Genomic DNA, 52,212 nt, shown 5'->3' on the forward strand with positions numbered 1-52,212 from the left:
ATTGATAGATACTCTGTTATAGGACGCTTACTGTGTATTTGCTCATTACTACAATTCGCTCCTTTATTAAATCTTAAAAAAGACTACCAAAACAAAATACTTGCTGTTGGTAGTCTCTACAATTTGGATTATTGATTATTTAAAATATCATCCATTAAGTTTTCATTGAATACACCTTTTCTTAGCATCGCAATTTCTTGCTTGTAAGGGGCTACTTTTACTTTCTCGTTATCAGGTTTTGGCACCCATGGTGTTTCTAAGATTTTTGGTAAATGCATCAATTGTGGGTGGTGAACCAATTCGTTAATAGTTTCAAATCCAATTGAACCTAAACCGATATTTTGATGACGGTCTTTATTACTATGGAATGGATTTTTTGAATCATTAATATGAATGACTTTTAAGCGATCTAAACCGATGATTTTATCAAATTGGTTTAAAACACCATCTAAATCATTGACAATATCATAACCCGCATCATAAACATGACAGGTATCGAAAGTAACCGATAATTTATCATTATGGGTAACACCATCAATCATTTGTGCAATTTCTTCAAAAGTACGTCCTAATTCCGTACCTTTTCCGGCCATTGTTTCTAAGGCGATTTGCACGTTTTGATCCGGGCGAATCACTTCATTTAGACCTTTGACAATTTGGGCAATCCCCACTGCTTCACCTGCTCCAACATGACTTCCAGGGTGCAAAGTAACCTGATTGGCACCTACCGCTTCCACACGATTAATTTCTTCTCTTAAAAATTCAACTGCGAAATCAAAATATCCTTCTTTAGTGGTATTGGCTAGATTTATGATATAAGGGGCATGAACGGTAAAAAAATCAATACCATTCGCTACCATAAATTGACGAGCTTCCTCAATTTTGAATGTCGAAATATCTTTACGACGTGTATTTTGTGGTGCGCCTGTATAAATCATAAAGACATTGGCACCGTAAGAAGCAGCTTCTTTGGCTGAACCTAGAAGCATATCCTTACCCGACATTGAGACATGAGATCCAATAAACATTAATTTACTCTCCTATTCTTGAATGCGTAAATGTAATTCTCTAACTTGATCATTTGCAACATAACTTGGGGCATTTGACAATAAGTCGACTCCACGCCCTGTTTTAGGGAAGGCAATAACTTCACGAATATTTGGTTCTTTAGCTAAAATCATGACTAAGCGATCTAAACCTAATGCTAAGCCACCATGCGGTGGGAAGCCATAATCAAAAGCATTCATTAAGAAACCAAATTGCTCTTGTGCTTGTTCCGGTGTAAAACCTAATAATTCAAACATTTGATTTTGCATTTCACGCGTGAAGATACGGATTGAGCCGCCTCCAATTTCATAACCATTTAATACAATATCATATGCTTGTGCTAATGCATTAGCTGGGTCTTCTTTCATAGCCGTTAAGTCCATATTTTGAGGGGCGGTAAACGGATGGTGCATTGCCACATAACGTTTGGCTTCTTCATCATATTCGAATAATGGCCAATCAGTAATCCAAACAAAAGCTAATTCATCTTGATCGAATAATTCGTGTTTCTTCGCTAAATGAACACGTAATTCTCCAAGAGAAGCTGCTACGACATCTTTTTGATCGGCTACGAAGAACAAGATGTCACCTGGTTGAGCATTTGTTGGCTCAGTAATGGCTTTATAACTTGATTCATCAGCAAAGAATTTAGCAATTGGGCCATTGAAGCCTTCATCAGTAATTTTTAACCATGCTAATCCTTTAGCGCCATAAGGCTTAACCACATTAATCATTTCATCAGCTGTTTTACGCGTATAAGCATCCGCTAACCCTTTTAAATTAATGGCTTTTACTTGTCCACCGTTTTCAATCGTTGATTTAAAGACACCAAACTCAGATTGAGCAGCAAATTCTGATAAATCAACTAGTTTCATTTCAAAACGAATATCCGGTTTATCTACCCCATATTCATTCATTGCTTTTTCATAAGTCATTGTTGGAAAAGCTTCTGTCATTTCAATGCCACGAGCTGCTTTTACTACACGTTTTAACATTTCTTCAACGATTGCTTGAATTTCTTGTTGTGATAAGAAACTTGTTTCTAAGTCTACTTGAGTAAATTCTGGTTGACGGTCACCACGTAAATCTTCGTCACGGAAACAACGAACAATTTGATAATAACGGTCAATACCAGCACCCATTAATAATTGTTTAAAGATTTGTGGTGATTGAGGCAAAGCATAGAACTTACCAGCTTCACGACGCGTTGGCACTAAATAGTCACGTGCACCTTCTGGGGTTGATTTGGTTAAATAAGGTGTTTCGACATCAATAAAATCAAGACTATCTAAGTATTCACGAATGGCTTTTGTAACATTGTGACGTAAACGTAAATTATTGAACATATTTGGACGACGTAAATCTAGATAACGATTACGTAAACGTACTTCTTCTTCAACGTCTAAGCGTTCTTCAATATAAATTGGCGGTGTTTTAGCTTTTGCTAGTACATTTAATTCATGAGCCAATAATTCATACTGTCCGGTCGGAATATTCGGGTTAATTTGCTCAGCGACGCGTTTATTTAAAACCCCTGATACTTCTACAACATATTCACTTCGTAAATGATCAGCTAAATCCATTTGTTCAACAGATAAATTTTCTGCATTAAAGACGACTTGACAAAATCCTTCACGGTCACGTAAATCGATAAAGATAACGCCACCTAAGTCACGTCTTCTTTGTACCCAACCTTTAAGTGTAATCGTTTTGCCAACTAATTCTTCACTTACTAAACCTGCATATACTGTTCTTTGTTCCATGTTTACTCTCCTCTAAAGTATTTATCGATGGCTGAGGTATCTGTCGTCAACTCACGATAAATGTTCTCGAAATCAGCTAATAAATCATCAATAGCCACTTCTTTTTGTTTATCTAATGCTTTATTTTTGATGGTAACCTTACCAGTCTCTAATTCATTTTCACCTAACGTTAAGGTTACCTTAGCATTTAATTTATCTGCTGTTTTAAACTGAGATTTTAAGCTACGACCTAAATAATCACGTTCAGCTAAATACCCTGCTTGACGGGCTGCTTGAACGATTTGTAAAGCTTTAATATTAACCGCATCTCCCATTGTTAATACAAATAAATCTAATGGTTCTTCTTCTGGTAATTCAATCTCTTGTTGTTCTAACAATAATAATAAGCGTTCTACCCCTAAACCAAAACCAAAACCAGGTGCTTCAGGACCGCCTAATTGTTCCACTAAACCATCATAACGTCCACCGCCGATCACGGTCGATTGAGCACCAATCGCGTCATCATTAACAATGATTTCAAAAATCGTATCTTGATAATAATCTAAACCTCGTACAATCAAAGGATTGACGGTATAAGGAATGTCTAATGCGGTTAACATCGCTTGAACTTTCTCAAAATGTTGTTGGCTTTCTTCACTTAAGAAATCTAAAATTGTAGGTGCTTGTGCTACTAAGGCTTGATCTTTGGCATCTTTACTATCTAAAATACGTAAAGGATTATCCGCTAAGCGACGTTGAGAATCCTCACTTAATTGATCCTTTAAAGGAGTAAAATACTCGATTAAGGCTTCGCGATATTTTTGGCGATCCTCTGGTTTACCTAATGAATTAATGTTTAATTCCACATTTTCAACTTCTAATTCAGATAAAATATCCCAAGCTAAACCGATCACTTCAGCATCAGTGGCAGGATTAGTACTTCCGAATACCTCAATCCCAATTTGATGGAATTGACGTTGACGTCCTGCTTGTGGACGCTCATAACGGAACATTGGCCCGATATAATAAACTTTTAAAGGTTGTGGATGTTCAGGACCAAATAACTTGTGTTCAACATAAGCACGTACAATCGCTGCTGTACCTTCAGGTCTTAGAGCTAGATCACGATCGCCTTTATCTTTAAAGTCATACATTTCTTTCGAAACAATATCACTGGTATCCCCTACTGAACGAGCAAATAATTCTTTTGCTTCAAAAATGGGGGTTCTTATCTCTTTAAATTGATAGGTGTCAAAAATCGCTCTAACAGTCTCTTCTAAATATTGCCATTTGTAAGTATCTTTAGGAAGAATATCTTCTGTCCCTTTCATCTTTTTAATCATTTTTCATCCTCCTTAATGGAATGGTATTTAGTATTATCAAATAATCAATGTCGTTCTTCGAGTGTGATGATTCTAACATTTTATGGATGGGTATTATAGAGTGGTTAGTCTAGGTTTATCCTCGTTTAAATGTGAGATTATTAAATAGTTTGGCTAACGGGTCTCCTCGATTTAATCTAGTCTTTCAATGTTAGTAAAAACGCAAATGATTGTAAACTAACATCAAATGTTTAGTTTCGTAGTAAGAATTGGAATACCGGTCTAATAAAGTAAAAAAATCCTAAAGCAAAAACAATTGCTTTAGGACGTTCAATACGTGGTACCACCTAATTTTGTAATAGTCATACTATCACCTCGAAGCCATATCGCGGCTAACGGAATAACTTTTCATTATTCTTCTCGATAGTGTCTTCGCTCTTGCCTATGTGCATTCTTTCAGCCACGGAATGTACTCTCTGGAGTTCGGCTTGCTACTTGTCTATGTTATCGAATATACTATTCATCTTTGTATAAGATTACCGTTAGTTAAAGAATTTGTCAAGTTTATTTTGATAAAAACAATTGATTGATTAAATGTTTTTAATGTACTTTTAACCTATCGTCCAATTTGTAATCGTTATAATGACACGATTATCACAAAATGATTACTATTCGATAACATTATTGAAAAGTTTGAATTTTCTATGAAAAATGTCTTATAATAATAAAAAGTACAATTGTTTTATATTGGAGAAATTATGAAAGATAATCTAATAAAATTCATGCGATTACTCTTATCGCGTCAATACTTCCCTCCTTTCATGACCGTATTAATGCTATTAATTGGTTCTTTAGCTGTCTTCAGTTTAATTACAGATGAACAGGTCACAATTGAAAAAGATCAAGTTGTAGCACGGATAGAACCAGCAACAAATTCGGAAAGTATCGCAACCTTAGAAAAAGGTAAAAGCTATGATATTTTATCTAAAGCGAATGGTTGGTACAAACTGAGACTGAATGCTCGTAGCGATGGTTGGGTGCCTGAATGGTTTATTGAAAGTGAAACATTAACTAGTGATCATGCCATTGCGGCCCATATATTAGTTGACACACCGGTTTATACCGAAATGAACGAAAAATCAGCTGTGATGACTACGATTCAACCTGAAAATTACCTGATTGTTCGCTTCGAGAAAAAAGGTTGGCTACAAGTTGAAGTCGATGGTCGATATGGATACATTAAGACGCGGACAGTCAATTTAATCAATTTAAGTGATGTGCCTTCGATTGATCCTGATAAACTGGATGAAGTCTATGACCCAGTAGCCATTCAAAAAGCAAAAGAAGCAGCTGAAAAAATAGTGGTTGTAAGATATTCTGGTGAACCATTATTTGATGCTCCTTCATTGAATGCCAATCGTATTTATGATATTGCTTATGGTCAAAAATTCAAATACATTGATGAAGTCGTTTCGGCAGATGGTAATGAAACAGAATTTATTTTAGTTGAAGATAGTGATGGTCTACAAGGTTATGTAGAAAGTCGAATTGCGGGAATGGAAGCTGATTCGATTGGCCATGTGACTGAGAAAACTGCTCAATCATTACAAGATGCGGTCATTATGATTGACCCGGGTCATGGTGGTGAAGATTCCGGTGCAACAACTGAAGATGAATCCGTCTTTGAGAAAAACATTACCTTATCTACTTCGCTCTTATTAAAACAAAAATTAGAAGCGGTTGGAGCAAAAGTCCTTATGACTCGTGAAACCGATGAATTCATCGATTTGATACCGCGTAGTGATTTAAGTAATGAGCAACAAGTCGATGCCTTTATCAGCATTCATTTTGATAAAGGTCAAGTTGGCTGGTCTGGTTCCACTACCTATTACTTCCATGAGAATGATTATGAATTAGCCAAAAGTATCAATGATGCGATTTCGACACTCGCCTTACCGAATAACGGAACCTTATTTGGCAATTACTCTGTATTAAGAGAAAATACGCGTCCGGCTGTATTATTGGAATTAGGTTATATGTCCAATGCGACTGATATACAATATATTACTTCAGCTGATTATCAAGATGCAGTAACGAATGTCATTGTAGCTGCTTTAGAAGAATATTTTAGTAAATAAAAATTTAAGACCTTGAACTTCATCTTTGGACTTCAAGGTCTTTTTGTTTATTTAAACACTATCGCGAATATTCAAATTATTATGTTAATGAGCCCCCTATTTATCTTTGTAACTATAAAATATCTCACATTAAAACGGGACTGGACAAGAGGTTGATAATTTGCTTCGTCTTCCCCCCGAAAAAAGTTGGAATAGGTCTTAAAGATGAAATTTGATGCTAAACAACCATTGCACTTTCAATTAACGAACTAATAACGAACTAAAATTTGACTGAATTTATATAATAGTTGTTCCCCACAGTAAGACGAAGTTTTAAATCTAGTCTCCCATTGAGCTATAAAAAAAGAGGGAACCAAACAGTATTTCAAACTTTTGGTTCATCCTCAATCATAAATATAAAATTAGTCACCTAAAATTTCTGTTTCTTTTTCTGCAGAAACTTTTTCTAACTCTTTAGTTGCTTCATCAATGATTACTTGAATATCTTTTTCATAATCTTTCACATCATCTTCAGTCAATTCATTATTTTTTTGCATTTTTTTCGTTTGATCAATTGCATCACGACGAATATTACGTAAAACAATTTTAGCATTTTCTTGCTCTTTACCAACTTGTTTAACTAATTCTTGACGTCGCTCCTGAGTTAAAGCAGGAATGACTAAACGAATCACGCTACCATCATTTGAAGGGGTAATCCCCACATCAGACTGTAAAATCGCTTTTTCAATCTCAGTTAAAGATGATTTATCATAAGGTGAGATTAATAACATTCTCGCTTCTGGAACGGTAATACTTGCTAATTGATTTAATGGTGTTGGAACGCCATAATATAATACATTCACATGATTTAAAATACTAGCGTTTGCACGTCCTGCACGAATTGTTGCTAATTCATTACGGTAAGCATCAATTGCTTTATTCATTCGTTGTTTTGTTTCCTTTAAAATGTCGGCTGCCATAAAGACTCCTCCTATATTGACTCTTTTTTATTATTATAGCATACTCTTTGATGAATTCCTATTCTAAGCAGAGTCTTAATAAATTATTTTATGAAAATAAGGAGCAAATACCCGACAAACTCAAGTATTTACTCCTTTAATCACTTATCTTAACGTAATATTTCAACCACGTTTTTTCTAGCGGCAGTTCTAGCCGGGAAAACACTAAAACTAATGCCAATTAAAACAGAAATTGAGACACTAATTAAAGCTGTCGGCACATCGATTAAGGCTTTAAACGGCAAGAAATTGCCTGCTATAATCGCAATACCAACACCAAACAGATATCCAATTAGACCGCCTAAAGTTGTGATGGAGATTCCTTCCAATAAGAACTGCCATTGAATACTCTTTTGCGTAGCTCCCAGTGAACGACGTATCCCAATTTCTTTCGTTCGTTCAGAAACAGAAATATACATCATATTCATTACACCAACTCCGGCGATAAATAATGAAATTCCCGCCACAGCCCCAATAAAGTAGGTTACCATTGATACTTGTTGACCAATTGATTCCATCATTTCGGACATATCGAAATATTCATAAGTACCATTCTCTTTCTCAGAACCATTTTCTTTTAAATAATCTGCGATTTTACGACTAATGCCACTGACATTGGAATCTGGTTTATAAAATGCTTTAATACTAAAATCCACATTCGCATTGGGGTTGAGTAATTTATTGGTTCCTCTAGGAATAATGACTTGAGGTGCATCCGAACCGCCAAAACCGTAATTTTGGATGTCTTCAATTTCTTTTGCCGTTAACTCAGTAGCGTAGACTCCGACAATCATATAACTGGTCCCATCAATCTTAATGGATTGATGAATGGCTTTTTCTGGATTTTCAAAAATATCGGCGGCAACGATGTCGTCAATAATGACATTACGTTTCGCTGCTTTAGAGTCATAGTCATATAAATTGCGCCCATATAATATTTGCTGATTCGTTACATCGAGATATTTTGTGCCATAGGTCTTGGATTCTTTATTGGCGAAATCCAAGGTAGCATAATCAACCGAATCCTCATCATCAGAAGATGGAACGACTTCATCCACCCCTGGAATTTGGCGGATGCCGTCCAAAGTATTGGTATCAAATGGATCTAATTTTGACCAATCCACATCCATATTGGATACATTAAAATGGAACATTTGACTGGGACGTCCTTTGGAATCTTGTGCTAATTCATCCAAAGTTTTCTTACGAAAACCATTCCCCAGACTTAATATTGTAATAACCGCTGCAATGCCGATGATAATACCAATCATCGTTAAAAACGTTCGTCGACCATTCATTTTTAAGGTTGATAACGACGATTTAAAAATTTCACTCATCCTCATTATTTAACACCTCATCAAAAACTAATGGTTTTTCACTTAATTCGTAAGTGGCTTCACTCACTTCATTCGAATGAATTTGCCCATCGACAATACGCACTTTTCGAGTCGCATAAGCTTGTAAGTTAGGATCGTGAGTTACTAATACTACTGTTACCCCTTGTTCACGATGTAAACGGGCTAAGATATCCATAATCACTTTGGAGGTTTTAGTATCCAATGCGCCCGTCGGTTCATCAGCGATAATAAATCGTGGTTGGTTAATTAAGGCCCTTGCGATGGCAATCCGTTGCTTTTGACCCCCGGATAATTCATGTGGACGGCTATTAAACTTACTACCTAAACCGACACTCTCTAGAGCTTGTTGAACTCTTTCTTTAGTTTTTCTAGCCGGCATACCTTTATATAACAGTGGTAAACGTATATTTTCATTGACCGTCATAGTCGGAATTAAATTAAAATCTTGAAAGACAAAACCAACCATTTCATTACGTAAAACAGAAATTTGTTTATCGGTTCTTGCTTCTACTGGTTTACCATCAAAATTATAATGGCCTTCGAACTTATTATCTAAAAATCCTAAAACATTAATTAAAGTGGATTTTCCAGAGCCTGAGGGTCCCATAATGGTCACAAACTCATTGCGATAAATGGATAAATCAATATCGCGTAAAACATGTAATTGATGCTCTCCCACTTGATAATATTTGTTGATTTTTTTCATTTCAATGAGCGGTTGCTGTTGCATTTCGCTAGTCATACTATTGCACATCCCCATCCATTGGCTCTTCTGCTGGAGGCATGGCCATCGGGTCAACCACCGACACAGCTTGACCATCGGTTAAGTCATAAGGATACATGATCAATTGATCCCCCTCATTCAACCCTTTTAAGACCACTTTTTGTAAACCTTGAGTCATCAATTCAATTTTTGTTTTGACTGCTTTACCGTCTAAATATAAAAAGACATAATGATCTTCCCCTTCTTCAACAATCGCATCAGAAGGTATCGCAAAACCTGGTAATGTGATATTCACTTTAGCAGAAAAACCAGCTTGTAGAGGTTCATCAGGTTGTACAACAAAACTAAATTGACTCGCATTGCTGCTACCGCCAGGGTTAGAAGCAGCTAGACCTTCAGCTGAATCAGTTTGGCCATTGGTTCCGCTATAGGAAGGGATTTTATCATAATCAACAATCTTACCTGTTACAGTCCGGTCCTCTGCTGGTATATAAATATTGACGGCACGATCTTCTGCTAAAGCGTAAAAATCGTATTCCGTTACACTCCCGACAACGGAACTCTCTTCAGACACAATGCGTACTACGGGTACATTAGGATTATCTTTGGCATCTGGGTTAACCATCGCAATCCCATCGGTCTTCGCGAGAACTTTATTATTTTGTAGTTCTTGTTGACGAATTAATTTAATTTCTAATTCTTCAATTTGCTCATTAACTTGACGGATTTGTTCTTTAATACCTTCACTAGGATCTGCTGCTGATTCCATTGCTGACATCTCCATACCACCGGTATCGAGTGCACCTTCAGGACTATCTTGAGAAAGAGAGCTATCTGTGTTGGTATTAGCCGGAACATTGACTGAAGGCGAGGTTGATTTGCCAATTGCTTCGACAATATAATAGGCTTGTTTGCCATCATTTCCCCAATAATACGCAATTTGGTCCCCTTGATAATTATATTCTCCGCCTGTATAATCACTTAATTGTTTAATTAATGCTTGGCGGGTATTATATAATTTCGTTTGCTCACGGTATAAATCCTCAAGAGCATATTGATTTTCTTTTGAGGTTTGCTTGTAATTATATAAAGTGGTGCCTTTGGTTACTTTTTGCCCATCTTTAACTAAGATGGCTTCAATTTCACCTAAATCCGCTTGATAAAAATATGCGGTATCAGTCTTTAATTTTACACTCGCATCCACAGTAACGGGATCTTGTCTAAATAAATTATATAATGTATAGGCCATTTCGCCTTCAACCGGCATGCCATCTGGCCCCAGCTCCATATTTTCGCTCCACATCATCTCATCTTGTTGTGTTGGGAAAAAAGTGTTTTTCGCAAAAAAGAAGATGCCGGTTAAAGCAATGAGACCGCCAATAATTCCTAAAATTAATTTACGCTTAATATTCATATGCCACATCCTACCATTAATCTTGTACTTTATATTATCGTTATCATAACATTTTAGGGCTAAAAAATAAATGTTAAAATAAAAAACACAGAAAAGAACTTCTAACTTATTATTTAATATCATCTATTAAGCAATAAATCAAATGTTTTTTCTATGTTTATAAAAAATTTAAAGATTATAATCTTCTGCGTATGGCGTTCCAAACATACCAACAAAAGTAATAAACTGCTTTTGGTAAAGGTAATTGTTCTATATTATAATAAGTATTCCATGTTCTTTTTAAAGCGCCCCAACGGTCACTCGAAATCGAACCGGCAACTTGACGATACTCATTTAAAACTCGATCTAAGCCATAGGCTTTTACATTGCGTTCACGCATTAACATTAGCCAAGTAGCGGTATCTTGACCTTTACGCACCAAAGGCATCCGAAAATCGCCAACTATAGCACGATCTATCACAACAGTTGAACAAGCAATAGCAGTGTTTTTTAGTAATTGATGATAGGTTAAACTCTCAGGTATCGGCGTTGCTTCTTTAAGTGTCTGTCCTGCTTCATCTACTAGTGAAAAACTGGTATAAGTAAAGGCATATTGATGGTCCTGCATAAATTTAATTTGTTCACTTAATTTTGAGGGTGCCCAACAATCATCACTATCGATAAAGGCGATATACTGCCCTTTAGCAGCGGCTATGCCCGTATTACGCGCCACAGCGGCACCACTATTCTGTTCTAATTGTATTAATTTAATGCGCGTATCTTGCTTAGCGTATGATTCGATGATTGCGAGCGAATGGTCCTGACTTTGATCATCGACCAAAATGTATTCGAAATTAGCAAAAGTTTGATTTAGCACACTTTCAATTGTGTGTTTAATAAATTTTTCAGCATTGTATACCGGCGTCACAATTGAAACTAATCCTTTGTCCATAAAGTCACCTTCTACATCAATTGCATAATTTTAACAGGAACATCGTATAATTTTGCCATATGGTATTGTTCATTATACCAAGCTTTATCCGTTTGATTAGCATAAATTACAAAGATAATCTCATCAACATCCTCTTGGATATCTTGTACTTTTGTTACAAAGATTAAATCCTTTTGATCTTCTACCGGCAATAATTTTTCTGGATCACCTTGAATCACGACATAACGATGATCGCGTTTAGGGATTGACATAAACGCTACAACATCCGCTTCATGTTCAGTATTCGTACGATTGAATATAAAATGACGATCTTCCATTGCCCAACTATAATCAAATGCATAACCAATTTTTGATTTAAATAAACGTAAGAAGAATAATGCTAAAGCCGTCAATACTGCCCCACCAATTGCACCAGCCACCCCAAAAACAATAGCTGATCGCGTTGAAATGCGGTTATAATGTTCCAATGTTTCAGTATTAGCTAGATTCGGAAATTTTAATTCTGATAACTGTTCACCAATCTCTGCTTTGTTAACCAGTGAGACTTTATAAGATTCTAAAAACGGTAGCGTTTCTTCTACGATTAAGTTTTGATAGGCTTGAGCAATTTTTAAGTTTTCCTCAGCCGACTTTCCGACCGCCACCCGTATTGTAATCATTTCCGTCGAACCATCTCTTAAGGCCGCCATGGCCCCACGAAACTGACTCGTTTTAATAATTTCTAATAAGTTTTCATTCTCCATCCAGCCAGCAAACTGAATACCAGTTTCTTTTTCTATTCTTTCAACCACTTCAGGCTGACCAAAGTATTCATCAATTAAAAATGAATTACTAAAGAAAGCACCTTCTGCATTCGTTAAAATAATTTGAAATTCTGCTGGTTCTTGCTCATACCGTTGTTTTAAATCCTGATAAGCCGCCTCCATTTCAGGTGTTTCAAACCCACCAAAATAATAGCGCGAACTGGCTACGGCCAATCCTATTAATAATGCACTTAAAATTATTTTTAAGGCATAGTCTTTTAAAAATCTGATTAATTCACTAATAATCGTGACTAAACTCATCGCTTACACCCCTTATTCATTCTGACCTCAATAATGTTAACATAACTTATAATAAGTGCAAAAACAATCCAATGCCATTCAATTAACATATTGGAAGCACTTGTTATACTAGAAAAGATAAATGATATCATAAAAACTAACAAACCTAATGATGTTTGTCTTTGATGGAGATTACTCGTTTTGGACATTATCCAAAGTTTTCTCACTAAGATAAAATAGACACCTATGTAAATAATAAAAGATACCAATCCATATGCGACTAATATTTCGATCCACCAATTGTGAATATTCACTAATCCATTGATAGGATAATAAGGTACCTGTGCCATCCAAGTTTCGATGTTTCCTGCTCCGACACCCAAGCCATAGGTTTCAGCTAAAAAGATCAACCCATTTTTCCAAAGATTAATTCTTGCGCCGTCCCCAGATAAGACATAGTTTTGTTGTGATAATAACATTGTCATAATACTCTTACCTAGAGTAGGTTTTAAAAAGAAAATCCCTATAACAGTCATCACGCCACCGACTAATAGAATAAGCCAATGTTTTCTTTTTAAGTTAAAGTTAAATTGAAAGACCGTATATAATCCAATCGTCATCAATAAGACCAATAAAGCCATCCGTGAATCCGTACGATAAATTAAATAACTGGCGGCTCCACCAAATAAAATCGTTGTTATTTTTAACCAAAATGATTGAGTGCGGTGATAACAAATAGTAGAAATCGCGATAAATGCTAATAATAAAGTGGCATAATCATTTTGATTAGCGAAATAGGTAATCGGCATGCGCGTTGATGGAATCCGATCAAAGGTGCGATACTTATCTAACTTGTCTAAATTAGCAAATAAATAATTACCGGTGAGAATTTCATGATATCCCCATATAACTTGGGTACAGATCATAAACCAAACTCCGTATATTAAGGTTTGCCATTGTCTTTCGCTCGTAACCCAAAAATAAAGAGCCAGTATCACGAACAATCCCAAACTCATTAAAAACATCGCCTGGAACCAACTAACAATATCAACCACCCAAATAACCGATAATAAGGCATATAGCCACCATAAAAGATAGCCAACTAAAGCACGAGTCCCATCACTATTAGGTATGATAACTAAATTTTTCTTTTTTATCGCCACTTGATAGGTCAAAATGACTGGCACTCCTATCGCTAGTAATCGGTAAATTGTCATTTGGGCGAATGGTGTTGGAATGGCAAGCAATTTACTTCCTAAGAAGACAGCCATTACTAATATTAAAATATAAAGTTGCACGCTTTGTCATTCCCTCCTCGTAAAATATATTTAGAAGGTCATTTCACATCCTTCTGGTTCTCTCTGTTTTTCTTGACTGATTACTACTAGACTTAACTAAGTAAAGTCCCAATTTTTACTATCATTTTTTATTTCAATTGCTTGTTGAACGGTCGACCACTGGGCCACTAATGCTAATAAACCTAAGCCTAAAGTGTACCATTCTATATACGGTAATTCAAACACATTTAGAAAAGCCGCAATCGACATAATGATAATCGAAATCGTCGGTTTCACTTGACTAAAACCAAAGCCAACACGGTTTGATAAATAAGTTCTCGCAAAGTAAAACATAATATAAGCTGCAAATGAAGCAGCTGCTGCCCCACGATACCCCCAAACAGGCGTAAGGACTAAATTTAATACCATACTAGGTAAAAAAGTTAAAACACTAACAATGATATTCAAATATGTTTTTCTAGAGAAGACAATTCCTAAATTGGTTGTCTCAGATAAAGTATACATAATTTGTGGGAATGCTAATAGACCAAAAATATATTTGACATCGCGATAAGCTTCCGCTACCACGATATAAGCAATTAAATCTTTAAATAATAATAAGCCAAAAAAGATACCAGTTAATAAAAACAAGACTGCATCACTTACAAATTTAAAGTGACGAATCTCCTTCTGCTCCTCATGCCAACGATAAGCAGTTGGTATCCAGAAAGAGGTAAAAGCTGTTTTAACGACACCAATTACCGCAATAATCGTTGAGGCTGCCCCATAAATTGCGACATCTTCTAAAGTCGTATAGTTTTTAATGAAGATTTTATCCACTAAAGTCAACGAGTTGGTTAATGATATGGCCACCATCAAGGGTAAACCAAATTTTAACATTCGTACAATTAACTCACGATTCAGTTTAAAGCCTCTAGTATCAAGATAGTGACGATAACGCCAGAAAAGGACCACATCGCCCAGTAATTGACCAAAGATTAACCCGTATACAATGACTTTAAAATCGCGCCACCCCATCCAAATTAAAAGCATGGATAATACGAAAACATTAAATTTTAAAATCATTGAAAAGCTAGAGAACTCAATCGCTCTTTCTTCCATCCGAATCGATAATAAAATAAAGCGTTCAATAATCGTTGCTAAAACCCACAAACCACCATAAAGGACAATATAAGTATATTCAGGGCTATCAAATAACCAATTGGAAATCTCTGGTGCAAAAACAATTGACACGATAAACAATAATATGCCGACAATCATTGGAATTAAAGCGGCTTGTTGAATCAATTGTTTTTTATCATCGGCTTCTTGGTATTCTCTTGTATAAGCCTGATCGAGTCCAATATAAATATAATTAGGCAGTGCTACAATTAAACTCGAGAATAAGCTCGCCTTTCCATACTCTGCTTTCGAGATAAAATAAGTGATGATTGGTATTTGGATAAATGAAATAAACGCACCAAATACTGGGCCTAAACTGAATCCTAACAATCGTTTAATAAAATGTTTCATTCTTTTCTCCTATTTAATTAAATAGCTATTTATCTTTTGATTTAAAAAATCAAGGTAAATTTGAGCCGATTGTTCGTTTGTAAAACCTCGCTCGACCAGTATTTGTTCTCTTTCATTTTTCGATAGTCGTGGTACTTCACTCAAGCTTTTCAATGATTGGTACCATTTTGCTATTGGTTCATTTAATGAAAGATAATCTACTTGTCCTTTATCGAAATCGACTTCATCCGTAATGGTGTCACTCATCAAACAAGGAATTCCAATTGTTTGAGCTTCTACGATAACGGTCGGTAAGCCTTCATACAATGACGGCATAATGAGCACGTCTAACAATGGCATCACTGTTTCGGGTTTATCAATTCTACCTAAAAAGGTCACATAATCCATTAAATCCTTTGTTGCTACCAATTGATTGAGTGATTCGAAATCTGCTCCTGAACCAATAATAAAGATTTTTGCTTTTAATTGATGTTCACGGATATACTCCGCTAAGCGAAGCGTGTGTTCTTGATTTTTTACTTTATGTAAACGCCCGATTTGACCAATCACAAGTGTTTGATCATCTAAACTATATTGAGTTTTTAACTGATTGCGTCTCTTCTGAAATTCTTCATCGGATAATAAATACCTTTCAGTCGAAATACTATTAGGAATCACCATCATTTGTTCCTCTGGAATGGAGCCATAGATAGCTAAATTAGCTAAACGCCCGCAACCAACATAACTATCAGTAATAAAACGATTAATCATTTGATCTAATTGACGCATCATTTTTTGTCTGAATCCCGTAACATGTAAAGCTTTTGTCATATGGGCATGGAGGAAGAAGCGTTTCACATAATGACGGCTAACTAGATAATAAGCTAGAGCCCGATAGCCCGTTATATGGCAATGAATCGCTTGATACCCGTTTTCATTTAATATTTTCTCAAAGCTTGTTTTAAATTTTCTCCACCCTACTTTTTTTGGGTTTTCAAGACGGTAAATTTGTCCACCCATACTAAGAATCGCATCCGTAAATAAAGTAGAACACTCATCATAAGTGGCGACATCAAACACAATGTTTTTGTCATTAAGGGCAATCGCTTTATTATAGATAAAAGATGAAATACCGCCTCCAAAACCACTCATTATTTGTAAAACTCTCATTGATTCAACTCCTATAGTGTTCATATCCTTGCTATTATATCACACTCTTATTTGTTACGCACGAAATTCTATTAAGCTGGTTTAGTATTTATTGAACGGCAAATAATGATAAATAAAAGCTTAAAGCTAATATCATTTTATAGATTATTTTTTCATGAATTAAAAAAGCTAACTATTTCTATTGTGAAGCCTTACTGAGACAGTTTGACTTAAGTTATACTGTTTAAAATATGTTAATCTAGTGGTCTTAAATCGTCAACTTTACACGCATAATAGGCACACATAAAAAAAGGACTGCCAAAACTAAATGAGTTTTGTACAGTCACTAATATTAGATTTTATTCACCTTCATAGGTGATTTCGTCTGATTGTTTAATTTTATCTAATAAAGCATCAATACGATTTCCATAATCAACAGAGGTATCACGTTCAAATTTAAGCTCAGGTACTTTATAAAGCTTAATGGCTTTACCTAGCTCTGAACGCACTTTACCTGTCACTGCTTCTAAACCAGCTTGCTCTTTTTGACGAGCGCCAGCTTTATCAGAAAGTGTACTATAATAAATCGTTGCTTGTTGTAAGTCACCAGTTAATTCAACGTCGGTAATAGTCACACCTTCTACGCGCGGATCTTTAATCTCACGCATTAAAATACGGTTAACTTCTCTTAAAATTTCTTGTTTAACACGACCATGTCTGAAATTTGCCATGATTAGCCTCCTCTTAATAGATAACTTCCACTCACTTTTAATTGGATGAGTGGAAGAACTATCCAATCTTACGACTCTAACTATTGCTAAGACTCAAACTGTAATGTGTGGTGCTATCTTATTTTCTTTCTACTTCTACCATATGGTAAGGTTCGATAATATCGTCTACTCGGATATCATTGTATTTCTCAATCATAACCCCACATTCAAAGCCTTTCGTCACTTCACGTGCATCATCTTTGAATCGTTTTAAGCTCGCTAATTCCCCATCATAGATGACGATGTTATCACGTATTACTCGAACTTTTGAATTACGACGAATATAGCCATCTAAAACATATGCCCCGGCAATCGTTCCTAATTTAGACACAGTATACGTTTCACGAACCACTAATTGTCCAGTGATTTCTTCAACATATTCTGGTTCTAACATACCTTTCATCGCTGTTTCAATTTCATCGATAACATTATAAATGATTCGGTGTAAACGAATATCAATTTGTTCTTGTTCTGCTTGTGCGCGTGCTTGAGGGGTAGGACGCACGTTAAATCCAATCACTATCGCACCTGAGGCTGCTGCTAATGAAATATCACTTTCATTGATAGCTCCAACTGCTTGGTGAATAGTGTTTACGCGAACACCTTCCACATCAATCTTTTGTAAAGATGCATTTAATGCTTCTGCTGAACCTTGAACATCCGCTTTAATAATGACGTTAACTGATTTTAATTCGCCTTCTTGTAAGCTTTCGAATAAATTATCTAACGTTACTTTCTTATTAGCGTCACGATGTTCTTCTAATGCACGTCTAGCACGCTCTTCACCAGCTTGACGAGCTGATTTTTCATCTGGGAAGACTACGAATAAGTCACCGGCTTGTGGTGCATCATTTAAACCAGTAATTTCAACTGGGGTAGCCGGACCTGCTTGACGAATACGACGACCGGTATCATTTACCATCGTACGTACTTTACCATAAGTATTTCCTACTACGATTGGGTCTCCTACATTTAATGTACCATCTTGTACTAATAATGTCGCCGTCGCACCCGTTGCTTTATCTAAACGAGCATCAATCACAGAACCGATTGCTAAACGATTAGCGTTAGCTTTTAATTCTTGAACCTCAGCTACTAATAAAATCATTTCTAATAATTCATCAATGTTTTGATTAAATTTAGCTGAAATAGGTACAAAGATAGTATCGCCACCCCAGTCTTCTGGGATTAAACCATGTTCCGTCATTTCTTGCATTACGCGATCTGGATTAGCAGTTGGTTTATCGATTTTGTTAACTGCAACAATAATCGGTACATCAGCCGCTTTGGCATGGTTGATTGCTTCTACTGTTTGTGGCATCACACCGTCATCAGCAGCGACTACGATAATTGAAATATCCGTAACATTCGCACCACGAGCACGCATCGTCGTGAAAGCCTCGTGTCCAGGCGTATCCAAGAACGTGATGGTTTTACCTTGTAATTGTACTTGATAAGCCCCAATATGTTGCGTAATGCCGCCGGCTTCGCCTTCCGTTACGCGAGAATTTCTTAATTGGTCTAATAGAGTTGTTTTACCATGGTCAACGTGTCCCATAATGGTTACTACTGGCGGACGCATTGTTAATTCTTCTTCATTAACTTCTTCTTCATTGAAATAAACTTCTAAATCAGATTTATCAATTACTACTTTTTCTTCCGGTTCAATTCCGTATTCTAAAGCAATTAATTCAATGACATCTTTAGATAATGCTTGGTTTTGGTTAGCCATAACCCCTAACATTAATAATTTTTTGATGATTTCAGAAGCATCACGATAAATTAATTTCGCAATATCTTGAATATTCATCCCTTCAGTATACACTAACTTCTCAGGTAATTCTTTATATTTACGTTGAGTAATCCCTTTGGATTGTGTTTGTTGTTGATTATTTTTGTTATTACGACCACGACGGCGGTTGCGACGTCCTCGAGGCTCAAATGCTTTTTTATTTTCCCCTGCATCATCTGCTTTATTTTTAACTTTTTTTACTGGTGCTTTATCTTTGTTAGCTTTTGCACCTTTGGTTGCTTTCTTAATCGCAGGGATATCTTCATCATTCTCAACTTCTTCAACTAATTTTCTAGGCTTAGCTTTTCCTTTAGTAGAATTGTCCATAGTTTGTTTTGTTGGTTGATTGTTTTCTTTTTTCTCTGCCATTTTTACCTCTTCACTCATAGCTTTACCGTTATGTGGTTTTTTTGCTTTCTTATCTTGTTGTGAATGATTAGTTTTCTTAGCGGTGTTAGCGGGATTTAACTTATTTAACAAAGTCTTTTGTTGATTTTCATCCATCATGGACATATGGCTGTTGAACTCAATCCCATTCTTTTTCGCCAGTCCTAATACTTCTTTACTTGATAATTTATTTTGTTTCGCAAATTCATATACGCGAATTCCTGTCATATAATCACCTTCCTACTTCTGCAAAGTACTAGACAGTTTATTCGCCGTCAGCCTTTGCGATTACAGGGTTCTCTTCATTAATTTTTTTATCATTTCACTTAGCCTCATATGATAAGAATTTTTTAATCATACCAGAATTTCCAATTGCACAAATCGTTCGGCTCTTGCCGATAGCATCTGAAATCTGTTCTCTCGTGAATTCAGTGATCAATCTTGCATTAAATGTTTCGCATAAAGATTGATAACGTTCCATAGTGGAACTACTCGCATCACTAGCACAAATGACTAGTTTAACACTATTATTTTTAATGGCTTTTTCAACCATTTCATCGCCACTGACTAAAAATCCTGCACGCAATGCTAGACCAAGTAAATTTAATTTTTTTTGTTGTGGAGTCATTTTAGAATAATTCCTTACGTGCCTTTTGATGTGCTATGTAACGATACAATTCATCATAAAATTCGTCACTAATTTTCATACTAAAAGCAGCATCAAATGTTCGTTTTTTCTTAGCTAGTTTCGCTAATTCTGGATCTAAGCCAATATAAGCTCCGCGTCCATTTTGACGTCCAGTCGGATCAATCGAAACGTTTCCTTCTTTCGTTTTGACAACACGAACTAATTCTTTTTTAGGAAACATTTCTCCTGAAACTGTACATTTTCTTAATGGAACTTTTCGTTTTGACGGTTGTTGTTTCATTATGATGATTCACCTATTTTCTAAATTAGCCTTCCATATCTTCTTCGGCTTCAAGCTCTTCAACTAAATCTTCGACGGTTTCAACGTCACCAGTGGTCGTTTCAATGATTAAGTCTTCTGCATCTGCATCTGCATTTGCGGTTTCCATTGCCATTTCAACTTCACCAATCGTTTCATCTACAGTCGTATCTAATTCGTTTGTTTCATCAATTGTAACTGAATCAACTGATCCAACAGTTGCTTCCTCGTCTTCTGCTAATTCAGATTTTAACGCTTCTTGTTCCACTAAATATTCTTTGTAAGCAGTTACCGATTTAATATCAATTTTATGTTTTGTTAAACGTGCTGCTAAACGCGCATTTTGACCTTTTTTCCCAATAGCTAATGATAATTGGTGATCTGGTACAACCACTATACAAGAAGGATTTTCGCCATCAAAGATAACATCTTCAACCGTTGCAGGATTCATCGCATTTTTAATGAATACAGCTGGGTCTTCATCCCATTGTACAATATCCATATTTTCACCATTTAACTCATTAACGATTGTTTGCACACGTTGTCCTTTTTGACCCACGCAAGTACCAACCGGGTCAACATTAGTATCTCTTGAGCGAACCGCTACTTTTGAACGGTCGCCCGCTTCACGGGCAATACTCATGATTTCAACGATACCTGAATAAATTTCAGGAACTTCTTTTTCAAATAGACGTTTTAAGAAACCTTCGTGAGCACGACTTACCACTACTTGTGGCCCTTTAGTTGTTTTATCAACTTTTGCCACATATACCATAATGCGCTCATCCATGGTAAATTGTTCACCCGGGATTTGCTCATTAATCGGCATTACTGCTTCGGCACGCCCTAAATTAACATAAACATAGCGATAATCTTGACGTTCAACAGTACCCGTTAATACTTCATCTACGTATTGGCTATATTCATTAAAAATAATTTCACGTTCTGCTTCACGAATACGTTGCATAATAACATGTTTAGCTGTTTGTGTCGCAATGCGACCGAAATCTTTTGGTGTTACTTCAAAACGAATTTTATCACCAATTTCATAAACTGGATTAATTTTTTGAGCTTCTTCCAGGCTAATCTCTAATGTACTATCGTAGTTAACTTCTACTACCTCTTTAACGGCAAACACTTTAATTGAGCCTTTTTCTTCATTAAATTCAACCTCAACGTTTTGCGCTTGGTCATAATTCTTTTTGTAAGCTAATTCTAACGCTGTTTCTAAGGCATCTTTAATCACTGCACGTGAGATTCCTTTTTCTTCTTCTAGCACTTGAATTGCTTTTACTAAATCTTTACTCATTATCTTCCTTTTCTCCTCAATCAACTAAAATTGAATCGCTAATCGAGCCTTAGCGACCGCTTTTTTATCAATATTAAGTATTTTTGTTGCTGTCTTAATGCGTACTTCTAACTCATAATGGCCATCTTCAACTGCAACTAAGAAACCTTCATGTTGCTTTTCACCGTGTTGTGGCACATAGTAGTCGAAATGAACATATTCACCTATTGCAGCTTGAATGGCCTCTTCTGTTTTTAGAGGCTTTTCAGCGCCTGGTGAAGATACTTCTAAAAAGTAAGCTTCTGGAAATGGATCTGGTTTAATCCCATCCAATACTTCCCCTACTTTTTCACTAATTAAAGCACAGTCTTCAATGTCGATGCGACCTTCTTTATCTGCAAAAATTCGTAAGTACCAATTTCTACCTTCTTTTACGTATTCGATATCTACCAGTTCGCAACCTAAATCCTCAATAATGGGTTGGACTAAAGGTGTGACTTTATCAATAATTGCGCTCATACTTCACCTCTTATTCAAAATTTTGCCTTTTTCGTAACAAAGGAGCGAGCGTTGCCGCTCACTCCTTCAGTCACTAACTACTTACTCTATAACATTATTGTAACACAGACATCATCAGACTACAAGAAAAAGATAGTTTTGTATGGTGGCGAAGGGGTGAAGAATGATAAAATAATGATTCTATTAGGTTTAGCGTCAATGAAAAAATGACGCTGTTAATCGTGATGAACCTAAGCGTTAGTAACACGATTGTATGGTGTTGAATCTAAACAATAGTATTACATCGGTAAAGGATGAACCTAAACGTTACCATCAGGACGATAAATGGATGAAGCTAAACGTTATTAACACAACGATATTAAAACTCTATGTTTAAAATTATTGTTTTGACTCTAGAATCGAATCTGATAAATTTAATGTTCTGAGTCATCATCATGAATTTGTTACAAAAAAACAACAATCTTGGCTGATGAATTTAACTATACGCATCATCATAAATATGTAAGAAATAAAAATCCCACTAGTTTTGAGTGACTAGCGGGAAAATACCATTCAAATTATTACGCTTCAGGTGCAACCTCTGCATCATGAACGATTTCTTCTTCAACTTCTTCCTCAACAGTAGTGGTCGGTTGAGTTGGCGTTGCTTCTTTAACCGTTGCGATAGCGGATAAATTAAATGTTAAATAAACACCTTCACAATCAATCACAACCGTTTGAGTAGCGCGATTAATTTCTTCTAAAATACCGTGTAAGCCACCAATTGTTACCACATGGTGTCCTGGTTGCATGTTTTCTAACATTGCTTTACGTTCTTGTGCTTGCTTCTTTTGTGGGCGAATCATTAAAAACCACATTACCCCCATCATCAAAGCAAAAGGTAAAAACGTTGCTAAAAGTTCCATTCAAGTCATCCTCTCATAATTTAAATCACCTAATAATTATAACAAAATAATCATTAGAATGCACGAGCGTTTTCTTTATTATAACCATATCGCTCAAAGAAATCTTCTTTGAACTCTAATAAAGAATCGTTCATAATATTTTCACGAACTTGTTTCATTAGATTCAATAAGAAATGAACATTATGAATAGAAGCTAGTCTTAAACCAAACATTTCATCGGCTTTGAATAGATGACGTAAGTAAGCACGAGAGTAATTACGACAAGTATAACAATTACAATGCTCATCCAATGGACGAAAATCTCTGGCATATTTAGCATTTTTCACTACTAAACGTCCAGTACTTGTCATCGTTGTTCCATTACGAGCAATACGAGTGGCTAATACACAGTCAAACATATCAACACCGCGGATAGCACCATCAATTAACGCATCTGGTGATCCAACCCCCATTAAATAACGTGGTTTGTCTTTAGGCATAACCGGTGTTAAATATTCTAACACTTCATTCATTTCTTCTTTAGACTCACCCACGGATAAACCACCAATTGAATATCCAGGGAAATCTAAGCTAATCATATCACGGGCATGTTGCAATCTTAAATCTTTATAACCTGCTCCTTGTAAAATACCAAATAACGCTTGGTCATGTGGTCGTTGATGCGCTTTTAAGCCACGCTCTGCCCAGCGAGTCGTGCGGTTAATTGATTTTTCCACATAATCATGTGTTTCATAAAATGGTGGACATTCATCAAAACTCATGATCATATCAGCACCTAAATTATTTTCAATATGAATCGCTTTTTCAGGCGTTAAAAACAATTTTGAGCCATTTAAATGATTTCTAAAATGAACGCCTTCTTCTTCAATACGACGGATATCACTCAATGAAAACACTTGGAATCCACCGGAGTCAGTTAAAATCCCTTGATCCCAGTTCATAAATTTATGTAAGCCGCCTGCTTCCGCTACTAAGTCATCGCCTGGTCGTAACCATAGATGATAGGTATTACTCAATACCACTTGGGCTCCCATCTCTTTTAATTCTTCAGGTGATAATCCTTTGACGGTTGCTAAAGTCCCAACGGGCATATACATTGGAGTATCAAAGGTGCCATGTGGCGTATGTAATTTACCTAGTCTCGCGCCGGTATGTTTCTCTTCTTTAATTAATTCATAACGAATTACTGGTTCACTCAATTAGTTCGCCTCTTTCTTTTTGATTTGCTTTTCTATTGTATCAATGAATAATCGTTTCGACAATTAATTTTTTAGTTTATTTGGATTCGGCAACCTGTGCACTCTTCATGTTTGGTTTGATTTACAATTTTCCCACAATACTCAAACATTTATTGATAAGTTGTAATTAGGGGCGTGCTTTCTACAAAAATTTCTTCAATGTTTCGGAATAATCAAAACATTTATGACGAGATTGTAATTAGGGACGTGCTTTCTACAAAACCCTCTTCAATGTTACGGAATAATCAAAACATTTATGACGAGATGCAAAAACAGACTAATTCAATTCCACTTCCCATATTATAGGAAATAATTTACCTGTCACATAAAACCGTTCCCTTTCAAGATGAGCAATGCCGTTTAATACCCTATCAGGATTAGCATCAGTAAAATGAAGTTCCTCCACTAAATCGGTTAAGTCCCATACTTGTTCTACTTGACCATCTTCTATATTTATTTTCACTATTTTATTGGTCTGCCACACATTCGCATAAATAGCCTCATTAGCATACTCCAACTCATTAATGCGTTCAATCATCTGATTATTTTGAGTGACGGTTAAGGTGTCGAGTGCCATTAAATTTTCAGGATCTCGCTTGGTCAATTGGGCACTACCATCAGAAGTCCAAATCACATCAGCCTTGTCATCATAAGCCATTCCCCAGCCATCTCCACCAAAAGGAATTTCCTCTAACAATGTTAAATCGTCTAATGAACGTTTAAAAGCTATCTCTTCTCGCCACGTAAATTGCCATAAATAGTCCGCAGTAGCGGTTAACCCTTCCCCAAAATAATCATCATCTAATTGATCTTGTACTTGAAAGTCGCCAGTTTCTAAGTCAATCCAACCAATTTCCGATTCGCCATATAATCCTGTTCCTAATACTAAGCGATTCTCTATCACTTCCAAACCTTGGGTAAAGACGGGTTCATTGATGGGATATTGGTCAATTACTAATACTGAATCAGCTGCTTGCACTGTAACCGGCATACCAAGTATCCATAATAAAAATAAGCTTTTATATCTATCTTTCACATTCATCACTCCTCGTGAGTTCATATTTAATTGTAGCTTATTTCTGAAAAAATTGGTAGAATTAAAGTTAGTGTAATATAGAAAGAAAGTAGGTTATCAAATGACCTTTTATCAATTTGCTGTTCATATGATTAAATTTATTTTCCATTTATTTAATGGTAAACCGCAAATAAGTGGCTTAGAAAAGCTTCCTGAGGATCAACCGCTTATTATTGCTAGTACGCATCGTTCAATGACAGATCCCTTCTTTTTAGCAGATGTGGTCTATCCTAAAGAGGTTGCCTTTATGGCCAAAGATTCTTTATTTAAGCAAAAATGGTTAGCAAAATTATTAGCTAAGGGTAATGTTTTTCCTGTTAATCGTGAGAAACCATCCACTACCACCATTAAACATGCTGTCAATGTCTTAACAAAAGAAAATTTAAATTTAGGGATTTTCCCATCAGGTTCCCGTCATACCACCGAAATTAAAAGTGGAACGGCCTTTATCCAAAAACTAAGTAAAGCCACCATTGTACCGGTAGCCATACAGCCACCTATTGGTTTTTGGCAATTTATTACCCGTAAACGAGCTAAAATTGCCTTTGGACAACCGATTCCCTTTGATTCAACCCAAAAATATGACAAGGAAATATTAGCCAATGTTGATGCTCAAATCGCTGAACAATTCGACTTATTAGATAAGCAACTGGACCCTGAGTATGTCTATGTACCTAAACCTAAAAAGTAAAATATAGGATTTGCTTTAGGTTCTATACTGATTGTGTACGGTTATAAAGACACAAAACCATATAGCTTATGTAAATAATGAAAAACCATCTCACTTTTTTCGCACTAACTTCGAAAAGAATGAGGTGGCTTTAATGTTAATTTAAAGTCAAACGATTATTAAATTCTTTATCTTTCTCACGGTCATTTAAACGTGCTGTACGACGTCTTTCATACCCTTCGCACACCAATTTTTCTTCATCAGTTTGTGGAATAACCGCTACGATACCTTCAGGATGTTCAGGCTTTTGGGTTGCTACAAAGGTTAAAAAAGCTGTTGCGGCTAAATAAGTTTTGCCTTTTTGTGGATGTTCTCCCGTTACTTTACAAAACACTTCAACAGAACGATTAGAAACTCCCGAAACAAAAGTATCAATCGTTACCGCATCCCCTTCTGGTAATGGCGCAATAAAATTTAATTGGTCCATTGACGCTGTTACCCCCACCAAACGGGTATGCTTAGCAAAAGCCAGGTAAGCGACACTATCAATCATTTCCATTAAACGTCCACCATATAAGGTGCCATGACCATTAGTATCACTTGGTAAGATATAATGAGTGGTCACTGTTCTTGAATCTTGACAATATTTTTCGTTTTTTTCCATGTTCTACTCCTTTAAAATGGCATCCCTAAAGCAATTTTAGCATAACGCGACATGCGTTCAGGTCCCCAGGCCGGATACCACACAAATTCAATCATTACATCACTAATACCATCGACTTTTAAGACAGCATTTCGTACATCCGTTACGATCACATCGGCTAAAGGACAGCCCATCGTCGTTAATGTCATATCAATCGCGCAAACGCCTTCATTGTTGACTTCAACATTGTATATTAATCCTAAATTTACTAAATCGATCCCTAATTCTGGGTCAATGACCGTTTCAAGAGCGGCCATCACTGCTGCTTGTGTTTCTTCCGTCATCTCAACACCTCATTCTATTATACAAGATATATATTACTAGAATTATGGATTTTTGCAAGTTATTAAAATTCTGTTATAATAGAAAAGAAATTATTCAAAGGAGAGAAAGCATGAAACAACATTTAATTGCGATAGACCTGGATGGGACTACCTTAAATAACCAATCAAAATTAACACCTAAAACCATTCAAGCACTCCGTGCTGTTAGTGACCTTGGCCATCTCGTTTGTATTGTAACGGGGCGTCCTTACCGTAATAGTAGTGATATTTATCGGGAAATCGGCATCGAAGCACCGATGGTAAACTTCAATGGGGCGCTATGTCATTTCCCAGGCCGTGATCATTATATTCCGAGCTATCATTTAACTTTAGATAAAGAAATTGCTTTTGATTTATTTGCTAATCAAGATCGACTTAACATTGATTTATTATGTGCTGAAGGCAAAGATCGCCTCTTTACGAGCTCAATGAATTTACCTGACAGTCCTTTTTATCCTTTTGATTTAGCCTTAGTTGATCGTTTAAATCGTGAATCTTTAACTTATAATCCAACGGCCATTACCGTTTTCTCACCCGAAGAAAAAATGGCTGATATTCGTGAAAAAATTGAAGAGCATTATGGCGACCAAGTATCCGTTCGAACTTGGGGTGGGAGCTTACCATGTTTAGAAATTGTCCGCAAATCGATTAACAAAGCAGTCGGTGTCAAAGCTCTAGCTGATTTCTATCGTATTCCAGTTGATAATATTTTAGCTTTTGGGGACGAAAATAATGACTTAGAAATGCTTGAGTATGCTGGTTTAGGCGTTGCCATGAAAAATGCGACCGAAGAGATCAAAGCCGCAGCTAATGACATTACACGCTTAACCAATGACGAAGATGGTTTAGCCGATTACCTTATCCGCTATTTTGATTTAGCGATTTAAAGTATCGTAGCGTGATAACTTGTATAGCCCTATTAATTAGCGATTTAAACTGAGATGCGTGATAGCGTCATATAGCCCTATTAATTTAGCGTTTATTATAATAATTAAACTCAAAGACATAAATAATCATAGGCTGAATAAGCACTCATCAAATTTAAAAGAATAAGGAAGTGGGCAAGAAGTAGAGAATTAGATTATTTTCGCTTCGTCTACCCATCCTCGCACAGGAAGTGGCATCAAACGAGTCTCTAAGAAACGGTTTGATGCCACTCCATCTTTATGTTTATAAATAACGAATACTATATTGATTAATTTTATGCCCCAGTCTTTTAGTTTGATAAAGTTTCGATGTTATCAAATGACATCATAGGATACTGATACAAACTTTAAGGGCCTAAGCTAACCAAGTGACCATCACGAGATTATTCTATTGGATGTCACATTTTTGAACTCATAAAAATACTTAAAGTCCGTCGTAACCGCGCCTGTTGCGCCGTCAATATCGATATATCGAACCCCACGGAAATCCCCTGTTTTTTCATCTCGTCCACAAAACATACCATAAATTAAACGAATTCCTTCCCACATCATTTCAGCATTATTTAAATGATTATGTCCACAATAAACCGAGTCAATTTGTTCTGAAAAAAAGAACTCTGAAAATAGTCCAGTATTAATACGACTAAAGGAGATGCATTGGTTTGGCTCTCTTAATTCTCCCGCTAAAATATTAACTCGCGCTTGATCATATTCTGGTAACGGTGAATGCATAAATACTAAATTATACTTCATATCAGCATAACGCTGGGATACCTTTCTAAACCATTCTACTTGCTTAGGCAATATCCAGTCGTTAGTACGCTCTAATCCAGGTGCTGTTCTACCAGAATCCATCACATAAAGAACATTGGATAACCCCTTATCCCCTTTAATCATCACGGCATATTGTGACAAGCCTTCAATCCATTCTTCATGTTCCCTTTTAACTTTATTTACAACAATCTCATTGAATATTTTTTCAATATCCACTCGGTCAAGACATCGTTCAGAATCATGATGGCCGTATGTGATGGCTTTAGGTGCAAGAAATTGGTTTAGAAAAGCAAAGAAGTTTCTAAAAATTAATTCTTCTTGTTCATTTTGATAAGTGTTGACATAGTCACCAGTTAACATAATTAAATCCGGTTTTAATATTTCTAACGCTTGCTTGATATCCGTTAAAATTATTTGATCATTTTCGTTGAATGGATAATGATTTAAATGAATATCCGTAATTTGCACAATACGAAATTGATTCGCTGGATTCATCATCAAATACATTACCTCACCCTTTTCCTTTATTTTATAATTTAAATATTAGCAAAGTATTGTAAACATTTTCTTAATGAATTGTATAGTAATTGTATGAAAATTGTAAATATTCGAGTAAACATTTAATGACAATTATTAAAAGATTTAAGGAGTGGACCAGAAATAGAAAAACGAATGATTTTCGCTTCGTAGGCCCACCCCCGCACAGTTGATTAGGCCTCAAACAGGTCGAAAGACGCAGTTTGAGACCACTCAACCACTGCGCTATCTAAATACTAGCAATAACTTGATTGAGTTTACCAAATTTATCTTTAACATCATTAAGACGCAGTTTGAGACCACTCAACCACTGCGCTATTAAATTAACTAACAATAATCTTAATTAAATTTATCAAGTTTATGCCCAGCCTCGTCTGTTACAAAACTAACTTATAATTGCTTTCCATTACAAAGCGTGCTAAAATAAAGTTAGTTAACAAACTTACACAAAGGAGTGATTTTAATGTTTTCTGGCCAACAATTAAAAAAACGTCGTGAAGAACTTGGCTTATCACAAAGTCAACTTGCGAAACAAGTCGGTGTGAGTCGTGCTTCATATTTCAATTGGGAAGCGGACAAAACGCGTCCTAATCAAAAAAACTTAGATTTATTAGCGGAATTGCTAGAGGTGACTCCGACTTACTTCGAATCGGAATATGAGATTGTTGATTTATATTTACAACTCACCCCACCTAATCAACAAGTTGTGCTCAATTATACGCAAAAAACATTAGATGATCAGCTTCAACAAGAAAAAACAGCTCAACCCATCCAATTATTCGAATACCGTGTTTACGAGAAGTTATCAGCTGGGACAGGATATTCTGCAATGGATGATCGCAATTATGAGACAGTTTATTTCGATGAAGAAATTGATTACGATATTGCCTCTTGGATTTATGGGGATTCCATGGAACCGAAATATTTAAATGGTTCAGTCGCCTTAATTAAAGACACTGGTTTCGATTATGATGGTGCGATTTATGCTGTGGTTTGGGACGGTCAAACTTACTTGAAGAAAGTTTACCGTGAAGCAGAAGGCTTAAGACTGGTTTCACTTAATAAAAAATATGCTGATAAACTAGCCCCTTATGATGAAGAACCACGTGTTGTCGGCAAAATCGTCGGTAATTTTATGCCCTTGGAGCGATAATAATGGGCTATATTGATTATTCGCGAGAGCCTCGCTCTGATATCGCGTTTATCGATATGAAATCCTTCTATGCCAGTGTTGAATGTGTTGAATTAGGCTTAAATCCACTGACGACTTCCCTGTGTGTGATGAGTCGTTCAGATAATTCAAATGGTTTAATTTTAGCGTCTTCCCCTTTATTTAAAAAGGTCTTTGGCAAGAAAAATGTGAGTCGTAGCTATGATTTACCTTTTAATATTCAAACCCGTCGTTTTGAGCCTTATATTGCTAAAAAACAAGGATTAAAAAGTGATTTAAGAACTAAACAATATATTGAATATTGGGCACAACGTACGTATATTGTGCCACCTCGTATGGGTTTATACATTGAGCGTAATCTAGAAATCCAAGCTATTTTACAAAATTATTCCCCTAAAGAAGAGATATTGCCTTATTCTATTGATGAGGGATTTATCGATTTAACGCGTTCACTTGATTATTTTATTCCTGACCGTATTACGACCAATCGCAAAATAAAGCTAGATCAAATTTCTAAAAAAATTCAGACCGATATTTTTCAAGCAACCGGCATCTATTCTACGATTGGTATGAGTAATGCGAATCCCCTACTCGCTAAGTTAGCACTGGATAATGAAGCCAAGCATAATCGCAATATGCGAGCTAATTGGTCTTATGAAGATGTCGAAACCAAAGTATGGCAAATTCCTAAGTTAACTGATTTTTGGGGTATTGGTAGCCGAACGGAAAAACGACTTAATAAATTAAAAATCTATTCTATTAAAGAGTTAGCCAATGCTAACCCTGATGATTTAAATAAAGAATTTGGTATTATCGGTCTACAATTATGGTTTCATGCTAATGGTGTGGATGAAAGCAATGTGTTAGAACGATACCATCCTCGCGCTAAAGGAATTGGTAACTCACAAATCCTACCTAAAAATTATTATTTACAATCCGATATTGAATTAGTGCTAAGTGAAATGGCCGAGCAAGTCGCGATTCGCTTACGACGTGTCCATAAGAAAGCAACGAATGTGGCAATTCATATAGGTTTCAGCAATGATGTAGACGTAGCTAGTATCAATACCCAAATGAAGGTTGATCCTACTCAAAGCACCAAGCGCTTAACTCAATATGTCCTCACTCTTTTTCGTAAAAAATATAAGGGACATCCCGTAAGAAGTATTGCGGTACGTTATAGCGGTTTAGTGGATGAAGTTTATACTTTTTACACCTTATTTGATGATCCCATTAAATTAGATAAGCAAGAAAAAATGGATCATGCCATTGATGAAATCCGCAGTAAATATGGTTTTCTTGCGGTTCAAAAAGCGAATTCGCTATTGGAAAATTCGAGAATGGTCGCACGGAGTAAGTTAATTGGTGGACATTCTGCAGGAGGGTTAGATGGTTTATCATGATTGATCGCAGTTATTTACCTTTTCGTTCGGCTCGGATGTACCATGATCGTAAGATGGCCAAATGGATGGGATTTTTCTTATCAGAACATAATAGTGCCTTAAATGATAATGGCGAAGTCATTGATTTTTCAAAAGCTTTATCGCTCGATGAAAAACTATTATTACTTTCCCAAGCATATGTTCATCAATTGACCATCAATTTTGTCGTTGGTACCGAAACCATTATCGGAACGATTACGGTCCTAAATACCGAACAAATTGGTGTCCAAACTAAGCAACATTACCATTTTATTCCGATTAAAGATATTATTACCATGCAATTAGCCGATGAAATTGAAAGTTAAGAGGAATATCAAAGACGTTGTTCATCCGTCATGATACTCCTCTATTTCTTTTTTTTAAATTACACTGCAACAAAATTACTAACCGCTTCCCTTTCGTCACAATCCCTTATGATTGACTCACTAGACAAGTTAAAGGATTAAGTTGCAAGATAATAGCTATCCAATGTAAAACAATACGCTTAATTTACTAAAATAAACTCTTAATACTGACTTAGCTCACAAATCCCCGCTATTGACTTACTCAAAAGCGTTAAAAGTATCATTAACCTCACAAGTCTTGACTACTGAATTAATAGGAAACTTGATGAATACCGAGCATTTTTAATACGCCACATTTTACCCAAGCAAACCCATAGGACTAAAACAAGCCTGTAATTGTACCGTCATTATCAATATCGATTGATTCAGCTGCTGGGACTTTTGGTAAGCCCGGCATGGTCATAATTTCCCCGGTAATCACGACGATAAAGCCGGCACCCGCCGATAATCGCAATTCCTTAACCGTTATATCAAAATCTTCTGGCGCCCCAATTAACTGAGGTTTGTCAGAAAAGGAATATTGAGTTTTGGCAATACATATCGGTAAATTAGCAAAGCCCAAAGTCGTCAATTGTCGTATTTGTTTGCGCACTTTTTTATCATAGATAACATGGCTACCATGATAAATTTTTTGTACTACTTTGGTAATTTTTTCTTCGATCCTATCGTCTAATTCATAGGCATAACGTAATGTAGCGGGCGTTTTTTCAGTCATCGCCACTACTTTTCGCGCTAAATCAGCGCCACCTTTCCCCCCTTGAGCCCACACATCAGAAAGGACCACTTCTGCATCTAAACTTTGACATAAGCTCAAAATTTCTTGTAATTCAGCTTCAGTATCCGTCGGGAATTTATTAATAGCCACGACGACTGGTACACCATAGACTGTTTGCAAATTAGTTAAATGGCATTGAAGGTTCGGTAAACCTTGTTTAACGGCTGCAAGATTTTCCAGATTTAAGTCAGTCTTGGCCACACCACCATGCATTTTTAAAGCGCGTACCGTGGCCACCAATACCACTGCGTGAGGCTTCAATTGGGCAGTACGGCATTTAATATCGAGAAATTTCTCCGCACCTAAATCAGCTCCAAATCCAGCTTCCGTCACGACATAATCAGCTAAATTAAGTGCGGTGCGAGTGGCAATCACACTATTACAACCGTGTGCAATATTCGCAAAGGGCCCGCCATGAATAATAGCAGGTGTATGTTCCAAGGTCTGGACAAGGTTAGGCATGATTGCTTCCTTTAATAAAACAGTCATGGCACCGGCCGCTTTTAAATCAGCTGCTGTTACCGGTTCACCTTTAACATTATAGGCCACAATAATTTTAGCAATCCGTGATTTTAAATCCGCTAAATCTTCTGCTAAACATAAAATCGCCATAATCTCACTGGCAACGGTTATATCATACCCATCTTCACGCGGGACACCATTGGCACTTCCTTGAAGCCCTGATACGATATGGCGTAATTGACGATCATTCATATCAACCACGCGTTTCCAAACGATGGTGCGTGGATCAATTTGCAAATGATTGCCATGATGAAGGTGATTATCTAACATCGCCGCTAATAAATTATGCGCAGCACCAATCGCATGGAAGTCTCCAGTAAAATGTAGGTTGATATCCTCCATTGGAACGACTTGAGCACGTCCACCACCAGCTGCGCCCCCTTTTAAACCGAAGACCGGTCCCAAGGACGGTTCACGTAATGCTAAGGCAGCCTTTTTTCCAATATAATTTAAACCATCTGCTAATCCTACCGACGTCGTTGTTTTTCCTTCCCCTGCTGGTGTCGGTGAAATAGCCGTCACTAAAATTAATTTTCCCGGATCTTTAACGGGTAATTTCTTATAGTCTATTTTGGCTTTATATTTTCCATAATGATGGAGTTGTTCATCTGAAATAGCTAACTTTTCTGCAATTTGATCAATGGGTGCCATTTCAACTGAATGCGCAATCTCAATATCTGTTAAATAACTCATCTCGCACCTTCTTTACTTTCTAACAAATCAATAATTAAATCTCATTATACTAATTATTTTATCATTTTTCAAATAGGTTTATTCCACACAAAAAGCACCGTCAATCTAATAAGAATGAAGATGCTGAATTATTTATTGAAATAAATTGAGCCAAATCATAAACATAAAACTCGCAAAAATTAAACTATCAAATCGGTCTAATACACCACCGTGTCCTGGTAAAAATTTACCTGAATCCTTAACATTAAAATGACGCTTTAACGCTGATTCGACTAAATCACCAAATTGTCCGACTAGCGATAAGATAATACTCAATAGCCAAACATGATTGGTATCACCTAAATTAGGTTGGAAAATAAAAACAAAGACAACACCAGCAAGCATCGCACAAAGGACACCCCCAATAGAACCTTCAATCGTTTTGTTGGGACTGACTTCCGGTGCTAATTTATGTTTACCATAGGTTCTACCAATAAAATAAGCGCCAATATCAGTGGCCCAAATCACAATGAATAGATAAGCTAATGTGACTAGGCCCATATCTCGAATTAAAATAATAAAACGAAAGCCAAATCCAACGTATAAAGCCGCAAACATTAATACCGATACTTCTTCAAAGTTGATTTCTTTATAACCATAGACGGTTAAAACCAATAGCGCCATTCCACACAAATAAAATAAAAACTGAGAATTGAAATTAGTAATCCAACTTAAATTATAATGTTCTGGTAAAACGATTAAAGCGACTGCAAGCGAAGAAATCAAACCAATCGCATTAAAATATTGAATCTGTTTCATGCGAGCAATTTCAAATAATCCTAAAATAGCCACTACTAGGATGCCATACGCGAAAGGATGACTTCCTAAATAAACAAAGGGAATAAGTACTGCTATCCCCATTATCGCCCCAATAATTCTTGTTCTCATCGGTCCCTCCTAAACTTTTCCGAAACGACGGTTACGATTACTAAAAGCAACCAACGCTTCTTCAAAATCTTTTTCAGAAAAATCTGGCCACAAGACATCTGTAAAATACAATTCGCTATAAGCAGATTGCCATAATAAGAAGTTACTTAAGCGTTGCTCACCACTGGTTCTAATCACTAAGTCAGGTTTTGCGATGGCTCCATAACGTGCAGTGAATAAATAATCTTCAACTAATGCCTCATCAATTTGATCTATCTCAATTGCTCCCTCTTTAACTTTTTGACTAATCGCCTGGATGGCCTGAATCATCTCTTGTTGTCCACCATAATTAATCGCAAAGTTTAATACTAGTCCAGTACAATGCGCACTTTCAGCAATAGCTTTATTTAAAATGTTTTGGGTATCCTCAGGTAATTTGGTAATATCACCAATACATTCAACACGACAATTATTTTCAATTAATTCTGGTAAAAAAGACGAGAAAAAATCACCCGGTAATTTCATTAAAAAGTTAACTTCATCTTGAGGTCGTCCCCAATTTTCAGTTGAAAAAGCATAAAGTGTGATTAACTTAATTCCCTTACGATTAGCATATTTGGTGATACGCTTAATAGTTTCGACTCCACGTTTATGGCCGGCTACACGCGGCATGAATCTTTTTTTAGCCCAACGTCCATTGCCATCCATAATAATCGCAACATGCTGGGGTATCGTTTGTAATTCTTTAGACATGTTATATAATCCTTTTCCCTTTTTTATTCTAAACTTAAATTTATTATATCAAAAAAGCCTAGAGAATAGAATAGTTCTGTAATTTTGTCTAATAACCACTGTCACCATCATAATAATCTATCTGTTTACAGATAAAAAACGCTAAAACACATTCTTGTTAACGATATTCAAAATAAAAAACCGACACCTACTAGCTAGGGTAAGCTAACTAGTAAGGCCGGTTTGATAACTCATCCAGTTGACTTTCAAAAGTACAATGAGAAGATGTCTAAGTTACACATTGGTATAAATTATTTATTCTATCTCTGCATTATAAACAGCTTGAAAATTCCACTTTTAAAGTCAACTCAGTGAGGATATATTATTTGCCGTCAAACATATCTTTTACTTTGTCAAAAAAGCCTGGGTCATGTCCTTTTACACTCGATCCGCTTTCTTTGGCTAAGTCTTTAAATAATTGTTTTTCTTTATCAGATAACTTAGTTGGTGTTACCACTTTGACGGTTACATGTTGATCGCCATTTCCTGTTCCACGTACACTTGGTGCTCCCTTGCCACGTAGTCGGAAAGTGGTATCCGTTTGAGTACCCGCTGGAACTTTAAGCTTTACATTACCATGAACCGTTGGCACAGTAATTTCGTCACCTAATGCCGCTTGTGCGAAATTAATAGGTAAATTGTAGAAAATTTCAGTACCATTACGTTCAAATTTATCACTTGGTTTCACACGGAAAATAACGTATAGATCGCCATAAGGACCACCGTTTTTACCGGCTTCACCTTGTCCTGATAAACGCATTTGTTGATCATCATCCACACCTGCTGGAATAGTAATTTTAACAGAATGATCTTTATTTTCAATACCTGCACCATGACAAGTATGACATTTTTCTTTAATTTCTTTACCTGTACCTTGACAGACATCACAGACTGTTTGAGTCATCACACGACCAAATGGTGTATTACGTTCTACTTGAATCGCACCTGTTCCATGACATTTCGAACAAGTTACGGGTTCAGTACCTTCCTTGGCTCCGGAACCATGACAAGTATGACATTCTTCGTTACGCTTATACGTAATAGTCGTTTCTTTCCCAAAGATGGCTTCTTCGAAGGTTAAGGTTACACGATATTGTAAATCATTTCCTCGTTGAGGAGCATTTGGACGACGACTGGCACCTCCCATGCCGCCACCAAAGAATGTATCGAAAATATCTTCGAAGCCACCAAAGCCACCGGCACCACCGCCGAAGCCTCCAAAGCCGCCACCAAAGCCACCACCAAAGTTAGGATCATTGGCTGCATGACCATATTGATCATATGCTGCTCGTTTTTGGCTATCGCTTAGAATTTCATACGCTTCTGTTATTTCTTTAAATTTTTCGTCCGCACCCGGTTCTTTATTAATATCCGGATGATATTGTTTTGAGAGTTTACGGTATGCTTTTTTTATTTCTGCATCTGAGGCATCGCGTGAAACACCTAGGACTTCATAATAATCACGTTTAGTTGCCATTTTCAACCTCCTTCGTTGTAGACTTATCTATCATAATCAAAAATTAAGAATTTATCAATATTCATCTGAAAAATACTAAATAGGAGTGAGCTGGAAGCCAAGACTCATCGTTTCTGACTTCCTCGCCCACCCCAGCTATCATACTAAATTATTAGGTTGTTCGAATGTATTTAATAACAAAAGCCTTCATTAAAGTCTAACATTATCTTCAAAACGAATCAGACCTTACAATCTTATTAGCAGTTGATTATTCGTCTACTTCTTCGAAGTCAGCATCTACTACGCCGTCAACATTTTGGTTATCTGAAGTTGCTTCAGCACCTGCTGCTTGTTGTGCTGCTGCCGCTTGTTCATATAATTTAACGGTTAAGTTTTGAACTACTTCATTTAATGCATCACGTTTAGCTTTCATTGCTTCTAAGTCGTTTGCTTCAACGGCTGCTTTCAATTCATCACGTGCTGCTTCTGCTTCTTTAACTTCTTCTTCAGATACTTTGTCTTTTAATTCATCTAAAGTTTTATCAGTAGCGAAGATTAATTGATCCACTTCATTACGTAAGTCAGCTTCTTCACGACGTGCTTTATCTGCTTCTGCGTTGGCTTCAGCATCTTTCACCATACGATCGATTTCTTCATCAGTTAAACCTGAAGATGATTTAATCGTAATCGTTTGTTCTTTTTGAGTACCTAAATCTTTTGCACTTACGTTAACGATACCGTTTTTGTCAATGTCGAAAGTTACTTCGATTTGAGGGATACCACGTGGTGCAGGTGGAATATCCGTTAATTGGAAGCGACCTAATGTTTTGTTGTCAGCTGCCATTTGACGTTCACCTTGTAATACGTGTACATCTACTGCAGGTTGATTATCAGCTGCGGTTGAGAACACTTGTGATTTAGATGTTGGAATTGTAGTGTTACGGTCAATTAATTTAGTGAACACGCCACCCATTGTTTCAATACCTAATGATAATGGTGTTACGTCTAATAAGACGATATCTTTCACATCACCTGAGATAACCCCACCTTGGATAGCAGCACCCATTGCAACCACTTCGTCTGGGTTAACTGATTTGTTAGGCTCTTTACCAGTTTCTTTACGAACAGCTTCAACCACTGCTGGAATACGTGTTGAACCACCTACTAAGATAACTTCGTCAATTTCAGATTGTGATAAACCAGCATCTTTAATTGCTTGACGAACAGGTTGTTTTGTACGTTCTACTAATTCATGGGTTAATTCTTCAAATTTCGCACGAGTTAATGATAATTCCATATGTAATGGACCTTCTGCTCCTGCTGTAATGAATGGTAAGCTAATTTGTGTTGAAGTCACACCAGATAAATCTTTTTTAGCTTTTTCAGCAGCATCTTTCAAACGTTGTAATGCCATTTTATCTTTCGATAAGTCAATACCATTTTCTTTTTTGAATTCTGCTACTAAATAATCCATAATTTTTTGGTCAAAGTCATCTCCACCTAAGTGGTTGTCTCCTGATGTAGATAATACGTCGAATACGCCGTCACCTAATTCAAGAATTGAAACGTCGAAGGTACCGCCACCTAAGTCGAATACTAACACTTTTTCTTCTTTATCAGTTTTATCTAAACCATAAGCTAAAGCTGCTGCTGTCGGCTCGTTAACGATACGTTCTACTTCTAAACCAGCAATACGGCCAGCATCTTTTGTTGCTTGACGTTGAGCATCGTTGAAGTAAGCAGGTACCGTAATAACGGCTTTTTCAACTTTTTCGCCTAAGTAATCTTCAGCAAAACCTTTTAAGTATTGTAAAATCATCGCTGAAATTTCTTGAGGTGTGTAGTCTTTGCCACCCATTGAAACTTTATGGTCTTCACCCATATAACGTTTAATTGAGCTTACAGTGTTAGGATTTGTCACTGCTTGACGTTTTGCAACTTCCCCTACTTGAATTTCATCGTTTTTAAAAGCAACAACTGAAGGTGTGGTACGATTACCTTCTGGGTTTGGAATAATTTTTGCTTCTCCACCTTCTAAGACAGAGACAGCTGAGTTTGTAGTACCTAAGTCAATACCAATAATTTTAGCCATTTTACATTTCTCCTTTATAATTTAATTATTGAGATACAATAACCATTGCTGGTCGTATCACGCGTTCATGCAATAAATATCCTTTTTGTAAAACATTGATTACCACGTCAGAATCTTGACCTTCTTCTGCTTCCATCACGCTGACTGCTTGGTGGAAATTAGGGTCAAATTTTTCTCCCATTGGATCAATGACTTTAATGTTTTCACTTTCCAAAGCATTTTGTAATTGTGAGAGAACCATCTCAACACCTTTTTTCAATGCTTTAGCGTCATCAGAATTAGTCTCGCTTTGTAAAGCGCGTTCTAAGTTATCAACTACTTCTAACATTGAAGTTGCTAATTTTTGCGAACGATATTTTGCTAAATCTTGACGATCCTTAGCATTCGTTCTTTTCATATTCGCAATTTCAGCTTGTAATCTTAGCACTTGGTCTTCTAGAGCATCATTTTTTGCTTCTAATTCAGCAAGTGGATTCTCTTCCACCTTTGTTTCTACTGTTTCATCAACAGTTGAGCTTGCTTCTACTTCTGCTGTTGTTTCTTCAACATCTTTGGTAGTTTGGGATTCAAATTCAACTTCTGAAACATCTTTATCTAATTCTTCATTACGTTTGTTTTCTTCTGCCACTACGATACCTCCTTTTAATTGTTAATAATTCGATAGTTCGATTAATAAATCTTGCATTCCTGTCATAATTTTATGATAAGGCATTGTCGCAGGACCTACCAAACCAAAGGTAATGACATGATTGCCAATTTTACTTTTCGCCGTAACGATACTTACATTTTTAAAGTGATACGGTGGCGTTGTAAAATCAAATGTGACATTCAAACCAACTTTTGCATCAGTTAAAAATTGATACCAGGCTTCGTTTCCATCGATTAAATCAAACAAAGTGCGCCAGCCTTCAGTTGGTAGTTGTGGATCAATGAGATCAAACAAATGATTTTTTCCTGCAACATGATAATACTGACTGTCATGTGCTTCGATTGCCTTTTTGATTAAAGAGGCAAAATTCAATTGTACTGAAACAGCCTGTTGAATTTTTAAGGGAATTGTCAATTTCATACGTTGATACACATCATCTAATGTTAAATCGATCAATTCATCTTGAATAATTTGTTCAATCTTATCGATTGCCTCGTCTTTTAAAGCATATGGTAAATCAAATAATTGACTTTCAACCTGTCCATGGTCACTAATCACTGACGCAATGAGTTGATAATCCGATAATTTGGTTAATTTAAAATCGCGCATCCTACGATGACTCAGATTCGAAATCAAAACGACTACCGGATAACCAGTATAGTGTGCTAACTGATTAGTCGCATGTAAGACAAATTGTTGAACATCATAATAACGTTCACCAAATAGCTTACTTGATTGTTCTGGCTTATTTTCAGACTCTTGCTTTATTTGTTCGATTAATTGATCAATGTAAAATTGGTAGCCTTCATAAGAAGGAATACGACCACTTGAACTATGAGCTTTCATTAGAAACCCTAATTGCTCGAGCGCCATCATATCATTACGAACAGTAGCTGGACTTACTTGTAAGATACTTCTTTGCAATAAAGTCCTCGAACCGATAGGTTCTTCGGTCTCTCCGTACAATTTAACAATCAACTGTAATATCTGTTGTTGTCTAGGCGTTAAATTCATCTATTTTTCTCACCTCACTAATTAGCACTTATATACTTGGAGTGCTAACCTATCTATATCATACACCCTACTATAGCCTTTGTCAACACTTTTTAATAAAAAATTAGCACTCTTTTATAGAGAGTGCTAATCGACAGAAAGTTGCTATTATAAGGTTCTGTATAACAATGATAAAATGTTTAGTTTAAAATAGAAAATAATTGCTAAAAACAAAGCTATTAATTGAGCCATAAAAAAGTTGGTTAGGGTCCCTGTACTAACAGTTACTTAATACATACACTTAGCTATTTACTTTATAACTTTCGTATTCGTCTATTTGCTTCCACGTCATTATGGGTAAGTTTGGATTGAAGGCAATAACGGCTTTTAGGTCGCAATACCAGACTTTCCATTGATTAATCCATCATTAAAACGTGGTAACGACTTGAAATGACTAGCTTTTTCTATATTATCATGCTCTAATAAATTAAGGTTCATTACTAGAAAGGTTGGTCACTGCCGGTGTATCATTCTCAGGTTCAATAAAGAAAGTAAAGCCTTCGCCGACTACTTGATGAATATCGGTGACGGTAACAAATGCCTTAGGGTCAATTTCATGAACGATTTTTTGTAATGCCAGTAATTGACGTTCGCTAATGACAATATATAGCACATGCTTTTCCAGTTGCGTATAAAAACCATAACCATTTAATACTGTAATACCACGATCTAATGTATCGGTAATTTTCTGTGCGATCGCTTGATGCTCATTCGAAACGATTGTAACAGCTTTACGTGGGTTAAATCCTTCCAAAATAAAGGAAAGAACTTGACTTGTAATCAATAAAGTAATGACCGTCATCACACCTTTTTCTAAGCCGATGACAAAGGTTAAGGGGGTAATAATCATAATGTCTAAAATTAACAGACCTCGTGCCACGCTAATCCCTAAATATTTTTTCATCATTAAGGCTAAAATATCTGTCCCCGCAGTCGTTCCATTACCGTGGATGACAATCCCAACAGATAATCCGATTAAAAAACCAGCCACTAATGGTGCAACAATGGTATTTTCAGGAATAAATTCTCCTATATGGATATATTGTAAAAAAATAGATAATGACGCAATCGCTAAAATTGTATAAAAAATAGTCTTTTTATCTAAAAACTTCCAGCCAACAATTAGTAATATCGTGTTAACAACAAAACTGACAATGGCATTATTCCAATTAAAAACATATAGAAAGAATAATGAGAACCCCGTAATACCACCTTCACCTAATTCATTCGGTATAATCACCGAATTAACAGCGATCGAAAAAATGAAATTACCTAATAAAACCAAAAAGATATTCACCAAAATTCTAATATGATCTTTTTTCATAAGCTCCCCCTACTTTGTTATCGTTCCTAATAAATCACGAAATACCGTATCCGCTAAAAATAAGCCACGACTCGTTAAATAAACATGGTCATCCGCAATGGTCAATAAGCCATTTTGTTGTTGTTCTACAAAAAAATCACCAAACAATTCGGTCGCATCTTGATTAAAACGCTCCGTAAATTCACTTAAATAGAAACCACGTGTCGTTCTTAAAGCTAAAAATAAAAATTCTTCCATTTGATCAGACTCTGTTAATGGTAATCGATTCACAACCGGTTTTTGATTCGCTTCAGTAGCTCTTAAATAATGATGAACGGGTCCATTATTATAGTATCGAACATTATCAATAAAACCATGTGCTCCAGCACCAAAACCATAATATGGCGTATAATGCCAATATTTTAAATTATGACGTGACTCGAATCCAGGTCGTGCAAAGTTACTCACTTCATATTGCTCAATACCGTTCTCTTTTAAACGGCGAATGGCTAACTTAAACATATCGGCATCTACATCTTCAGAGGGCAATGGTAGTTTGCCTTCTCTTTGTAATTGTTGAAAAACCGTTTGATTTTCAATGATTAAAGAATAGAGCGAATAATGTGGTAAGTCTAATGATAAGGCTTTGGTTAAACTATCATCAAAATCGGCTAATGTTTGTCCCGGTAGTCTAAATATCAAATCAATACTTAAATTCGTTAGTCCAGCTTCTCTTAACCATTCAATACATTGATAAACATGACGTTCACGATGATTACGACCAATTTTTCGCAATAACAAATCGTTAAAACTCTGTACCCCCATACTCACGCGATTAACACCAAAAGACTTCAATAATTGACATTTTTCTGGAGTTAATTCACCAGGATTAATTTCAAATGTATACTCCGTTTGATCATCATAGGGTAATATTTGTTGGATGTTCTCCAATAATTGCGTCAATTCTTCAATATTTAAGCAACTTGGTGTGCCACCACCTACATAAATCGTATCAAATGGTTTGGTAGACTTTACTTCATCCATATATAATCGCATTTCATTGGCTAAGCCCGTTAAATAACGACCTACTGGTTGTCCATCATAGAAATATTTATTAAAGGCACAATAATGACAAATTTTCTTACAAAATGGAATATGGATATAAACAGCATCCGCTCTATTCATCATCTTTCACCTTTTCATTAACAGATGTCGTTGACTGTTGTGCTAGCTGCTCAAAATACGTTTTTGTATTCATTAAATCTTGGTCTAATTGATGAATGAGACCTTCAATGCCATCAAATTTCATTTCACCACGCAAATAATGATGCCATCTTACTTTTACAAAATGTCCGTAAATGTCTTGCTCAAAATCTAATATATAGACTTCACAGGTTTTTTGGCGATTCGCCTCAAACGTAATATTATAACCAATGGATGCCATGCCTTGATACCATTTTCCATCAACTTCAATCTCGCAGACATAGACCCCAACACCTGGTAATACCTCTTGCGGATTAATTTGCACATTAGCTGTAGGATAGCCAATTGTGCGTCCTCTTTTATCCCCGTGAACGACCTTTCCGCTAGTTTGATATAAATAACCAAGCTCTTCATTGGCGATTTCGATTTGATTGTTTACCAATAATTCCTTAATATTGGTAGTCCCAACTTTTAAATTATTATTTTTTAATTCTGGAACTTCAATGACGTCAAAACGCCCTTTAGCATGTTCCGGCAATGTTTTCATATTGGCAAGCTCTTGTTTACCATAGGTATAATCAAAACCGGCTACCACCGTAACCGCTCCGAGATCGACAATGTAACGATCTACAAACTCTTGAGGACTTTGCGTACCGAATTCTAATGTATAGTCTATTAAATACAATACATCTACCTCTAATGCACGCAATAGCTCAACTTTACGATCTAATAAAGTCAAATAAGTGACATCATCTGGGTTTAATTGACGGTAAATAATTTTTGGATGCTGATTAAAAGTCATTACTGCTAAAGGCATCTGTTTTTCAATCGCAATTTTTTTCGCTGTATTAATAACCGCTTGGTGCCCTCGGTGTACACCGTCAAAGAAACCCAATGCTAAGACAATCGGCCCAGGAAAAATTTGTTCTTGATTATAGGGATGATGTAATTTTATTATATTCATTACGAAACCCTTCTTTCTAGTAATCTTATTCGTTCTCGACGAACATTCTTAATGGTTTTAATAAATTTGGTTTTAAGGGATGGGGTTGGTAAATGGCCCGAGCCAATCCTTGATAAAATATGACGGTTGGTTCCGACACTAATGAATTAAAATAATCATGTGGTAATAATTTCCCATGTTGAACATCATGATATTGTGATTCTGTTAAGATGATGCTTGGAAATTCAGTCAGCGCTGATTCAATCGGGCAAATTGCCTCGTTAATGGTTCCTTGTTCAACTGCTACTTGAACTTGATCAAGCGTTAACGCTTGCTGTTGATTGAAACCACCCGTTGCATTGCGTGTTAGCCGCGACATGTGGCTGGCAAATCCGAGTTTCTCTCCTAAATCAACGGCTAAAGTACGAACATAAGTGCCTTTCCCACAAACAACATGAAAATCCCAAGTTTGGGTTTGTTGACTTTCATTGTAAACAGGCTCACTGGTACGTATAAAGGAATCAATTTGGACTTGTCTTACCGGACGCTCCACTTTTTCCCCAGCTCGTGCATATTCATACAGTTTGCGACCATTGACTTTCACCGCTGAATAATACGGTGGAACCTGGTTGATAAGCCCTTCCATTTCAGCCATTTTTTGATCAATTAAATCAATATTGACAGGAGTTAACACAGGTGTGGTCGACACTTTTTCTCCACTAGCGTCTTCCGTTTCGGTCGAATATCCTAAAGTGATCGAACCTTGATATTCTTTTTGTCCATCCATTAATAATTCAACCAATTTGGTCCCTTCGCCTAAGCAGACTAATAAAACTCCGTCTACATCTGGGTCAAGTGTCCCAGTATGACCAATTTTTTTCATTTTTAATATTTTGCGCAGACGAAAAACGACATCATGACTGGTCATGCCTTTTTCTTTCCAAATGGGTAATAAGCCTCTCATGTTGTGCCTCTCTCCTTTACATACAAAATTAATTATATCAGATATTGCTTTCATTTGTGAGTGATTAACTAATTTTTCATTATATATTTAACAAATACTTATAACGAGTTGTACTAAGCTTTCTCAAACAAGCCAAACTGCAAAACGATAGACGAGTAAAAGCAAATTTATGTTCATTTCACACCTTAAATAAATAAAAAAAGACCCCATCAATCTTTATCATCCTCTTGATGGAGCCTATCGAAATATAACTATTCCTCATCTAACATTTTTAAGCGAGCAGGATACATTCCGACAACTTTACCCAAAGTTTCTAATTCTTGAATAGCGGACCCGTTTGATAAACGGTCGGTTAAAGCAATATCCATCGCCTTAATTTCGTGTGTTTTACCAGTGTCACCTAAGATAACTACTGGAATATTTCCTTTTTGTAAAGCTAAAACTTGAATAAAACGATGTGGATTCGTTTTTAATTCTTTTAATAATAAATGTCCCCGACTTGAGCGGTTATTCACTTGAGAGATAACCTCTACGTCAAAGCGTTTAATATTTGCTCTTTGAGTTAATGCTAATAATTGTGGACGTTCCACTGCTTTATCAATTAATAATGAAGCAACTACTTGATCGTCATCTTTCAAGTTAATCGCCACTACACCTTGCGCTTTGGTTCCGCTAATCGCCACTTCTGATAATTCATAACGGACACCATAACTCTTCTCAGTAATCACAACCACTTGATAATCATGATTCACTTTTGCTAGGTGGACTGACACCAATTCATCTTCTTTATCTTGTAATTTCATTGCCATCATCGTCTTAGTTTTATAGCTACGATAAGTTGTAAATTGTGATAAAGTTGTTTGCTTAATTTTACCATTACGACTAGTCAATACCAATGTTGGATTAGCTTCAGGTTTTAATTTATCTGGTTCCATTACCGATTTAAAAGCGGCAATTAACTGCTCTCCATCTTCTAAATGATAATTGGTTGAAATATGCATTCCCATATCTTTCCAACGAATATCTGGTAATTCATGAACTGGTAAATGAATATAGTTTCCTTTATTCGTAATTAACACAATCGCATCATGCGTACTCATCTCTTTTACAAAGATTGGATAATCCAAATCACGACTTCCTAAGTCAGTCGTGTCGGAAGCGCTAAATGAGCGGACACTGGTGCGTTTGATATAGCCTTCATTCGTTACCGATACATAAACCTGTTCTTCGGGAATCATAATACTCGTTTCGACAATAATTTCTTCAACTTTATCTTGAACAATGGTTCTTCTTGGTGATGCAAAACGTTTTTTAATGTCTTTTAATTCATTGGCCAATACTTTTTTCAAGATATCTTCATTATTTAAAATATTTTGATACATCATGATTCGCTCATTTAATTCAAGCTTTTCATTTTGTAATGCCTCGATATCCGTATTGGTTAAACGATATAATTGTAAGTTAACGATTGATTCAGATTGAACTTCTGAAAAATCAAATTCACGCTCTAAGTTGCGCTTAGCATCTGCTTTGTTATCCGAGTTACGAATGACTGCAATCACTTCGTCTAAAATAGACACAACCCGAATCAAACCTTCTACAATATGTAGCCGTTTTTTATCGGTTGCTAACATATGCTTGGTACGCTTCGTAATCACCTCTTTTTGATGATCAATATAAGCTTCCAACATTTGCATTAAGCCTACCACTTCCGGACGGCGATTATGGATAGCGACCATATTAAAGTGATAATTAACTTGTAATTCAGTATTTTTTAATAAATATTGTAAGATGCCTTCAGCATTCACTTCACGTTTTAATTCAATGACCACGCGCACACCATTTCGGTCACTTTCATCACGAACTTCCGATATCCCTTCAATTTTCTTCTGAATACGAATATCATCCAAACGTTGAATTAATTTGGCTTTATTAACATCAAATGGTAATTCCGTCACCACAATTTGTTGCTTATTACCTTTTAAGTCTTCTATTTCAGTTAAAGAACGTACGACAATTTTTCCTTGACCCGTTTCATACGCTTTACGAATTTGGTCTGCCCCTTGAATAATCGCACCAGTCGGAAAATCAGGTGCAGGAATTAATTTTATAATATCGTCTAAACGATAGCGCTTATGGGTTAGCATATAGATAACCGCATCAATTACTTCTCCTAAATTATGAGGTGGTATTTCAGTTGCATAACCAGCAGAAATACCGGTGGCACCATTGACTAATAAATTGGGAAAACGAGCAGGTAAAACAGTTGGCTCTTCTAATGTATCGTCAAAGTTTAGCAGATACTCAACCGTCTCATGTTGAATATCACGTAATAACTCATCAGCAATGGGTGATAAACGCGCTTCTGTATAACGCATAGCCGCTGCTGGGTCGCCATCCATACTCCCGTTATTACCATGCATATCAATTAAGGTTTCGCGTAATTTCCAATCTTGACTCATGCGGACCATCGCTTCATAAACAGAAGAATCCCCATGAGGATGATAATTACCAATTACATTCCCTACTGTTTTAGCAGACTTACGATATGGATTACTTGCGGTATTGCGGTCCATGTACATTGCATATAAAATACGGCGTTGTACCGGTTTTAATCCATCACGAATATCAGGTAAAGCACGGTCTTGGATGATGTATTTAGAATAACGTCCAAAACGATCTCCAATGACACTGGCAAAATTTAATTCTTGAATATTTTCTTTTACCATGTTTTACCTCCTAAAATAATTCTAACTGGCCATTTTCATCATCTTCATTATCCAATGGCTTAGTGTTCTCTTTTTTTACTGTCTTTGCTTTTGATTTTGATTGAGCCGATTTTTTATTTGTTGTTTTGGCTGGTGGACGGTTGGCCGTTGATTGCGCTTTGCTTTTATTATTTGTAGTATTTTTGGTGCCTTTTGAATTCTGTTCGGTCACGTCTACTACATAATGGTCAGAACTACCATTATCAAGTTCTTCTAAATCCAGAGCTTCTTCCAATGTGTCTATTTCATCATCTTTCAATCCATGTGCTTCTTTAATTAACTCTTCTGTTGCTTGGTCAGTAGACTGACTAGTCCCTTGATTTTCTTTTAATAAAGTATCTTCTTCATCCATCGTGAATTGAACATTACTTTCAATCCATTTACGACGCGGTTCAACTTTCGCACCCATTAAGGTCGTCACACGGCGTTCAACCTGCGCCGCATCATCAATCGTCACACGTATTAAAATTCGAGAATCTGGGTTCATCGTTGTTTCCCATAATTGATCCGCATTCATTTCCCCTAAACCTTTATAACGTTGTATAATATAGCCTCGCCCAATCTTCTTAATCGCTGATTGTAACTCCTCATCGGTCCAAGCATATTCTACTTGTTGTTTCTTACCAGAACCTTTTGAAACTTTATATAATGGTGGCATTGCCAAATAAACTTTTCCAACTTCAAGTAGTGGTTTCATATAACGATAAAAGAAAGTCAAGAGTAAGACCTGAATATGAGCCCCATCGGTATCCGCATCGGTCATAATAATAATTTTGTCATAATTACAGGAATTAATATCAAAATCAGTTCCTACTCCTGCCCCGATAGTATAAATCATCGTATTGATTTCTTCGTTTTTCATAATGTCTTGCATTGACGCTTTTTCAGTATTAATTACTTTACCACGTAATGGCAAAATAGCTTGATAACGACGGTCACGACCTAATTTTGCGGACCCACCCGCTGAATCACCCTCGACTAGGTATAATTCATTTTTACTCGCATCTTTTGACTGGGCTTTGGTTAGCTTACCAGAAATCAATTTTTCTTGTGCCGATTTCTTCGTCCCACTACGAGCGGCTTCTCTAGCTTTACGCGCTAATTCGCGAGTTTCACGAGCACGAATCGCCTTGCGTAAGATCATTTGGCTAAAATTCCCATTTTCATTTAAGAAACTTGAAAGACGTTCATACATTAAATTCTCTACTAAAGGACGAGCTTTGGGTGTACCCAATTTTTCTTTAGTTTGCCCTTCGAATTGTAAGTATTGTTCTGGAATACGAACGGACACCACCGCGGTCAAACCTTCACGAACATCACTACCTTCTAAGTTTTTATCTTTTTCCTTAATTAGACCTACTTTACGACCGTAATCATTAAATGCTTTGGTAATCCCGGTTTTCATACCGACTTCATGCGTTCCTCCAGAAGCAGTCCGAACATTATTAGCAAATGATAAAATTGTTTCGGAGTATCCATCATTGTATTGCATTGAAAAATCAACTTCAAATTCTTCCACTGCCGCTGAAAAACTGAACGCATCTCCCAATACATCTTTTTCTTCATTTAAATATTGAATAAAATCTTCTAATCCTTTTTCATAATGAAAAATTTCTTGGTAGTCATGGCGTTCATCTACTAGTTCAATCGTTAACCCCTTTAATAAAAAGGCAGATTCTCTTAATCGTTCAGCAATCACTTCGGAATTAATATGAGCACTACCAAAAATACTTTTATCTGGCATAAAATGCACGGTAGTACCATGAGCCGTTTTACTTGAAGCTTTTGATTTAACTAATTTTGAAGCAGGTTTCCCTCCATTTTCAAATCGCATTCGATAAAGATTGCCATCACGTTCAACGGTCACTTCTAACCAGGAAGATAATGCATTAACCACACTTGCACCAACACCATGAAGTCCTCCGGAAGATTTATAGCCCCCTTGACCAAACTTACCACCCGCATGGAGGACAGTTAAGATAACTTGAATGGTCGGTACCCCACTTGCGTGCTGACCAACTGGCATCCCGCGGCCATTATCTTGTACTCGAACACTACCATCTGCTTTAATTTCTACTTTAATATAATCAGCAAAACCAGATAAAGCTTCGTCGACTGAATTATCGACAATCTCATAAATTAAATGATGTAATCCTCTTTGGTCTGTCGAACCGATATACATCCCTGGTCTTTTTCTTACTGCGTCCAAACCTTCCAATATTTGAATCGCGTCATCATTATATTGAATTGGTGTCGTCTTAGTTTCTGACATTTAATCACCTCTAAAATTTTCTTATATTCAACTCTTCTATAATAGCAAATAACTTTACTGCTTTTCAAATATTACTTGAAATTTGTAATTTAAGCAAATACAACTTACATGGAAGTGGGCTAGAAGGAGAAAATGAAATAATTTCCGCTTCGTCTATTCACCCCCGCACAGTTGGGAGTAGACCAGAAGTAGAAAATGAATGATTTTCGCTTCGTCTGCCCGCCCCAGCACAGTTTGAGGCCATTCAACCACTGCGCTGTAAAATAAGTAAAATAAATACATAAATAAATGGAACCAAACAAATTTATAAAGTTTATTACACAACCACATATATGGCTGTTTAAATAATCATAAATGCATTATAAACTTACAGCTGTCTTAATTATGGTACGTTAAGCATTGTTGTTTCACTTTATTTAATGTAAAATAATAGCGTATATCCAAAGATGGAGGTTTATTATGCAATTTATATTTTTATTTATTTGTTATTTATTAGGATCAATTCCAACTGGTGTTTGGTACTCAAAAATTAAACACCAGATTGATGTGCGTGAATTGGGTAGTGGTAATAGCGGCGCCACCAATATTGGACGTAATTTTGGATTTAAAGCTGCTATTTTTGTGTCAGTCATTGATGTTCTAAAAGGACTGGTGGCGATGATACTTGCACATTACTTTTATCCTAATACCGATTGGGTCATAATGGGAGCTGGTATAGCCGCTATTTTAGGTCATGCTTATCCTATTTTTGCCAATTTTCGTGGTGGAAAAGTGGTCGCCACTTCTTTTGCAGTATTAGCTGGTTATAATTTTTTCATTGGTTTAAGCTTTGTATTATTGTTATTTTTATTAATCTATTTAACGAGCACTATTAGTTTAGCCGCCTTAACGAGTTTTTCATTAGCAGCCTTATATGTTTTATTTACCCAACCGTTAATATTTGGTCTTGGCTTTATCGCAATCGCCGCCTTTATGATTTATCGCCATCGTACTAATGTGGTCCGTCTGATGAAAGGTGAAGAAAGTCGCATCAATTTCGGTCTTAGAAAACCAACAAATAATAACTAATATCAACTATTATCGTGGTTATTAAACAACCTTAAGTAACCCATCTAACCCAATAACTAGCCATCCGTTTTTTACGGGTGGCTTGCTTGTTTTCTAGGAAGTACTTGGGTACTAATGTCCTGTTATGTTGTCTATCAAGCTTCTGTTTATGCTCAAGAGTAAAATCATACAATAACGCCTACTTGTATTTTTCTAGGAAATTCATCTATTCTCAAGTGTGATTTCAGGGAGTGGGCAAGAAGTAGAAAATTAAAAAATTTTCGCTTCGTCTGCCCACCCCCGCACAG

43 protein-coding genes and 1 pseudogene are annotated in these 52,212 nt (G+C 36.3%); 7 read left to right on the forward strand and 37 right to left on the reverse strand.

What is annotated here, in order from left to right; all coding sequences use genetic code 11:
- Nucleotides 1-128: 128 nt before the first annotated feature.
- The 3 genes from HMPREF2811_RS10030 to hisS are packed head-to-tail and all read right to left on the reverse strand — an operon-like array spanning nt 129 to nt 4,132.
- On the reverse strand, nt 129-1,028 hold the full coding sequence (locus HMPREF2811_RS10030; RefSeq protein WP_071409206.1) for a deoxyribonuclease IV: 900 nt from the start codon (nt 1,026-1,028) through the stop codon (nt 129-131).
- A 12-nt stretch (nt 1,029-1,040) separates the two neighbouring features.
- Complete coding sequence (aspS, locus tag HMPREF2811_RS10035; protein WP_071409207.1) at nt 1,041-2,810, reverse strand: aspartate--tRNA ligase; 1,770 nt, start codon at nt 2,808-2,810, stop codon at nt 1,041-1,043.
- Between the two features lie 2 nt (nt 2,811-2,812).
- Nucleotides 2,813-4,132 carry a histidine--tRNA ligase gene (hisS, locus tag HMPREF2811_RS10040; RefSeq protein WP_071409208.1) on the reverse strand — a complete coding sequence of 440 codons (1,320 nt, stop codon included), beginning with the start codon at nt 4,130-4,132 and terminating at the stop codon, nt 2,813-2,815.
- Nucleotides 4,133-4,869: 737 nt separating this feature from the next.
- Here hisS and HMPREF2811_RS10045 point away from each other — a divergent pair.
- Nucleotides 4,870-6,249 carry an N-acetylmuramoyl-L-alanine amidase gene (locus HMPREF2811_RS10045; RefSeq protein WP_071409209.1) on the forward strand — a complete coding sequence of 460 codons (1,380 nt, stop codon included), beginning with the start codon at nt 4,870-4,872 and terminating at the stop codon, nt 6,247-6,249.
- A gap of 401 nt (nt 6,250-6,650) precedes the next feature.
- On the opposite strand, the gene frr is transcribed toward HMPREF2811_RS10045, so the two are convergent.
- The 18 genes from frr to HMPREF2811_RS10135 form a co-directional block, all read right to left on the reverse strand.
- Complete coding sequence (gene frr, locus HMPREF2811_RS10050; protein WP_066127042.1) at nt 6,651-7,208, reverse strand: ribosome recycling factor; 558 nt, start codon at nt 7,206-7,208, stop codon at nt 6,651-6,653.
- Between the two features lie 149 nt (nt 7,209-7,357).
- Entirely contained in the window at nt 7,358-8,584 is a 1,227-nt protein-coding gene (locus HMPREF2811_RS10055; RefSeq protein WP_246829855.1) for an ABC transporter permease, read from the reverse strand.
- Entirely contained in the window at nt 8,577-9,347 is a 771-nt protein-coding gene (locus tag HMPREF2811_RS10060) for an ABC transporter ATP-binding protein (RefSeq protein WP_071409211.1), read from the reverse strand. Before HMPREF2811_RS10060 ends, HMPREF2811_RS10055 begins: the two co-directional genes overlap by 8 nt.
- A 1-nt stretch (nt 9,348) precedes the next feature.
- Nucleotides 9,349-10,743 (reverse strand): efflux RND transporter periplasmic adaptor subunit, encoded by a 1,395-nt coding sequence (locus HMPREF2811_RS10065; RefSeq protein ID WP_071409212.1) that lies wholly within the window; start codon nt 10,741-10,743, stop codon nt 9,349-9,351.
- A 175-nt stretch (nt 10,744-10,918) separates the two neighbouring features.
- The gene (locus HMPREF2811_RS10070) at nt 10,919-11,674 is read right to left on the reverse strand and encodes a glycosyltransferase family 2 protein (RefSeq protein ID WP_071409213.1); all 756 of its coding nucleotides are present in this window, start codon (nt 11,672-11,674) and stop codon (nt 10,919-10,921) included.
- An 11-nt stretch (nt 11,675-11,685) separates the two neighbouring features.
- Nucleotides 11,686-12,738 carry a hypothetical protein gene (locus HMPREF2811_RS10075; RefSeq protein ID WP_071409214.1) on the reverse strand — a complete coding sequence of 351 codons (1,053 nt, stop codon included), beginning with the start codon at nt 12,736-12,738 and terminating at the stop codon, nt 11,686-11,688.
- Nucleotides 12,735-14,015 (reverse strand): O-antigen ligase family protein, encoded by a 1,281-nt coding sequence (locus HMPREF2811_RS10080; RefSeq protein ID WP_084802130.1) that lies wholly within the window; start codon nt 14,013-14,015, stop codon nt 12,735-12,737. Before HMPREF2811_RS10080 ends, HMPREF2811_RS10075 begins: the two co-directional genes overlap by 4 nt.
- Nucleotides 14,016-14,111: 96 nt before the next feature.
- On the reverse strand, nt 14,112-15,527 hold the full coding sequence (locus HMPREF2811_RS10085) for a lipopolysaccharide biosynthesis protein (protein ID WP_071409215.1): 1,416 nt from the start codon (nt 15,525-15,527) through the stop codon (nt 14,112-14,114).
- Nucleotides 15,528-15,536: 9 nt separating this feature from the next.
- Nucleotides 15,537-16,676 (reverse strand): glycosyltransferase, encoded by a 1,140-nt coding sequence (locus tag HMPREF2811_RS10090; protein ID WP_168164983.1) that lies wholly within the window; start codon nt 16,674-16,676, stop codon nt 15,537-15,539.
- A gap of 338 nt (nt 16,677-17,014) precedes the next feature.
- On the reverse strand, nt 17,015-17,386 hold the full coding sequence (gene rbfA / locus HMPREF2811_RS10095) for a 30S ribosome-binding factor RbfA (protein WP_066125744.1): 372 nt from the start codon (nt 17,384-17,386) through the stop codon (nt 17,015-17,017).
- A 118-nt stretch (nt 17,387-17,504) separates the two neighbouring features.
- Nucleotides 17,505-19,832 carry a translation initiation factor IF-2 gene (gene infB, locus HMPREF2811_RS10100; protein ID WP_071409217.1) on the reverse strand — a complete coding sequence of 776 codons (2,328 nt, stop codon included), beginning with the start codon at nt 19,830-19,832 and terminating at the stop codon, nt 17,505-17,507.
- Between the two features lie 94 nt (nt 19,833-19,926).
- The gene (locus HMPREF2811_RS10105) at nt 19,927-20,232 is read right to left on the reverse strand and encodes a L7Ae/L30e/S12e/Gadd45 family ribosomal protein (RefSeq protein WP_071409218.1); all 306 of its coding nucleotides are present in this window, start codon (nt 20,230-20,232) and stop codon (nt 19,927-19,929) included.
- A gap of 1 nt (nt 20,233) precedes the next feature.
- Nucleotides 20,234-20,533 (reverse strand): RNase P modulator RnpM, encoded by a 300-nt coding sequence (gene rnpM, locus HMPREF2811_RS10110; protein ID WP_071409219.1) that lies wholly within the window; start codon nt 20,531-20,533, stop codon nt 20,234-20,236.
- Between the two features lie 25 nt (nt 20,534-20,558).
- Complete coding sequence (gene nusA, locus HMPREF2811_RS10115; RefSeq protein WP_071409220.1) at nt 20,559-21,860, reverse strand: transcription termination factor NusA; 1,302 nt, start codon at nt 21,858-21,860, stop codon at nt 20,559-20,561.
- Nucleotides 21,861-21,884: 24 nt separating this feature from the next.
- Nucleotides 21,885-22,358, reverse strand: coding sequence for a ribosome maturation factor RimP (gene rimP, locus HMPREF2811_RS10120; protein ID WP_071409221.1), 474 nt, complete (start codon nt 22,356-22,358; stop codon nt 21,885-21,887).
- A 560-nt stretch (nt 22,359-22,918) separates the two neighbouring features.
- On the reverse strand, nt 22,919-23,263 hold the full coding sequence (gene yajC, locus HMPREF2811_RS10125) for a preprotein translocase subunit YajC (protein WP_071409222.1): 345 nt from the start codon (nt 23,261-23,263) through the stop codon (nt 22,919-22,921).
- Nucleotides 23,264-23,316: 53 nt separating this feature from the next.
- Nucleotides 23,317-24,462, reverse strand: a complete 1,146-nt coding sequence (gene tgt / locus HMPREF2811_RS10130) for a tRNA guanosine(34) transglycosylase Tgt (RefSeq protein WP_071409223.1) — start codon at nt 24,460-24,462, stop codon at nt 23,317-23,319.
- A gap of 316 nt (nt 24,463-24,778) precedes the next feature.
- Nucleotides 24,779-25,537, reverse strand: a complete 759-nt coding sequence (locus HMPREF2811_RS10135; RefSeq protein WP_168164984.1) for a glutaminyl-peptide cyclotransferase — start codon at nt 25,535-25,537, stop codon at nt 24,779-24,781.
- A gap of 100 nt (nt 25,538-25,637) precedes the next feature.
- Here HMPREF2811_RS10135 and HMPREF2811_RS10140 point away from each other — a divergent pair, with 100 nt between their 5' ends.
- Complete coding sequence (locus HMPREF2811_RS10140; RefSeq protein ID WP_071409225.1) at nt 25,638-26,267, forward strand: lysophospholipid acyltransferase family protein; 630 nt, start codon at nt 25,638-25,640, stop codon at nt 26,265-26,267.
- 136 nt (nt 26,268-26,403) lie between these two features.
- On the opposite strand, the gene HMPREF2811_RS10145 is transcribed toward HMPREF2811_RS10140, so the two are convergent.
- Together HMPREF2811_RS10145 and HMPREF2811_RS10150 are read right to left on the reverse strand one after the other, a co-directional pair.
- Nucleotides 26,404-26,910 (reverse strand): acyl-CoA thioesterase, encoded by a 507-nt coding sequence (locus HMPREF2811_RS10145; RefSeq protein WP_071409226.1) that lies wholly within the window; start codon nt 26,908-26,910, stop codon nt 26,404-26,406.
- Between the two features lie 11 nt (nt 26,911-26,921).
- Nucleotides 26,922-27,233: a metal-sulfur cluster assembly factor gene (locus HMPREF2811_RS10150; RefSeq protein ID WP_071409227.1), complete on the reverse strand. Its 312-nt coding sequence runs from the start codon at nt 27,231-27,233 to the stop codon at nt 26,922-26,924.
- A 110-nt stretch (nt 27,234-27,343) separates the two neighbouring features.
- Here HMPREF2811_RS10150 and HMPREF2811_RS10155 point away from each other — a divergent pair, with 110 nt between their 5' ends.
- The gene (locus HMPREF2811_RS10155) at nt 27,344-28,159 is read left to right on the forward strand and encodes a Cof-type HAD-IIB family hydrolase (protein WP_071409228.1); all 816 of its coding nucleotides are present in this window, start codon (nt 27,344-27,346) and stop codon (nt 28,157-28,159) included.
- 414 nt (nt 28,160-28,573) lie between these two features.
- Here HMPREF2811_RS10155 and HMPREF2811_RS10160 read toward each other — a convergent pair whose 3' ends face one another.
- Nucleotides 28,574-29,470 carry a metallophosphoesterase gene (locus tag HMPREF2811_RS10160; RefSeq protein ID WP_210386578.1) on the reverse strand — a complete coding sequence of 299 codons (897 nt, stop codon included), beginning with the start codon at nt 29,468-29,470 and terminating at the stop codon, nt 28,574-28,576.
- A gap of 502 nt (nt 29,471-29,972) precedes the next feature.
- Between HMPREF2811_RS10160 and HMPREF2811_RS10165 the strand changes: the two genes are divergently transcribed.
- From HMPREF2811_RS10165 to HMPREF2811_RS10175, 3 genes are read left to right on the forward strand one after another with little or no spacing between them, the layout of a single operon-like run.
- Nucleotides 29,973-30,662 carry a LexA family transcriptional regulator gene (locus HMPREF2811_RS10165; RefSeq protein ID WP_066124721.1) on the forward strand — a complete coding sequence of 230 codons (690 nt, stop codon included), beginning with the start codon at nt 29,973-29,975 and terminating at the stop codon, nt 30,660-30,662.
- A 2-nt stretch (nt 30,663-30,664) separates the two neighbouring features.
- On the forward strand, nt 30,665-32,083 hold the full coding sequence (locus HMPREF2811_RS10170) for a Y-family DNA polymerase (RefSeq protein WP_071409230.1): 1,419 nt from the start codon (nt 30,665-30,667) through the stop codon (nt 32,081-32,083).
- Nucleotides 32,080-32,427, forward strand: coding sequence for a hypothetical protein (locus HMPREF2811_RS10175; protein ID WP_071409231.1), 348 nt, complete (start codon nt 32,080-32,082; stop codon nt 32,425-32,427). Before HMPREF2811_RS10170 ends, HMPREF2811_RS10175 begins: the two co-directional genes overlap by 4 nt.
- 358 nt (nt 32,428-32,785) lie before the next feature.
- On the opposite strand, the gene HMPREF2811_RS10180 is transcribed toward HMPREF2811_RS10175, so the two are convergent.
- The 13 genes and pseudogenes from HMPREF2811_RS10180 to parE all read right to left on the reverse strand — a co-directional run.
- Nucleotides 32,786-34,456, reverse strand: coding sequence for a formate--tetrahydrofolate ligase (locus tag HMPREF2811_RS10180; RefSeq protein ID WP_071409232.1), 1,671 nt, complete (start codon nt 34,454-34,456; stop codon nt 32,786-32,788).
- Nucleotides 34,457-34,588: 132 nt separating this feature from the next.
- Complete coding sequence (locus HMPREF2811_RS10185; RefSeq protein WP_071409233.1) at nt 34,589-35,383, reverse strand: phosphatidate cytidylyltransferase; 795 nt, start codon at nt 35,381-35,383, stop codon at nt 34,589-34,591.
- A 9-nt stretch (nt 35,384-35,392) separates the two neighbouring features.
- Complete coding sequence (locus HMPREF2811_RS10190) at nt 35,393-36,142, reverse strand: isoprenyl transferase (RefSeq protein ID WP_256388716.1); 750 nt, start codon at nt 36,140-36,142, stop codon at nt 35,393-35,395.
- Nucleotides 36,143-36,476: 334 nt separating this feature from the next.
- Nucleotides 36,477-37,631: a molecular chaperone DnaJ gene (dnaJ, locus tag HMPREF2811_RS10195; protein ID WP_071409235.1), complete on the reverse strand. Its 1,155-nt coding sequence runs from the start codon at nt 37,629-37,631 to the stop codon at nt 36,477-36,479.
- Between the two features lie 247 nt (nt 37,632-37,878).
- Nucleotides 37,879-39,702 (reverse strand): molecular chaperone DnaK, encoded by a 1,824-nt coding sequence (dnaK, locus tag HMPREF2811_RS10200; RefSeq protein ID WP_071409236.1) that lies wholly within the window; start codon nt 39,700-39,702, stop codon nt 37,879-37,881.
- Between the two features lie 25 nt (nt 39,703-39,727).
- Nucleotides 39,728-40,330: a nucleotide exchange factor GrpE gene (gene grpE / locus HMPREF2811_RS10205; protein WP_071409237.1), complete on the reverse strand. Its 603-nt coding sequence runs from the start codon at nt 40,328-40,330 to the stop codon at nt 39,728-39,730.
- Between the two features lie 21 nt (nt 40,331-40,351).
- A complete protein-coding gene (hrcA, locus tag HMPREF2811_RS10210; protein ID WP_071409238.1) occupies nt 40,352-41,365 on the reverse strand; it encodes a heat-inducible transcriptional repressor HrcA in 1,014 nt (337 codons plus the stop codon).
- 466 nt (nt 41,366-41,831) lie between these two features.
- Nucleotides 41,832-42,728 carry a YitT family protein gene (locus HMPREF2811_RS10215; RefSeq protein ID WP_071409239.1) on the reverse strand — a complete coding sequence of 299 codons (897 nt, stop codon included), beginning with the start codon at nt 42,726-42,728 and terminating at the stop codon, nt 41,832-41,834.
- A gap of 9 nt (nt 42,729-42,737) precedes the next feature.
- Nucleotides 42,738-43,895: a radical SAM family heme chaperone HemW gene (gene hemW, locus HMPREF2811_RS10220; RefSeq protein ID WP_246829856.1), complete on the reverse strand. Its 1,158-nt coding sequence runs from the start codon at nt 43,893-43,895 to the stop codon at nt 42,738-42,740.
- Nucleotides 43,885-44,874, reverse strand: a complete 990-nt coding sequence (gene ribF / locus HMPREF2811_RS10225) for a riboflavin biosynthesis protein RibF (RefSeq protein WP_071409241.1) — start codon at nt 44,872-44,874, stop codon at nt 43,885-43,887. Before ribF ends, hemW begins: the two co-directional genes overlap by 11 nt.
- A gap of 25 nt (nt 44,875-44,899) precedes the next feature.
- Nucleotides 44,900-45,817, reverse strand: coding sequence for a tRNA pseudouridine(55) synthase TruB (gene truB / locus HMPREF2811_RS10230; RefSeq protein ID WP_071409242.1), 918 nt, complete (start codon nt 45,815-45,817; stop codon nt 44,900-44,902).
- Between the two features lie 251 nt (nt 45,818-46,068).
- Nucleotides 46,069-48,546 (reverse strand): DNA topoisomerase IV subunit A, encoded by a 2,478-nt coding sequence (gene parC / locus HMPREF2811_RS10235; RefSeq protein ID WP_071409243.1) that lies wholly within the window; start codon nt 48,544-48,546, stop codon nt 46,069-46,071.
- Between the two features lie 307 nt (nt 48,547-48,853).
- A pseudogene (gene parE, locus HMPREF2811_RS10240) lies at nt 48,854-50,857 on the reverse strand (DNA topoisomerase IV subunit B); the annotation flags it as partial.
- A gap of 459 nt (nt 50,858-51,316) precedes the next feature.
- On the opposite strand from parE, the gene plsY reads away from it, so the two are divergent.
- Entirely contained in the window at nt 51,317-51,925 is a 609-nt protein-coding gene (gene plsY, locus HMPREF2811_RS10245) for a glycerol-3-phosphate 1-O-acyltransferase PlsY (RefSeq protein ID WP_071409244.1), read from the forward strand.
- Nucleotides 51,926-52,212: the final 287 nt, after the last annotated feature.

Origin of the sequence: Globicatella sp. HMSC072A10, assembly GCF_001811625.1 — a bacterium.
Lineage (GTDB): Bacteria > Bacillota > Bacilli > Lactobacillales > Aerococcaceae > Globicatella > Globicatella sanguinis.

What these genes read in the sequence shown, in the direction of transcription:
- HMPREF2811_RS10085 (WP_071409215.1), bottom strand. Translation starts at nt 15,527, where the DNA reads ATGAAACATTTTATTAAACGATTGTTAGGATTCAGTTTAGGCCCAGTA.
- HMPREF2811_RS10055 (WP_246829855.1), bottom strand. Translation starts at nt 8,584, where the DNA reads ATGAGTGAAATTTTTAAATCGTCGTTATCAACCTTAAAAATGAATGGT.
- HMPREF2811_RS10160 (WP_210386578.1), bottom strand. Translation starts at nt 29,470, where the DNA reads ATGATGAATCCAGCGAATCAATTTCGTATTGTGCAAATTACGGATATT.
- hisS (WP_071409208.1), bottom strand. Translation starts at nt 4,132, where the DNA reads ATGATTAAAAAGATGAAAGGGACAGAAGATATTCTTCCTAAAGATACT.
- HMPREF2811_RS10170 (WP_071409230.1), top strand. Translation starts at nt 30,665, where the DNA reads ATGGGCTATATTGATTATTCGCGAGAGCCTCGCTCTGATATCGCGTTT.
- ribF (WP_071409241.1), bottom strand. Translation starts at nt 44,874, where the DNA reads ATGAATATAATAAAATTACATCATCCCTATAATCAAGAACAAATTTTT.
- HMPREF2811_RS10180 (WP_071409232.1), bottom strand. Translation starts at nt 34,456, where the DNA reads ATGAGTTATTTAACAGATATTGAGATTGCGCATTCAGTTGAAATGGCA.
- rnpM (WP_071409219.1), bottom strand. Translation starts at nt 20,533, where the DNA reads ATGAAACAACAACCGTCAAAACGAAAAGTTCCATTAAGAAAATGTACA.
- HMPREF2811_RS10140 (WP_071409225.1), top strand. Translation starts at nt 25,638, where the DNA reads ATGACCTTTTATCAATTTGCTGTTCATATGATTAAATTTATTTTCCAT.
- HMPREF2811_RS10070 (WP_071409213.1), bottom strand. Translation starts at nt 11,674, where the DNA reads ATGGACAAAGGATTAGTTTCAATTGTGACGCCGGTATACAATGCTGAA.
- HMPREF2811_RS10065 (WP_071409212.1), bottom strand. Translation starts at nt 10,743, where the DNA reads ATGAATATTAAGCGTAAATTAATTTTAGGAATTATTGGCGGTCTCATT.
- HMPREF2811_RS10075 (WP_071409214.1), bottom strand. Translation starts at nt 12,738, where the DNA reads ATGAGTTTAGTCACGATTATTAGTGAATTAATCAGATTTTTAAAAGAC.
- HMPREF2811_RS10030 (WP_071409206.1), bottom strand. Translation starts at nt 1,028, where the DNA reads ATGTTTATTGGATCTCATGTCTCAATGTCGGGTAAGGATATGCTTCTA.
- HMPREF2811_RS10150 (WP_071409227.1), bottom strand. Translation starts at nt 27,233, where the DNA reads ATGACGGAAGAAACACAAGCAGCAGTGATGGCCGCTCTTGAAACGGTC.
- HMPREF2811_RS10145 (WP_071409226.1), bottom strand. Translation starts at nt 26,910, where the DNA reads ATGGAAAAAAACGAAAAATATTGTCAAGATTCAAGAACAGTGACCACT.
- dnaJ (WP_071409235.1), bottom strand. Translation starts at nt 37,631, where the DNA reads ATGGCAACTAAACGTGATTATTATGAAGTCCTAGGTGTTTCACGCGAT.
- HMPREF2811_RS10165 (WP_066124721.1), top strand. Translation starts at nt 29,973, where the DNA reads ATGTTTTCTGGCCAACAATTAAAAAAACGTCGTGAAGAACTTGGCTTA.
- HMPREF2811_RS10155 (WP_071409228.1), top strand. Translation starts at nt 27,344, where the DNA reads ATGAAACAACATTTAATTGCGATAGACCTGGATGGGACTACCTTAAAT.
- truB (WP_071409242.1), bottom strand. Translation starts at nt 45,817, where the DNA reads ATGAGAGGCTTATTACCCATTTGGAAAGAAAAAGGCATGACCAGTCAT.
- rbfA (WP_066125744.1), bottom strand. Translation starts at nt 17,386, where the DNA reads ATGGCAAATTTCAGACATGGTCGTGTTAAACAAGAAATTTTAAGAGAA.
- HMPREF2811_RS10105 (WP_071409218.1), bottom strand. Translation starts at nt 20,232, where the DNA reads ATGACTCCACAACAAAAAAAATTAAATTTACTTGGTCTAGCATTGCGT.
- rimP (WP_071409221.1), bottom strand. Translation starts at nt 22,358, where the DNA reads ATGAGCGCAATTATTGATAAAGTCACACCTTTAGTCCAACCCATTATT.
- nusA (WP_071409220.1), bottom strand. Translation starts at nt 21,860, where the DNA reads ATGAGTAAAGATTTAGTAAAAGCAATTCAAGTGCTAGAAGAAGAAAAA.
- HMPREF2811_RS10060 (WP_071409211.1), bottom strand. Translation starts at nt 9,347, where the DNA reads ATGACTAGCGAAATGCAACAGCAACCGCTCATTGAAATGAAAAAAATC.
- HMPREF2811_RS10185 (WP_071409233.1), bottom strand. Translation starts at nt 35,383, where the DNA reads ATGAGAACAAGAATTATTGGGGCGATAATGGGGATAGCAGTACTTATT.
- HMPREF2811_RS10090 (WP_168164983.1), bottom strand. Translation starts at nt 16,676, where the DNA reads ATGAGAGTTTTACAAATAATGAGTGGTTTTGGAGGCGGTATTTCATCT.
- plsY (WP_071409244.1), top strand. Translation starts at nt 51,317, where the DNA reads ATGCAATTTATATTTTTATTTATTTGTTATTTATTAGGATCAATTCCA.
- HMPREF2811_RS10045 (WP_071409209.1), top strand. Translation starts at nt 4,870, where the DNA reads ATGAAAGATAATCTAATAAAATTCATGCGATTACTCTTATCGCGTCAA.
- HMPREF2811_RS10175 (WP_071409231.1), top strand. Translation starts at nt 32,080, where the DNA reads ATGATTGATCGCAGTTATTTACCTTTTCGTTCGGCTCGGATGTACCAT.
- hemW (WP_246829856.1), bottom strand. Translation starts at nt 43,895, where the DNA reads ATGATGAATAGAGCGGATGCTGTTTATATCCATATTCCATTTTGTAAG.
- aspS (WP_071409207.1), bottom strand. Translation starts at nt 2,810, where the DNA reads ATGGAACAAAGAACAGTATATGCAGGTTTAGTAAGTGAAGAATTAGTT.
- parC (WP_071409243.1), bottom strand. Translation starts at nt 48,546, where the DNA reads ATGGTAAAAGAAAATATTCAAGAATTAAATTTTGCCAGTGTCATTGGA.
- frr (WP_066127042.1), bottom strand. Translation starts at nt 7,208, where the DNA reads ATGGCAGCCGACATTTTAAAGGAAACAAAACAACGAATGAATAAAGCA.
- infB (WP_071409217.1), bottom strand. Translation starts at nt 19,832, where the DNA reads ATGACAGGAATTCGCGTATATGAATTTGCGAAACAAAATAAATTATCA.
- hrcA (WP_071409238.1), bottom strand. Translation starts at nt 41,365, where the DNA reads ATGAATTTAACGCCTAGACAACAACAGATATTACAGTTGATTGTTAAA.
- yajC (WP_071409222.1), bottom strand. Translation starts at nt 23,263, where the DNA reads ATGGAACTTTTAGCAACGTTTTTACCTTTTGCTTTGATGATGGGGGTA.
- dnaK (WP_071409236.1), bottom strand. Translation starts at nt 39,702, where the DNA reads ATGGCTAAAATTATTGGTATTGACTTAGGTACTACAAACTCAGCTGTC.
- HMPREF2811_RS10215 (WP_071409239.1), bottom strand. Translation starts at nt 42,728, where the DNA reads ATGAAAAAAGATCATATTAGAATTTTGGTGAATATCTTTTTGGTTTTA.